Annotated in this window: 45 protein-coding genes and 1 tRNA gene; 30 read left to right on the top strand and 16 right to left on the bottom strand. The window is 74.9% G+C overall.

The window, feature by feature from the left end; genetic code table 11:
• Positions 1-64: 64 nt before the first annotated feature.
• The 4 genes from ACGFX4_RS32480 (at position 65) to ACGFX4_RS32465 (ending at position 3,729) form a co-directional block, all read left to right on the top strand.
• The gene (locus ACGFX4_RS32480; protein ID WP_393082098.1) at positions 65-505 is read left to right on the top strand and encodes an ATP-binding protein; all 441 of its coding nucleotides are present in this window, start codon (positions 65-67) and stop codon (positions 503-505) included.
• A 137-nt stretch (positions 506-642) separates the two neighbouring features.
• Positions 643-1,011 carry a cyclophilin-like fold protein gene (locus tag ACGFX4_RS32475; RefSeq protein WP_393082096.1) on the top strand — a complete coding sequence of 123 codons (369 nt, stop codon included), beginning with the start codon at positions 643-645 and terminating at the stop codon, positions 1,009-1,011.
• A 146-nt stretch (positions 1,012-1,157) separates the two neighbouring features.
• The gene (locus ACGFX4_RS32470; RefSeq protein WP_393082094.1) at positions 1,158-1,838 is read left to right on the top strand and encodes a small secreted protein; all 681 of its coding nucleotides are present in this window, start codon (positions 1,158-1,160) and stop codon (positions 1,836-1,838) included.
• 343 nt (positions 1,839-2,181) lie between these two features.
• Entirely contained in the window at positions 2,182-3,729 is a 1,548-nt protein-coding gene (locus ACGFX4_RS32465) for a methyltransferase (RefSeq protein ID WP_393082092.1), read from the top strand.
• A gap of 73 nt (positions 3,730-3,802) precedes the next feature.
• Here ACGFX4_RS32465 and ACGFX4_RS32460 read toward each other — a convergent pair whose 3' ends face one another.
• On the bottom strand, positions 3,803-4,471 hold the full coding sequence (locus ACGFX4_RS32460; RefSeq protein WP_393082090.1) for a hypothetical protein: 669 nt from the start codon (positions 4,469-4,471) through the stop codon (positions 3,803-3,805).
• A gap of 323 nt (positions 4,472-4,794) precedes the next feature.
• Between ACGFX4_RS32460 and ACGFX4_RS32455 the strand changes: the two genes are divergently transcribed.
• The 11 genes from ACGFX4_RS32455 to ACGFX4_RS32405 all read left to right on the top strand — a co-directional run bounded on the left by ACGFX4_RS32455 (position 4,795) and on the right by ACGFX4_RS32405 (position 23,227).
• Positions 4,795-5,403, top strand: coding sequence for a DUF3592 domain-containing protein (locus ACGFX4_RS32455; protein ID WP_393082088.1), 609 nt, complete (start codon positions 4,795-4,797; stop codon positions 5,401-5,403).
• 278 nt (positions 5,404-5,681) lie between these two features.
• A complete protein-coding gene (topA, locus tag ACGFX4_RS32450; RefSeq protein WP_393082086.1) occupies positions 5,682-8,567 on the top strand; it encodes a type I DNA topoisomerase in 2,886 nt (961 codons plus the stop codon).
• 170 nt (positions 8,568-8,737) lie between these two features.
• Positions 8,738-12,103 (top strand): dTMP kinase, encoded by a 3,366-nt coding sequence (gene tmk, locus ACGFX4_RS32445; RefSeq protein WP_393082083.1) that lies wholly within the window; start codon positions 8,738-8,740, stop codon positions 12,101-12,103.
• 371 nt (positions 12,104-12,474) lie between these two features.
• The gene (locus ACGFX4_RS32440) at positions 12,475-13,686 is read left to right on the top strand and encodes a DNA polymerase III subunit delta' (protein ID WP_393082081.1); all 1,212 of its coding nucleotides are present in this window, start codon (positions 12,475-12,477) and stop codon (positions 13,684-13,686) included.
• A 246-nt stretch (positions 13,687-13,932) separates the two neighbouring features.
• Positions 13,933-15,060, top strand: coding sequence for a hypothetical protein (locus tag ACGFX4_RS32435; RefSeq protein WP_393082079.1), 1,128 nt, complete (start codon positions 13,933-13,935; stop codon positions 15,058-15,060).
• Between the two features lie 80 nt (positions 15,061-15,140).
• Positions 15,141-16,733: an alpha/beta hydrolase gene (locus tag ACGFX4_RS32430; protein WP_393082077.1), complete on the top strand. Its 1,593-nt coding sequence runs from the start codon at positions 15,141-15,143 to the stop codon at positions 16,731-16,733.
• 103 nt (positions 16,734-16,836) lie between these two features.
• On the top strand, positions 16,837-17,487 hold the full coding sequence (leuE, locus tag ACGFX4_RS32425) for a leucine efflux protein LeuE (protein WP_393082075.1): 651 nt from the start codon (positions 16,837-16,839) through the stop codon (positions 17,485-17,487).
• Between the two features lie 92 nt (positions 17,488-17,579).
• Positions 17,580-17,656, top strand: a tRNA-Thr gene (locus ACGFX4_RS32420).
• 132 nt (positions 17,657-17,788) lie between these two features.
• Positions 17,789-20,176, top strand: a complete 2,388-nt coding sequence (locus ACGFX4_RS32415; protein WP_393082073.1) for a hypothetical protein — start codon at positions 17,789-17,791, stop codon at positions 20,174-20,176.
• Positions 20,173-20,661 (top strand): nucleotide exchange factor GrpE, encoded by a 489-nt coding sequence (grpE, locus tag ACGFX4_RS32410; RefSeq protein WP_393082071.1) that lies wholly within the window; start codon positions 20,173-20,175, stop codon positions 20,659-20,661. The genes ACGFX4_RS32415 and grpE overlap by 4 nt, the downstream gene beginning before the upstream one ends.
• 61 nt (positions 20,662-20,722) lie before the next feature.
• Positions 20,723-23,227, top strand: coding sequence for an Hsp70 family protein (locus ACGFX4_RS32405; protein ID WP_393082069.1), 2,505 nt, complete (start codon positions 20,723-20,725; stop codon positions 23,225-23,227).
• Positions 23,228-23,293: 66 nt separating this feature from the next.
• Here ACGFX4_RS32405 and ACGFX4_RS32400 read toward each other — a convergent pair whose 3' ends face one another.
• The 6 genes from ACGFX4_RS32400 to ACGFX4_RS32375 form a co-directional block, all read right to left on the bottom strand.
• Positions 23,294-25,039: an IucA/IucC family protein gene (locus tag ACGFX4_RS32400; protein ID WP_393082130.1), complete on the bottom strand. Its 1,746-nt coding sequence runs from the start codon at positions 25,037-25,039 to the stop codon at positions 23,294-23,296.
• Positions 25,040-25,119: 80 nt separating this feature from the next.
• Positions 25,120-25,683, bottom strand: a complete 564-nt coding sequence (locus ACGFX4_RS32395) for a GNAT family N-acetyltransferase (protein WP_393082066.1) — start codon at positions 25,681-25,683, stop codon at positions 25,120-25,122.
• The gene (locus ACGFX4_RS32390; RefSeq protein WP_393082064.1) at positions 25,680-26,975 is read right to left on the bottom strand and encodes a lysine N(6)-hydroxylase/L-ornithine N(5)-oxygenase family protein; all 1,296 of its coding nucleotides are present in this window, start codon (positions 26,973-26,975) and stop codon (positions 25,680-25,682) included. The genes ACGFX4_RS32395 and ACGFX4_RS32390 overlap by 4 nt, the downstream gene beginning before the upstream one ends.
• Before the next feature lie 12 nt (positions 26,976-26,987).
• Positions 26,988-28,493, bottom strand: a complete 1,506-nt coding sequence (locus ACGFX4_RS32385; protein WP_393082062.1) for a pyridoxal phosphate-dependent decarboxylase family protein — start codon at positions 28,491-28,493, stop codon at positions 26,988-26,990.
• Between the two features lie 126 nt (positions 28,494-28,619).
• Positions 28,620-29,492, bottom strand: coding sequence for a siderophore-interacting protein (locus ACGFX4_RS32380; RefSeq protein WP_393082060.1), 873 nt, complete (start codon positions 29,490-29,492; stop codon positions 28,620-28,622).
• Positions 29,489-30,538, bottom strand: a complete 1,050-nt coding sequence (locus ACGFX4_RS32375) for an ABC transporter substrate-binding protein (RefSeq protein WP_393082058.1) — start codon at positions 30,536-30,538, stop codon at positions 29,489-29,491. Before ACGFX4_RS32375 ends, ACGFX4_RS32380 begins: the two co-directional genes overlap by 4 nt.
• 116 nt (positions 30,539-30,654) lie before the next feature.
• On the opposite strand from ACGFX4_RS32375, the gene ACGFX4_RS32370 reads away from it, so the two are divergent.
• The 5 genes from ACGFX4_RS32370 (at position 30,655) to ACGFX4_RS32350 (ending at position 36,670) form a co-directional block, all read left to right on the top strand.
• On the top strand, positions 30,655-31,686 hold the full coding sequence (locus ACGFX4_RS32370; protein ID WP_393082056.1) for a FecCD family ABC transporter permease: 1,032 nt from the start codon (positions 30,655-30,657) through the stop codon (positions 31,684-31,686).
• Complete coding sequence (locus tag ACGFX4_RS32365) at positions 31,683-32,708, top strand: FecCD family ABC transporter permease (protein WP_393082054.1); 1,026 nt, start codon at positions 31,683-31,685, stop codon at positions 32,706-32,708. The genes ACGFX4_RS32370 and ACGFX4_RS32365 overlap by 4 nt, the downstream gene beginning before the upstream one ends.
• A gap of 53 nt (positions 32,709-32,761) precedes the next feature.
• Positions 32,762-33,568: an ABC transporter ATP-binding protein gene (locus ACGFX4_RS32360; RefSeq protein ID WP_393082052.1), complete on the top strand. Its 807-nt coding sequence runs from the start codon at positions 32,762-32,764 to the stop codon at positions 33,566-33,568.
• Complete coding sequence (locus ACGFX4_RS32355) at positions 33,565-36,186, top strand: GNAT family N-acetyltransferase (RefSeq protein ID WP_393082050.1); 2,622 nt, start codon at positions 33,565-33,567, stop codon at positions 36,184-36,186. Before ACGFX4_RS32360 ends, ACGFX4_RS32355 begins: the two co-directional genes overlap by 4 nt.
• A 67-nt stretch (positions 36,187-36,253) precedes the next feature.
• Positions 36,254-36,670, top strand: coding sequence for a heme-binding protein (locus ACGFX4_RS32350; protein WP_393082048.1), 417 nt, complete (start codon positions 36,254-36,256; stop codon positions 36,668-36,670).
• On the opposite strand, the gene ACGFX4_RS32345 is transcribed toward ACGFX4_RS32350, so the two are convergent.
• The 3 genes from ACGFX4_RS32345 to ACGFX4_RS32335 all read right to left on the bottom strand — a co-directional run bounded on the left by ACGFX4_RS32345 (position 36,645) and on the right by ACGFX4_RS32335 (position 40,459).
• Complete coding sequence (locus ACGFX4_RS32345; protein WP_393082045.1) at positions 36,645-38,189, bottom strand: ATP-dependent DNA ligase; 1,545 nt, start codon at positions 38,187-38,189, stop codon at positions 36,645-36,647. The two genes, ACGFX4_RS32350 and ACGFX4_RS32345, sit on opposite strands and share 26 nt — an antisense overlap.
• Positions 38,190-38,319: 130 nt before the next feature.
• A complete protein-coding gene (locus ACGFX4_RS32340; protein WP_393082043.1) occupies positions 38,320-39,444 on the bottom strand; it encodes a winged helix DNA-binding domain-containing protein in 1,125 nt (374 codons plus the stop codon).
• Between the two features lie 82 nt (positions 39,445-39,526).
• Entirely contained in the window at positions 39,527-40,459 is a 933-nt protein-coding gene (locus ACGFX4_RS32335) for an NADP-dependent oxidoreductase (RefSeq protein ID WP_393082041.1), read from the bottom strand.
• Between the two features lie 140 nt (positions 40,460-40,599).
• Here ACGFX4_RS32335 and ACGFX4_RS32330 point away from each other — a divergent pair, with 140 nt between their 5' ends.
• Complete coding sequence (locus ACGFX4_RS32330) at positions 40,600-41,541, top strand: AraC family transcriptional regulator (RefSeq protein ID WP_393082039.1); 942 nt, start codon at positions 40,600-40,602, stop codon at positions 41,539-41,541.
• Positions 41,542-41,600: 59 nt separating this feature from the next.
• Positions 41,601-41,825, top strand: a complete 225-nt coding sequence (locus tag ACGFX4_RS32325) for a hypothetical protein (protein ID WP_393082036.1) — start codon at positions 41,601-41,603, stop codon at positions 41,823-41,825.
• Between the two features lie 12 nt (positions 41,826-41,837).
• Here ACGFX4_RS32325 and ACGFX4_RS32320 read toward each other — a convergent pair whose 3' ends face one another.
• Positions 41,838-44,231: a lysylphosphatidylglycerol synthase domain-containing protein gene (locus tag ACGFX4_RS32320; RefSeq protein ID WP_393082035.1), complete on the bottom strand. Its 2,394-nt coding sequence runs from the start codon at positions 44,229-44,231 to the stop codon at positions 41,838-41,840.
• 164 nt (positions 44,232-44,395) lie between these two features.
• On the opposite strand from ACGFX4_RS32320, the gene ACGFX4_RS32315 reads away from it, so the two are divergent.
• On the top strand, positions 44,396-44,674 hold the full coding sequence (locus ACGFX4_RS32315; protein WP_393082034.1) for a hypothetical protein: 279 nt from the start codon (positions 44,396-44,398) through the stop codon (positions 44,672-44,674).
• 64 nt (positions 44,675-44,738) lie between these two features.
• Entirely contained in the window at positions 44,739-45,233 is a 495-nt protein-coding gene (locus ACGFX4_RS32310; RefSeq protein WP_393082032.1) for an NUDIX domain-containing protein, read from the top strand.
• Positions 45,234-45,428: 195 nt separating this feature from the next.
• Here ACGFX4_RS32310 and ACGFX4_RS32305 read toward each other — a convergent pair whose 3' ends face one another.
• The gene (locus ACGFX4_RS32305; protein ID WP_393082030.1) at positions 45,429-46,124 is read right to left on the bottom strand and encodes a tyrosine-protein phosphatase; all 696 of its coding nucleotides are present in this window, start codon (positions 46,122-46,124) and stop codon (positions 45,429-45,431) included.
• An 82-nt stretch (positions 46,125-46,206) separates the two neighbouring features.
• Complete coding sequence (locus tag ACGFX4_RS32300) at positions 46,207-46,839, bottom strand: TetR/AcrR family transcriptional regulator (protein WP_393082028.1); 633 nt, start codon at positions 46,837-46,839, stop codon at positions 46,207-46,209.
• A gap of 49 nt (positions 46,840-46,888) precedes the next feature.
• Here ACGFX4_RS32300 and ACGFX4_RS32295 point away from each other — a divergent pair, with 49 nt between their 5' ends.
• Entirely contained in the window at positions 46,889-48,418 is a 1,530-nt protein-coding gene (locus tag ACGFX4_RS32295; protein WP_393082025.1) for an FAD-dependent oxidoreductase, read from the top strand.
• Positions 48,419-48,446: 28 nt separating this feature from the next.
• On the opposite strand, the gene ACGFX4_RS32290 is transcribed toward ACGFX4_RS32295, so the two are convergent.
• Positions 48,447-49,142: a hypothetical protein gene (locus ACGFX4_RS32290; RefSeq protein WP_393082023.1), complete on the bottom strand. Its 696-nt coding sequence runs from the start codon at positions 49,140-49,142 to the stop codon at positions 48,447-48,449.
• Positions 49,143-49,347: 205 nt separating this feature from the next.
• Here ACGFX4_RS32290 and ACGFX4_RS32285 point away from each other — a divergent pair, with 205 nt between their 5' ends.
• The 5 genes from ACGFX4_RS32285 to ACGFX4_RS32265 all read left to right on the top strand — a co-directional run bounded on the left by ACGFX4_RS32285 (position 49,348) and on the right by ACGFX4_RS32265 (position 55,477).
• On the top strand, positions 49,348-50,064 hold the full coding sequence (locus ACGFX4_RS32285; protein WP_393082127.1) for an RNA polymerase sigma factor: 717 nt from the start codon (positions 49,348-49,350) through the stop codon (positions 50,062-50,064).
• Entirely contained in the window at positions 50,061-50,948 is an 888-nt protein-coding gene (locus tag ACGFX4_RS32280; protein ID WP_393082021.1) for a hypothetical protein, read from the top strand. The genes ACGFX4_RS32285 and ACGFX4_RS32280 overlap by 4 nt, the downstream gene beginning before the upstream one ends.
• Before the next feature lie 303 nt (positions 50,949-51,251).
• Positions 51,252-51,758 (top strand): hypothetical protein, encoded by a 507-nt coding sequence (locus ACGFX4_RS32275; RefSeq protein ID WP_393082019.1) that lies wholly within the window; start codon positions 51,252-51,254, stop codon positions 51,756-51,758.
• Complete coding sequence (locus ACGFX4_RS32270; protein ID WP_393082016.1) at positions 51,758-53,908, top strand: bifunctional polysaccharide deacetylase/glycosyltransferase family 2 protein; 2,151 nt, start codon at positions 51,758-51,760, stop codon at positions 53,906-53,908. Before ACGFX4_RS32275 ends, ACGFX4_RS32270 begins: the two co-directional genes overlap by 1 nt.
• A gap of 45 nt (positions 53,909-53,953) precedes the next feature.
• Positions 53,954-55,477, top strand: a complete 1,524-nt coding sequence (locus ACGFX4_RS32265; RefSeq protein ID WP_393082014.1) for a protein kinase — start codon at positions 53,954-53,956, stop codon at positions 55,475-55,477.
• A gap of 8 nt (positions 55,478-55,485) precedes the next feature.
• Here ACGFX4_RS32265 and ACGFX4_RS32260 read toward each other — a convergent pair whose 3' ends face one another.
• Positions 55,486-56,013: a potassium channel family protein gene (locus ACGFX4_RS32260; RefSeq protein WP_393082012.1), complete on the bottom strand. Its 528-nt coding sequence runs from the start codon at positions 56,011-56,013 to the stop codon at positions 55,486-55,488.
• A complete protein-coding gene (locus ACGFX4_RS32255; RefSeq protein ID WP_393082009.1) occupies positions 56,010-57,293 on the bottom strand; it encodes a hypothetical protein in 1,284 nt (427 codons plus the stop codon). The genes ACGFX4_RS32260 and ACGFX4_RS32255 overlap by 4 nt, the downstream gene beginning before the upstream one ends.
• Positions 57,294-57,525 lie beyond the last annotated feature (232 nt).

Genomic DNA, 57,525 nt, shown 5'->3' with positions numbered 1-57,525 from the left:
CCGAGGAGTCCGCGCTGAGTCGCCACTCCCGGGCCGAGCTGGGAGCAACCCCGGAGGGGGAGAGATGGCAACCGTCGAACTTCGATTCAGCGCGCTTCCCGAGCACGTGCGCACCGCCCGGCTGGTGGCTGCCGCGGTGGCCAGACGCGCCGGGGTGGACGAGTCGGTGCTCGACGAGGTGCGGCTCGCCGTGGGCGAGGCGTGTTCCCGTGCGGTCGGTCTGCACCGGCGCAGTGGTTCGGACGGTGCGGTCCGGGTGGCGCTCATCGAGCAGGAGAAGCGTTTCCTCATCGAGGTCGAGGACGAGGCCGGCCTTCGTGACGGGTCCGACGGCGCACCGGCTGCCGACGCCGGCGGTACTACCGGGGGCGGCGACAGCGGTGACGACGAGCTCGGGCTCGCGGTGATCACCGGGCTGGTGGAGGACGTCGAGGTCGGCAAGGGTTCCGACGGCGGCGTGATCCGGATGAGCTGGCCGGTGTCGACGGCCGCCGTCGAGGTCTGAGCCCCCGAAGATCGGACACCGGCGGGGCCGACACTCCCGGGCTGACGCCCCCTGTCGGTTGACAAATTGTTGAATATGGCGGTTCCCTGCTCTCGGCGCGACCGGATTCGGTTCGAGAGGTACGGAAGAGGAACCCCATGCGGATACGCATCCTGTGGCCCGCCGGGCAGGCGACGGCCGAGCTGCGGTCGACGCCCACCGCCGAGGCGCTCTGGGCAGCGCTGCCGATCGTTTCACGTGCCAACACCTGGGGCGAAGAGGTCTATTTCGACACCTCGATCAGCGTCGAGCGGGAGCCGGACGCCGAGCAGGTGGTCGAGCCCGGGACAGTCGCGTTCTGGACGGACGGCGACAGCCTGGCGCTGCCCTACGGCCCCACACCCATCTCGCGTGACGGTGAGTGCCGGCTCGCCAGCGCCTGCAACGTGCTCGGCACCCTGCACCAGGACCCGCAGGTGCTGCGGACGGTCCGCAGCGGCGACTCGATCAGGGTCGAGCGCGCCTGAGGCCGACCTTGGGTCGAGCGGGTGCCGGGCGGGGCGCGGGCACGGCTGAGCAGGGGTAGCAGGGCGGGTTCCGGCGGCTGCTGGGCGGCGCGCCGCGGCGGCCGTGTAGGTTCGCTGGTCGACGTCCGATACCGAAGGGGCCTCCGGTGAACAAGCGACTGCTGACCGTCTCCGCGCTGGGAGCGCTGCTCGCGTTCGGCGCCGTTGCGTGCAGCGGCGACGACTCCGAGCAGCTGAACGGCTGGGCGAAGAGCGTCTGCGACGCAGCGCAGGACCCGACCGCCAAGTCCCGGGCGGCCCTCGCCGACAGCACCAAGGTGATACCGGGCGAGGCCCCGGCCGACCTGCAGAAGCGGCTCTCGGCCGGTCTCGCCACGCTCGGTGCGAGCAGCCAGCAGCTCGCCGACGCCGTGGACAAGGCCGGGGCGCCGAAGGTCGACGACGGCGCGAAGCTGCAGCAGGACGCCGTCGGCGAGCTGCGGCAGGCTGCTCAGGGCTACCAGGAGGCGCAGAAGAAGCTGGACGGGCTTCCCACCGCGGACCAGGCGAAGTTCGCCGACGGCCTGCGGAGCGTTGGTGACCAGGTGCAGCAGCTGTCGCAGCAGTCCACGCAGGCGATGCAGAAGCTGCAGAGCGGCGTACTGGGCGACGCGATCAAGAAGCAGCCCGGCTGCAAGGCCGGTGCGCCCGCGGCGTCCGGGGCCGGGACCGGGGCGGACGCGAGCGCCGGCGCCGGTGCGTCGCAGTCGGCTGCACCGTCCGGCGGCGCGACCCCGGCGGCCTCCGGTTCGGCGAAGCCGAGCGCCAGCGCCAGCGCCTCCGGCTGACGCAGGGCAGGGGCCGTCCGGCGGACGGAGCAGCCGTCCGCGTCGGTGCCGGCTGGCTCCCCAGGCCTGCTCCGCGGGCTGATTGCTGGGCCGCCCACGGTGGCCATGGCGGCCATGGCGGCCTGCCCGGTCCGGGGAGGCCTTCCGAGGCTCTGGATCCCTGCCACGGCAGCTTCGACGGCCTGCCCCGTCCGGTGTGGCCGTCCTGCGGTCCGCGGCGCCGTTCGGGCGTCTACGGGTCGGAGGGTCAAGCGGCTGCTCGTATGACCGGCCTGTCCAGCGCCGTGGGGAGCGGCGCGGCGGGGCGGGTGGTCGGGCGGTCGGGTGGGGGGAGAATGGCGGGGTGACCAGTAGCCCCGTTACCCCCGCTCCCGTTCTCGACTTCAGCCGGCTGGCGAAGCTGCGTGAGGCGCTGCTCGCCGCGTCGTTCACCGCTGACGGCTGCCTGGACCTGCTCGGTCCTACGGCGTACGCGGCGTTGGCGCGGAGCGAGGCGGTGCCGGCGCTCCGGGCGACCAGGGGTGGTTCGCCGTTGGAGACGTTGGTGCTGCTGTTCCTGCTGCAGCAGCCGGTGCCGTACGCGGCCGCCGCGGTGGCGCTGCCGGTCGAGGACTGCCTGGCCGACGGGTGGTTGGTGCGGGACGGCGAGCAGGTCCGGGCGACGGTGGACGTGCGGCCGTACGCCAATGAGGTGGCGGGGCTGCCGAGTGCGGATGCCTGGGTGGTGTCCGACCTGGGATGTGCGGTGGGCGGGGCCGGCGGGATCGGTTCCGGGGAGACGGCGGCCGGGATCGCACGGCGGGATCTGGTGCTCGGGGTCGGCGGAGCCTCCACCACGCTGGCCAATCTGACGGTGCGCCGCCCAGTGCGGGAGGCGCTGGACCTGGGCTCCGGGTCCGGTGTGCAGGCGCTGCACGCCGCTCGGCACGCCCAGCGGGTCACGGCCACCGACCTGAACCCGAGGGCCCTGCACTTCACCCGGCTGACGCTGGCGCTCTCCGGGTTCGAGAACACCGGGACGGCCGAGGGAAGCCTGTTCGAGCCGGTCGGGGACCGCCGGTTCGACCTGATCGTGTCGAACCCGCCGTTCGTGATCTCGCCCGCCGGGCGGTTCACCTACCGGGACGGCGGGATGGCCGGGGACGAGCTGTGCCGGTCGGTGGTCCGGGGCGCGGCCGCGCACCTGGAGCCTGGCGGGTACTGCCACCTGCTGGCGAACTGGCAGCACGTCAAGGGCGAGGACTGGCAGGAGCGGTTGGCCGGCTGGGTGGCCGGTACCGGCCTGGACGCCTGGGTGGTGCAGCGGGAGGTTCAGGACGCCGCCCAGTACGCGGAGCTGTGGCTGCGCGACGGCGGCGACCACCGCGGCCCGGGCTCCGACTACCAGGACCGCTACGGCGAGTGGCTGGACACCTTCGAGGCTGCGGGCGTGGAGGGCATCGGCTTCGGCTGGATCACCCTGCGGGCGAGCGGCGCGGCGGACCCGACGGTCCGGATCGAGGAGTGGCCGCACCCGGTCGAGCAGCCGCTCGGTCCGCACATCGAGAGCTGGTTCGCCCGTCAGGACTTCCTCCGCGAGCACGACGACGCGGGCCTGCTGGCGGCCCGGTTCGTGCTGGCGGACGAGGTGGTGCAGGAGCAGGTCGGCGCGCCCGGCGCGGAGGACCCCGAGCACGTGATCCTGCGTCACAACCGGGGCATGCGGCGGGCGACCAAGGTGGACACGGTCGGTGCCGGGTTCGTCGGCGTCTGCGACGGCACCCTGGCGGCCGGTGAGATCGTGGACGCGATCGCCCAGTTGCTCGGCGAGGAGAAGGTGGTGCTGCGCGACCGGGTTCCGGAGTCTCTGCGGCTGCTCACCGAGCAGGGCTTCATCGAGCCCGCGGTCTGAGCCCGGACGGGTGGGCGCACGCCGCTGGACACGCTCCGCCGGGCGGCCCGCGCCGTCCGGTGGACCCGCGCCGTCAGGGGTGGAAGAGCTCGGAGACCTTGGTGATGTGACCTGCCCCGTCGACGGTGATGTCGTAGTTGCCGCCGAAGCAGCTGTACGGGGCGGGCGGCTCGTGGTGCGCCGCGCAGTCGTTGACGTGCTGAACGAGGGTGGCGAGCGGCACCGTGGCGGTGGTGACGGGGCCTGCGAGGGTGACCAGTTCGGCGGTGGCGCCGGGGGCGAAGGTGTACGGGCCGGCGGCGCCGACCGGGGTCCAGTAGCCGTCGTTCTCGACCTCCGGTCCGCAGACGAAGGCGGTCGCGGTGGCGGTCAGCCGGGTGGTGGTCGCGGACGTGGCGTTGATCACCTTGTGGCCCGGGCGCTGGGCCGCGGCGGTGCAGTCCTGGCTCGGCGCCGCTTTGCCGGCACCGGCACCGGCTCCAGCTCCGGCTCCGGCAGAGGCGGTGCCGGTAGCGGACTTGGTGGCCCGCGCGGAGGGCGTGCCGGTGGCGCCCACGGCCTTCCCGGAGGCGGTGGCAGCGGCGGTGGCGGTGGCGGTGGTGCTGCCGGACGGCGAGGCGGAAGCCGTGGCCGTTGCCGTGGTGGGGGCGGGGTCGTCGTCGGCGTCGCAGGCGGTCAGGGCGAGGACGGTGGTGGCGAGCAGCGCGGTGGTGGTGAGCAGGCGGCGGGCGGTGGTGGCCATGGCTGGAGTCCCCCTGGAGTCGCGGCGGTTCGACGGTGGTTCGACGGCCGTTCGCCGGTGGTGCGGCGGTGGCGCGGTACCTGTCCGTGCACACGGCGGCGGGCCCGGGGGCGGTTGCCGCGGTTGCGTGGCTGTGACGGCGGGGGCAGGTCTGTGACGGTCGGTGCCGGTCCGTGACGCGAGCGGGGTGACGGCCGTTCACCCATCCGTCTCCTGGGCGTTCCCTGTAGGACGTCGAACGTCGGTCCGGGGTTGTCCACCGACTGCGAACGTGCTGTCCACAGGCTGTGGACAGCACAGGCCGACAGGGGAGGGGACCGGGGATGGAGACGCCGACGGCGCTGGCGGGCGGGGTGGTCCTGACCCTTTTCGGCGGCGCACTCCTGCTCTGGTGCGCCGTGGAACTGCGTCTTCGCCACCGGCTCCGTCGCCATGGCATTCCGGCCACCGCCCGGGTGGTCGCCGATGTGGATCCGTACGGCATGCGGCCCGACGAGGGCTTCGGCGCGCTCGACAGCAGCCCGCTGCTGGCATACACCGCGCTGGACGGCACGGTGGCCCAAGGACCGCTGCCCGGCGGCACTCCGGCCGGAGGGACGGTGCCCGGCGGCACTCCGGCCGGAAGCGCGGGGACCGGCGGTACCAAGCGGGAGCGGCCGGTCGGCGGGTACGAGCTGCGGGCGGTCGAGGAGGGTTCAGGGCCGAGCCGGTCGGTGCTGGCGCGGCCCCGCGGTCACACTCCGCTGCGCCGGCCGTTGCGTCTGGTGCCGGGCGCGCTGGTGCAGGTCGCGTACGATCCGCGCAGGCCGAGCCGGGTGGTGCTGGCCGCGCACGAGGACGTCCCGACCATGCCGGCGGACCTGTTCTGGGCGCTGCTGGGCATCGCCGCGCTGGCGGGCGGGGCGACGTTGCTGGCCACGGTGGCCCGCTGACCTTCCGGGAACCGCATTCTCCCAGGCGGTTGTCCTGATTCTGCTGGCCGGTTCTGTACGGATTCTTGATTTCCGGACACCCCGGAATCCGCTCCACGCGGCGCAAATGAGCATCATCGGGTTACCGTTCGAGTGGCGTCGGTCGGCCTTGCCGGTGAAAAAGCGGGATCCGTCCGTTTGACAAGGGTGGCCAGGGTACGGTCACACTCCGCTGGTGGGGCCGTCGCTGAGCGGCAGCCCAGGAGCAGACGTAAACGATCCGGGAGAGAAGAGCGAAGGTGTCCCCGAGCAGCGAGACCGCGCACGGCAAGCGACTCGTCATCGTCGAGTCGCCGGCCAAGGCCAAGACGATCAAGGGCTACCTCGGCCCCGGCTACATCGTCGAGGCCAGCGTCGGGCACATCCGCGACCTGCCCGGTACGGCCGCCGAGGTCCCGGACGAGTACACGGGTGAGGTCCGCCGCCTCGGCGTGGACGTCGAGCACGACTTCGCCCCGATCTACGTGGTCAACCCGGACAAGAAGTCGCAGGTCACCAAGCTCAAGTCGCTGCTCAAGGAGTCCGACGAGCTCTACCTCGCCACCGATGAGGACCGCGAGGGCGAGGCCATCGCGTGGCACCTGCAGGAAGTTCTGAAGCCCAAGGTGCCGGTGCACCGGATGGTCTTCCACGAGATCACCAAGGACGCGATCCAGGAGGCGGTGCGCAACCCGCGCGACCTCAACCAGCGCCTGGTCGACGCCCAGGAGACCCGCCGCATCCTCGACCGCCTCTACGGCTACGAGGTCTCGCCGGTGCTGTGGAAGAAGGTCATGCCGAAGCTCTCGGCAGGCCGGGTGCAGTCCGTCGCGACCCGCCTGGTGGTGGAGCGCGAGCGGGAGCGGATGGCGTTCCGCTCCGCCTCGTACTGGGACCTGATCGCCACCTTCGCCACCGGCCGGACCGCCGCCGACGCCGCCAACCCGGAGTCCTTCGGCGCCCGCCTGGTCGGCGTGGACGGCAAGCGGATCGCCACCGGCCGCGACTTCGGCCAGGACGGTCAGCTGAAGACCGCCAACACCCTGCACCTGGACGAGCAGGCCGCCCGCGCTCTGGCCGCCGCCCTGGAGCAGACCGCGTTCTCGGTGCGCAGCGTCGAGTCGAAGCCGTACCGCCGCTCGCCGTACGCGCCGTTCCGCACCACCACGCTGCAGCAGGAGGCCAGCCGCAAGCTGGGCTTCGGCGCCAAGCGGACCATGCAGGTCGCGCAGAAGCTGTACGAGAACGGCTTCATCACCTATATGCGTACCGACTCCACCACGCTGTCGGACACCGCGATCTCCGCCGCCCGCGCCCAGGTCACCCAGCTGTACGGGGCCGACTACCTGCCGGACGCGCCGCGCACCTACGCGTCCAAGGTGAAGAACGCCCAGGAGGCGCACGAGGCGATCCGCCCCTCCGGCGACCGCTTCCGCACCCCGGCGGAGACCGGCCTGGCGGGCGACGACTTCCGCCTGTACGAGCTGATCTGGATGCGCACCGTCGCCTCCCAGATGAAGGACGCGGTCGGCCAGTCGGTGACCGTCCGGGTCGGCGGCCGCTCGGCCGACGGCCGGGACGTCGAGTTCTCCGCGTCCGGCAAGATCATCACCTTCCACGGCTTCCTCAAGGCCTACGTCGAGGGCGCCGACGACCCGAACGCCGAGCTGGACGACCGCGAGCGCAGGCTGCCCCAGGTCACCGAGGGCGACCCGTTGGCCGCCGACCGGCTCACCCCGGAGGGCCACGCCACCAAGCCGCCGGCCCGCTACACCGAGGCTTCGCTGGTCAAGGAGCTGGAAGACCGGGAGATCGGCCGTCCGTCGACCTACGCGTCGATCATCGACACGATCATCAACCGCAAGTACGTGTTCAAGAAGGGCACGGCGCTCGTCCCGTCCTTCCTCTCCTTCGCGGTCGTGAACCTGCTGGAGAAGCACTTCGGCCGGCTGGTCGACTACGACTTCACCGCCAAGATGGAGGACGACCTCGACCGGATCGCGGCCGGCCAGGCCGAGTCCGTGCCGTGGCTGAAGCGCTTCTACTTCGGTGAGGGCGAGGGCGCCGGCACCGCCGCGGAGGCCGGCAACGGCGACGGCGACCACCTCGGCGGCCTCAAGGAACTGGTCACCGACCTCGGCGCGATCGACGCCCGGGAGATCAGCTCCTTCCCGATCGCCGAGGGCCTGGTGCTGCGCGTCGGCCGGTACGGCCCGTACGTGGAGAAGCTGTCCGAGGTCGAGGGCGAGCCCGGCCAGCGAGCCGACATCCCGGACGACCTGCCGCCGGACGAGCTGACCGTCGAGCTGGCCGAGGAACTGCTGGCCAAGCCCAGCGGCGAGCGCGCGCTCGGCACCGACCCGGTCAGCGGCAACCCGCTGGTCGCCAAGGACGGCCGGTACGGCCCGTACGTCACCGAGGTGCTGCCCGAAGGCACCCCGAAGACCGGCAAGAACGCGGTCAAGCCGCGCACCGCCTCGCTCTTCAAGACGATGTCCCTGGACACCGTCACCCTGGAGGACGCGCTGCGCCTGCTCTCGCTGCCCCGGGTGGTCGGCAACGATCCCGAGGGCAACGAGATCACCGCGCAGAACGGCCGCTACGGCCCGTACCTCAAGCGCGGCACCGACTCCCGCTCGCTGACCGACGAGGACCAGCTGTTCACCATCACGCTGGAGGAGGCGCTGGCGATCTACGCGCAGCCCAAGCAGCGTGGCCGGGCCGCGGCCGCCGCGCCGCTCAAGGAGCTGGGCACCGACCCGGTGAGCGAGCGTCCGGTGGTGGTCAAGGACGGCCGCTTCGGCCCGTACGTGACCGACGGCGAGACCAACGCGACCCTGCGCAAGGACGACGAGGTCGAGACCATCACGCCGGAGCGCGGTTACGAGCTGCTCGCCGAGAAGCGGGCGCGCGGACCGGTGAAGAAGGCCGCCAAGAAGGCCCCGGCGAAGAAGACCACCGCCAAGGCCGCCGCGACCAAGACCGCGGCCACCAAGACGGCGGCGAAGAAGACGGCGGCGAAGAAGACGGCGGCGAAGAAGACGGCGGCCAAGAAGACGGTCGCGAAGAAGACCGCGACGAAGAAGACGGCGGCGAAGAAGACCGCCACGAGCAAGACGGCGGCCTCGGCGCCCGACGAGGGCTGACCGGAAGGCAGAGCAGCCGGCCGAGCAGTGACAGGACCGGGGGTCCGCGCAGGTGCGCGGGCCCCCGCTTGTGTTCGGGAAGCGTTCGATCCGTCACAACCCTGTCATGACGGCGATCCGGACGGCCGTACCCCTCTTTTGCGCCAACCGGCGACCGCTACGCTGACCGTATGACGAGCGAGGAGCAGCCCCCTTCGAGCACCGCCGCACCCGCCCTCCCCGAGGTGGCCCCTGCCGGGACACCCGGCGAGCGCGCCCGTGCGCTGCTGAGGCTGCGCCCGTACCGGCGGCTGTGGACCGCGCAACTGGTCGGTGGCACCGCGGACCGGCTGGCGCTGCTCGTGCTGGTGCCGTTGACCGTGGTCGCCGCGGTGACCGGTGGACAGTTCGGCGACGGCTACCGGGCGCTGGCGCTCGCGGTGGCGGCGCTGTTCGCCGCGCGCCTGCTCGCCACCGTGCTGTTCGGCGCCGCGCTGCTCGGCCCCGTGCACGCGCTGCTCGCCGGTCCGCTCGACCGGCGCTGGGCGCTGTTCGGCGCCGACGTGCTGCGCGCCGCACTGATCGGCATCGCCCCCTGGTGGCTGATCTGGTCGCCGGACTCGGCGACCTGGCTGCTGCTCGGCACCGCGTTCCTGGCCGGAGCCGCCGAGCGCGTCTGGACCGTCGGCAAGGCCGCCGCCGTTCCCGGACTGCTGCCGATCGCCGAGGGGAAGGCCGCCCCGTCCGCCGCCGCGCTCGACGCGGTGCGCACGCTGGACGTCCGCACCGGCTGGGCGGCCCTGCCGCTCGCCGCGACCGCGCTGATCGGCCTCACCCTGGTCAACAACGTGCTCGCCGCCCTCGGTTCGGACTGGCTGCGCGGCCACCAGGCCACCTCGGCCGCGGTCGGCGCCGCGCTGCTGTTCGCCGCCTCCGCCGTCCTGGTCTACCTGCAGGAGCTGCCCGCCGGCGCCGCGGTCGCCCCGCGCTCCCCGCTGCAGGGCCTGCGTGCCCCGACCGACGCCACCCCCGGGCCGGCGCTCCGCAAGGGCCGCACCGGCTCCGCCCCCTACTTCACCTTCGCGGTCGCCGCCGGGTACGCCGCGATGGCCGGCGTCACCGCGCTCGGCCTGCTGACCGCCGTCGACCACCGGGCCGGGGCGATCGGCTACGGCCTGCTGGTGCTCGCCGCCGCCGGTGCCCCCGCGATCGGCGTCCGCGCCTCCCGCGCCGTGCTGCCCGGCCTCTCCCGTCGCCGACTGCTCGCGCTCGCCCTGCTGGTCGAGGGCGTCTCGCTGATCCTCGCCGGACTCGTGCTCGACTTCGTCCTGGTCCTGCTGCTCACCGTGCTGGCCGGCCTCGCCGCCGGCACCGTGATCTCCACCGGCCGCACCCTGCTCGCCCAGGAGATCGAGGAGCTGCGGCTCCCCAAGGTCACCGAGCACCTGTACGCGGTGCTCCGGGTCGTGGTCGGCGCCGCGCTGATCGGCATGCCGCTGCTCGCCGCCGCGTACGGCGAGGTCGAGTACGGCGAGGTCCGGCCGGGCGGCTTCACCTTCATCCACGGCGGGGCGGCGCTCGCCGTCTCCACCGCCGGACTGCTCACCCTGGTGCTCGCCGCCGTCGTCCTGCTGAAGACCGACGACCGGCGCGGCGAGATGCCGTTCGGCCGCGAGCTGGTCCGGGCCGTGCGCGGCGGCGTCGAGCCGGCCCCGCACCGGGTCGCCGGCACCGGCTTCTTCATCGCCCTGGAGGGCGGCGACGGCGCCGGCAAGTCCACCCAGGCCCACGCGCTCGCCGAGTGGATCCGCAGCAAGGGCCACGAGGTCGTGCTCACCCGCGAGCCCGGCGGCTCCCCGATCGGGCAGCGGCTGCGCGCCCTGGTCCTGGACGTCGGCAACACCGGTCTCTCGCACCGCGCCGAGGCGCTGATCTACGCCGCCGACCGGGCCGAGCACGTCGAGAACGTGATCCGTCCCGCGCTCGCCCGCGGCGCCGTGGTGATCACCGACCGGTACATGGACTCCTCGATCGCCTACCAGGGCGCGGGCCGCGACCTGGCCGCCACCGAGGTCGCGCGGATCTCCCGCTGGGCCACCGGCGGGCTGGTGCCCGACCTGACCGTGGTGCTGGACGTCGACCCGGGCGCGGCGCGGGAACGGTTCACCGAGGCGCTGGACCGGCTGGAGTCCGAGCCGACCGAGTTCCACCAGCGGGTCCGCACCGGGTTCCTGGCGCTCGCCGCCGCCGACCCCGGCCGCTACCTCGTCGTCGACGGCTCGCAGCAGCCCAACCTCGTCACCACCGCGATCCGCCACCGCCTCGACCGCGAGCTGCCGCTCTCCGACCAGGAGAAGGCCGCCAAGGTCGAGCAGGAGCGGCAGGCCCGGGCCGAGGCCGAGCGCAAGGCCGCCGAAGCCGCCCGCAAGGCCGCGGAGGAGGCAGAGGCCGAGCGCAAGCGGCAGGCCCTGCTGGAGCAGCTGCGCGCCGAGCAGGCCGAGAAGGAGCGGCTCGCCAAGGCGGAGGCCGAGCGGGTCGAGGCCGAGGCGCGCGCCAAGGCCGCCGAGGAAGCCCGGGTCGCCGCCGAAGCGGCCGCCGCCGTGCGGGCCGAGGAGGAAGCGCGCCGCAAGGCCGCCGAGGAGACCCGGCTGGCCGCCGAGGCGGAGGTCCGGCGTCGGCAGGAGGCCGAGGAGGCGGCGCAGGCCGAGTTCCAGCGGCAGCGGGAGCTGCAGCGCGAGGAGCAGCGGCGGCGCGCCGAGGAGGCGCTGCAGCGTGCGGAGGAGGCCCGGCTGGCGGCGGAGGCGGCGGCTGCGGCCACCGCTGCGGCTGCGAGTGCGGGCGCGGGGTCGGCTGCGGGGTCGGGGTCGGCCGCTGGTGCTGGGGCCGGAGCTGGTTCTGGGGCCGGCGCTGGGGCTTCGGCGGGCGAGACCGCGGAGCTGCCGCAGGTCGGGGACGACGGCGACGACGACCAGGTGACGGCGGAGATCCCGGAGGAGATCCGGCAGGCCGCGGTGCAGGCCGCTCAGGCCGAGTCCGCCGGCAAGGCGGACCGGACGGCCGAGATGCCGAAGGTCGCCCCCGTCGCGGACGAGACCGCGGTGCTGCCGAAGGCCGTTCCGGCGGTCGAGGAGACCGCCGTCCTGCCGAAGGCCGACGAGACCGCCCGCCTGCCGAAGGCCGACGAGACCGCTGTCCTGCCGAAGGCCGCCCCGGCCGTCGACCGGACCGCTGTGCTGCCCAAGGTGTCGGAGAACGCCCCCGACGAGACCGCGGTGCTCCCGCCGGTCCGGCCGGCCGGGTCGTCGCAGGACCGGGTGCCGCCCGGCCTGTGGCGGCCGGAGCCGGAGGACTCCGCGGAGACCCGCGAGCTGCGGCCCCGGCCCGAGTGGGCCGAGGAGACGCCGCTCGACGACCTGCCCAGCCTGACCGACTCGCTGCTCGGCTCCCGCGAGGAGTGGGCCCGCTGGGAGACGGACGAGCCCGCGGACGAGCAGCAGCCGGGCCAGGGCGACGACCAGCAGCAGCGCGGCCGGGGCTGGCGCCGCCGCAAGGACTGACACGGCCGGCACCGGTGGGGTTCGGTGACACCGACTCCACCGGGCGGACCGGCTCCGCTGGGCGGGCGGGTCCTACCGGGTTCTACCGGGTCGGGCCGGCGTCGCCGTTCCGGGTTGGCCGGAGCTGCCGGGACGGGCGGGACTGGGGCCCGGCCGGAGGCACGGAGGCGGCCGCATCGGTGGAGGCGGCTCAAGGCCCGGGCGCGGCATCGACCGGTGCCCGGCTGCGTACCGCGGGGCGGGCGTTGTCGGGTGGCGTGCTCGCCGGGCCGTCGCCGGGCGGCGTGGCCGATCGGAACGTTGGTCTCCGGGGTGTCCGTGGAGCGCGTTAGGCTCGGTGGGCTGGTTGGCGGTGCGGTAGGGAGCTCGGCGTGAGTGTGTGGGACGACCTGGTCGGCCAGGATCGGGTGGTCGAGCAGCTGGAGGCGGCTGCCCGCGCCGCGAACGCGACGGCGACGGCCGGCCGGTCGGCGGCGCCCGTACCCGGCGGCAACGCCTCGCTGATGACCCACGCGTGGCTGTTCACCGGCCCGCCCGGCGCGGGCCAGATCACCGCGGCGCGCTCGTTCGCGGCCGCGCTCCAGTGCACCAGCCCCGACCTCGCCCTCGGCGGCACGCCCGGCTGCGGGTTCTGCGACGGCTGCCACACCGTGCTGGCGGGCAGCCATGCCGATGTGAAGCAGGTCCGCACCGACGGCCTGTCGATCGGCGTCGGCGACATGCGTGACCTGGTGCTGCGGGCGTCCAGCTACCCGACCGGCGGCCGCTGGTCGGTGATCCTGATCGACGCCGCGCACCGGCTGACCGAGGCGGCGGCCAACGCGCTGCTGAAGGGTGTCGAAGAGCCGTCCCCCCGGACGGTGTGGCTGCTCTGCGCGCCGTCCGTGCAGGACGTGCTGCCGACCATCCGCTCGCGCTGCCGGCTGCTGGTGCTGCGCACCCCGTCCGCCGATGCGGTGGCCGACATGCTGGTCCGCCGGGACGGCGTCGAGCCGGAGGCGGCCCGGCTGGCGGCGCTGGCCGGGCAGGGCAACATCGACCGCTCCCGCCGCCTGGCGGTGGACGAGCAGGCGCGGGCCCGCCGCGCCGACGTCCTGCGGATCCCGCTGGAGGTCGCGGACCTGGGCGGCTGCCTGGCTGCCGCACAGCGGCTGGTGGACACCGCGAAGGCCGACGCCGAGGCGCTCGCCGAGACGCAGGACGCCAAGGAGACCGAGGACCTCAAGGCCGCGTACGGCGCCGCCGAGGGCAGCCGGGCGCCGCGCGGCATGGCCGGCGCGGTGAAGGAGCTGGAGAAGCGTCAGAAGAGCCGGGCCACCCGTACCCGCCGCGAGACGCTGGGCGTGGCCCTGGGTGACCTGCTCGGCTTCTACCGTGACGTGCTGGCCGTGCAGCTCGGCACCACCGGTGCCCTCGCCAACGAGGACCAGCGGCCCGCGCTGCAGCGGATCGCCGCCGGCGGCATGCCGGAGAACACACTGCGCCGGATCGAGGCGGTGCTGGCCTGCCGCCGGGCGCTGGACCGGAACGTCGACCCGCTGCTCGCGGTCGAGGCGATGACGGTCGCCCTCCGCGCGGGCTGAACCCGCCCCGCCCTGCCTTTCGTGCTCCGGCCTGCCGGACGCCGACGGAACCCGGCTGCCCCCGTGCGGGTCTGATCGGTCGTCGGACGGCGCGCCGGGAAGACGCTCGTTCGAGTGAACGTCGGGCGCCGCCCGTACGGCCCGGAGCTCCCGGGGCGGCACGTTGTGCACCCTGTGGACTGAGCCCGCCAGGCCCGCCAAGCCCGCCGTGTCCGGCAGCCCGTCCCTCCTCCGAGGTGGTGCGCCATGTCCCGTCCGATCCTCGCCGTCCTCCTGTTGATCGCGGTCGCCGTCGGCTGCTGGGCCGCCCGTTCCGCATGGCTCCGCTGGCGTGACCTGCGGGCCGCCCGCACGTACGAACTCGTCGCCGAGGCCCGCCCGATGCTGGTCCGGGCCGGAGCCGCCGGGCTGTGCCTGCTCTGCGTGACCGGACTGGGCGTCGCGCTGCTGGTGGACGGACGTCCGCTCAGCGGCGGGCTGGACGCCGAGCAGCTCCGGGCTGCCGCCGCGCCCCGGCCGGCCGCGCCGCCCGAGCCGTCCGCCGACGGCACGGGAGCCGCCACGGGAGCCGCCACGGGAACGGCCGCGGGGGCGTCCGAGGTGCCGCCGGTGATCACCCAGTTCGCGCCCGTCGGCAGCCCCGCCGAAGGCGAACTGCTGCAGGGCACCGTCTCCGGACCGGACGGCCGGCCGCGGACCGTCCGGGTCTGGCTGCCCGCCGAGTACAAGAAGGACACCAAAGCCCGCTTCCCGGTGATCGTGGTGCACTCCGGCACCGCCGGGAAGACCGCCGACGCCGACCTTCCGGACCTCTTCGACGGCGTCGCCTCGGCGGTGAAGCTGGGCCGCTCCCGCCCGTTCGTCGTGGTCGCCCCCGAGCCGCCCAGCGGCACCGGGCAGCCGTGCGAACTGGTCGCCGCCGCCCCCCAGGCCGTCGCCGACGACGCCGCGCTGCGCACCGCCGTCACCGCCGCCTTCCGCACCCTGCCGGCCGGACCCGGCGGCTGGGGCGCCCTCGGCATCGAGAGCGGAGCACCCTGCGCGGTCGCCGCCGGCCTGGCCCGCCCCGACCTGTACGGCGCGGCCGCCGCGGTCTCCGGCCGCTACGACCCGGCGGCGCTCACCCAGGCCGCCGCCGAGGCCCCCGGCACCAGCGGCGCCCGGCTGCTCCTCGCCGCCGCCAAGGGCGACACCGCCGGACTGGCCGACGCCCGCCGCCTCCAGTCCGCGCTGAAGGCCGGCGGCGGCCGGGCCAGGGCCGCGGACGTCCGGATCTCCGACCTGGTCCAGGACTACACCCCGCAGCGGGAACGGCTGCGACTGGTCCGGGTGGCGGTCCAGTCGCTGGCCGAGAGCCTGGCCAAGCCGTCGTGACAGCTCCCGCCAGCTAGGCTCGGCCGAGCCGGGATCCGGCGTCCTGCGCCGGGTCCCGGCGTCCGAGGGGAGAACCACAGATGCGTGCTGGCCAGTACCGGTCCCGCCGTTTCGCGCCGGTCGCCGCGCTGGCCGTGCTGCTGCTCGCCGGATGCACCGCCGGCTCCACCACGGGCTCCACCGCCGGTGCGTCCTCCGACGCCGTCTCCGGCTCCACCGCCGCCGGTGCCCCCGGCGCCGCCCCGCTGCAACCGATCCCCGCCGGTACCCCCGCCGCGCTCGCCACCTACTACGCGCAGAAGCTCAGCTGGCAGAACTGCCGCGGCGACTTCGAGTGCACCACCTTCAAGGTGCCGCTCGACTACGAGCACCCCGACCGCCGCGAGATCACCCTCTCGGCGATCCGCAAGACCGCCACCGACCCCGCGCACCGGCTCGGCTCCCTGCTGATGAACCCCGGCGGCCCCGGCGGCTCCGCCGTCGACTACGTGCAGAACGCCGCCCGCGCCGCCGACCCCGGCGTGCGCTCCTCGTACGACCTGGTCGGCCTCGACCCGCGCGGCGTCGGCGAGTCCACCCCCGTCAGCTGCCTCAGCGGCCCCCGGATGGACGCCTACACCGCCGTCGACATCACCCCCGACGACCAGGCCGAGATCGACGCGCTGGTCGCCGCCGACAAGGAGTTCGCCGCCGCCTGCCAGCAGAAGTCCGGCGAGCTCATCGGCCACGTCTCGACCGTCGAGGCCGCCCGCGACATGGACGTGCTGCGCGCCCTGGTCGGCGACGACAAGCTCAACTACCTCGGCAAGTCCTACGGCACCTTCCTCGGCGCCACCTACGCCGGGCTCTTCCCCGGCAACGTCGGCCGGATGGTCCTCGACGGCGCCGTCGACCCCTCGCTCGACTCCCGGGCCGGCAACCGCACCCAGGCCGGCGGCTTCGAGACCGCCTGGGCCGCCTTCGCCGCAGACTGCGCCAAGCGCGACGACTGCCCGCTCGGCCGCTCCGAGAAGGAAGCCGGGCAGCAGCTCACCGCGCTCTTCCGGCAGATCGACGCCAAGCCGCTCAGCACCGAGTCCGACCGGGTCCTCACCGAGTCGATGGCCACCACCGGCGTCATCCAGGCGATGTACTCCGAATCGCTCTGGCACACCCTGCGCGAAGCCCTCACCACCGCCAAGGCCGGCGACGGCAGCGCGCTGCTCCGGCTCTCCGACGACTACTACGAGCGCTCGTCCGACGGCAGCTACCCCAACCTGATGTTCGCCAACATGGCCGTCAACTGCCTCGACCTGCCCGCCCCCTTCGCCGACCCGGCCGCCGTCCAGCAGGCCGTCCCCGACTTCGAGCAGGCCTCCGCCCACTTCGGCCGCGACATGGCCTGGATGGCCCTCGGCTGCACCTACTGGCCCACCAAGGCCACCGGCGCACCCCACACCGTCCGTGCCGCCGGCGCCGCCCCGATCGTCGTCGTCGGCACCACCCGCGACCCCGCCACCCCCTACGCCTGGGCCAAGTCCCTCGCTGCCCAGCTCGAGTCCGGCCGGCTGCTCACCTACGACGGCGACGGCCACACCGCGTACGGGCGCCGCAGCACCTGCATCGACAACGCCGTCAACCGCTACCTGCTCGGCGGCGAAGCCCCCGCCAACGGCACGCGCTGCGCCAAGTGAACACGGTCACGGCCCGGCCGTGGTCATGACCGTTTCGGGCGGACGGCCCTGGCGGATACGATGGCGCATCCCCCACGCCGCTTCGTCCCGCTAGGAGCTCACCGTGCTCGGAGTCAACGACCTGACCACGTACATCCTCGGCGCCCTGGTCATCGTCCTGCTGCCCGGCCCCAACTCGCTGTACGTGCTCTCGGTGGCCGCCCGCAAGGGCATCAGCACCGGCTACCGGGCCGCCGCCGGCGTCTTCGTCGGCGACTTCACCCTCATCAGCCTCACCGCCCTCGGCGCCTCCTCCCTCCTCGAAGCCAACCCGGCCGTCTTCGCCGTCGTGAAGTTCGGCGGAGCCGCGTACCTGCTCTGGATCGGCGTCGGCATGCTCCGCGCCGCCCGGCAGCTCTGGCGCGAACACCGCGCCCCCGCCGCACCCTCCGCCGAGGCCGTGATCGAGGACGGCGAGAAGCCGTTCCGCCGGGCGCTGGTGATCAGCCTGCTCAACCCCAAGGCGATCCTCTTCCTGCTCTCCTTCTTCACCCAGTTCGTCGACCCGACGTACGGCGCCCCCGCCCTCTCCTTCGCGCTGCTCGGCGGAATCCTGCAAACCTTCAGCGTGCTCTACCTCTCGCTGCTGATCTTCGCCGGCACCACGCTCGCCGCCGCCTTCCACCGCCGCAAGCGCCTCTCCGCGGGCCTCACCAGCGGCGTCGCCGTCCTCTTCGCCGGCTTCGCCGCCAAGCTGGCCGTCTCCTCCGCCTGAGCCGTGTGCGGACCGGCGCCCGAAACTGTGTAGACTGGCCCGCGTTGCCGATGCGATCCTCGACCCACGCGGTCGGGCGATCCGGCGGCGGCGCCGCCTTAGCTCAGCTGGCCAGAGCAACGCACTCGTAATGCGTAGGTCGCGGGTTCGAATCCCGCAGGCGGCTCCATAAGAAACGGTCCGGTCGGATATTCCGACTGGGCCGTTTCTGCGTTTCCGGGGAGTCGGGTGGGAGAACCGGGTGAAGGTGGGGTGGCGTCGTGGGTGGGGGTCGGTAGGTTCGGGGTGGGGGTGAGGGGTGGTGGAGGGGGAGGTGTGGCGGCCGGCGTTGGGGTTGGGACGGGCGGCGCGGGCGTTGGTGGCGGGGGAGTTCGCGCAGGCGGTGGGTCTGTTGCGGATGGTGGAGCGGCGGGAGCCGGGGTTACCGGCGGAGTTCGAGCCGGCGTGGGCGGCTGCGCGGGGGTTCCTGGCGGCCCGGGCGGGTGACTGGGCGCAGAGCGTGGAGTGGTACCGGCGGGCGGTGGAGGCCGGTCCGGGGTTGCCGGTGCCGGGCGGGGCCCGGTGCCGGATCGGGGGCTGCGGGCGGGTGGTGCGGCTGCGCTGCGGGCAGTGCCATCGGGTGAGTTGCGAGGCGCACGGCGTGGTCCGGCGTGACGGGCCGGCCAGGTGCGACGACTGCCTGTGGACGGGGTTGGGGAACCTGGCGTCCGCGGCGGTGCTGCTCGGCGGGGGTGTGCTCGCCGGGGAGGCCGGGGCGGTGGTCGGCCGGTGGGCGGCGGAGAGCGGGTCGGAGGACGCCCGGCTGTTGAAGGGGATGCTGAGCGGGGATCCGGACGCGGTGCGGGAGTTGCCGGGCGGGTTGCGGGCGCTCGGGCGGGTGGTGGTGCTGCGGATGCTGGCGGCGGAGCTGGGGGACGGGCCGGACGGGGGCGGGGCCCGGGTCGGAGCGCTGCTGGGGGCGTTGGGCGGAGCGGGGAGCCTCGGCGCGGAGCTGGGGCGGGTGCTGCGGCGGCGTGAGGTGCGGGACGCCGTGCGGCGGGGCGGTACGGCGGCGGCGTACGGGGAGTGGTCGGCGGCGTGGGAGGACGCGCCGGGCGAGGTGACGCTGGTGCACGGGGTGGGCTTGGCGGCGCTGGCGGTGGCGTTCGGTCCGGGTGAGGGGAGTGCGGACAACGGTGGGGACGGCAGCACGGGCGGTGCCGGCGTGGGCGCGGCGGAGGCCGGGTGGCGGGTGGCGGCGGCGCGGGTGGCGGTGGGGTGCCTGGCGGCGGCGCTGTACAGCGACGGGTATTGGGACGCCTTGGCGCTGGTGACCGGGCGGCGGTCGGTGCCGGCGGAGCGGGAGCCGGTGCTGGCCGGGTTCGACCAGTATCTGCGGCGTCGGCTCGGGGAGTTGGACGAGTACCTGGGGCTGCCGCCGCAGCGGAGTCTGGCGGTGGCGTGGGCGGTCGAGCTGGAGGTGCTGCGGCTGCTGCGCGAGCGGGTGACGGCGGGGAAGGGCGCGGTGCCGGCGCCGGACGCGGCCGGCTGCGCCTTGCTGGGCGGTCCGCTGTTCCTGACGCGGGAGGGCGGCGGCGCGGCGGTTCTGCGGGCGGCGGGGGCAGCCGGGCGGGCGGCAGGCCGGGTGGTCGACGGTGGTGGTGCGCTGCGCGGAGGGGCGGACGGTGCGGTCCGCCGCCGTGCGGCAGGCGGGCGGCTGGCGATGGAGGGGTTGCTGCTGCGGCTGCCTGTGGAGTCGTTCCGCGGGACCGAGGTGGACCGGTTGCTGGAGCTGGCGTCGGAGGGCGGCCCGTACGAGTACCTGCTGGGGCAGCGGCGTTTCCAGGAGGTGATCGACGCGATCGAGGCGGACGTGGTGGTGCTGAACGGTGTGCCCGACGGGTTGCCGGACCGGGTGCCGCGGGTGGTGTGGTGGCCGCTGCTCGCGCGGGCGTACCTGGGGCGGGCCGGGGAGCGGCTGGAGGCGTCGGAGTGGCAGGGCGCGTTCGAGGACTTCGAGTGGGCGGCGGAGTACGGGGAGGTGCTGACGCGGCACCAGCGGAGCGTGGAGCAGGCGGCCCGCCAGTGGGGGTTGCAGCTGCGCCGCGAGGACCGGCGTTCCTGGGTGCGGTACGCGGAGGTGCTGCTGCGGGCGCAGCGCCTGGTGCCGGGGAGTCGGAGCGTGGCGGAGAACCTGGCGGAGGCCCGCCGCTACCTGCCGGCGGGGCACGTGCTCACGCACCGCCCGGCCAGGCCCCGTCGGCAGGAGGGCAGCGGTCGGCAGGACAAGAACGGTGAGCGGCTTGCGGCGGCGGCGCACCCGCCGGCGGAGCCGGTGTCGCCGTACGCGGTGCTGGGGCTGGAGCCGTCGGCGGACGGTCCGGCGGTGCAGGCGGCGTATGTAGGGGAGTTGAAGGCGGCGGGTCGGGACGTGGAGCGCAAGCGGCGGGTGTCGGCGGCGCGCAGTGCGCTGAGTACGCCGGAGCGCCGGTGGCTGGCGGATCTGCTGCTGCCGCTGGTCGGGCATCGGGCGTTGGGCGGTCCGGCGGCGGAGGAGCCGCAGGAGTGGGTGCGGCGGATGCTGGAGCGGGAGTCGGCGGCGGTGGTGCCGCTGCGGCCGGGGGTGGCGGAGCTGGTTCCGCTCGCACCGGCTGACGGGACGGGCGAGGCGGACCGGGTCGCCATGACGGATCAGGGGGAGTCGCGATGAGTCAACCGCCGGAGCAGGGAACGGAGTTCCTGGAACGCCGGTGTGCCGCGCTGGAGGCGAGGCTGCGCCGGGTGCAGGACGAGCAGCGGGAGCGGGAGAAGGCCCTGCTGCTCGGGCTGCTGGACGTGGACGACGCCCTGGTGCGCATGGGGGAGTGGCTGGGCCGGGTCGGGGAGGCCGGATCGGGCATGTCGGAGCGGGAGTTGCTGCTGGGCCTGATCGAACAGGTCGCGTTCGTCGACGAGTTGCTGCGGGCCAGGCTCGGCACGGTGGACGTCCGTCCGCTGCGGCTGCTCGGGTCCGCTGCGGATGCGGAAGTGGCGGACGTGGTGGAGGTGCTGCCGACCGGCGAGGTGCCGGCCGGCACGGTGGTGGCGGAGCGGCGCGGCGGGTTCCTGCTGGGCGGGGAGATCCTGCGCCGGGCGGAACTGGTGGTGGCGGTCGACCCGGTGGGCGGGCAGGAACCACCGTCCGCACCGCGGTAGTCCAACCACCAACCAGAGCAGTGGTCCGGTCAACGTTCAACTCGTGTGAGGAATACGTACGGTGTACCGAACTCTTGGGATCGACCTGGGCACCACCAACTCGGTCGCGGCGTGGATGCGCCGGGGCTCGGCCGAGGTGATCCGGAACCGGGACGGCGCGTCGGCGACGCCGTCCGCGGTGGCGCTGGACGAGGGCGGCGGGCTGCTGGTCGGCGCCGCGGCGCTCGGCCGGCGCGGGGCGGGCGGGGAGGTCGTCTGGGCGGTGAAGCGCCTGATGGGGCGGCAGTTCGACGACCCGGAGGTGCAGCGCGCGGTCCGGCACCTGGGGGCCGGCGGGTACCCGGTGTCGGGTGCGCCGGACGGCGGGGTGCTGGTGCGGCTCGGCGGGCGGGACTACACGCCGGTGCAGATCTCGGCGATGGTGCTGCGCCGGATCAAGCTGGACGCCGAGGCGCGGTCCGGCGAGCGGTTCGACCGTGCGGTGATCACGGTGCCGGCGTACTTCCACGAGCCGCAGATCGCCGCGACCCGGGACGCCGGGCGGCTGGCGGGCTTCCACGTGGCGCGTGTGCTGCCGGAGCCGACCGCGGCGGCGCTGGCGCACGGCTACACGGCGGGGACGGAGGACGCGCCGGCGGTGCTGGTGTACGACCTGGGCGGTGGCACCTTCGACGTCTCGGTGCTGACGCTGGTCACCGAGTTCACCGACAACCTGGCGCTGGGCGGCGACCGGCTGCTCGGCGGCGAGGACTTCGACCACCTGCTGGCCGAGCACCTGGACGGCCGGATCCGCGCCGACCACGGCGACTACCGGCCGCTGCCCGGGGACGCCCGGCTGCTGCGGGTGCAGGCCGAGCGGACGAAGATCCGGCTGTCCGCGGAGACCGCCGCCGAGCTGCTGCTGCCCGCGTTCGGCGCGAGCGCGGTGAACGTCCGGACCCGGGTGGACCGGGCCGCGTTCGAGCGGTTGATCGAGCCGCAGGTGGACGCGACCGTCCGCGAGGTGCTGGCCACGCTGAAGAGCGCCGCGCTGCTGCCGCAGGACGTGGACCACGTGTTGCTGGTCGGCGGCTCCAGCTCGGTCCCGCTGGTCCGGGAGCGGCTGGCGGGGGTCTTCGGCGCGGCGAAGCTGCGGACGGACGTCGACCCGATGCTGTGCGTCGCGCAGGGCGCGGCCGTCCAGGCGGCGCTGCTCACCGCGCTGGAGTGCCCGGACTGCCTCGCGCCGAGCCCGCTGGAGAACGCGGACTGCCGGGAGTGCGGGACGTCGCTGGTGGGCCGGGTGACGGTGGACTGCCGCGGCTGCCACGTCCCGGCCGACGCCGCGCTGGATGCCTGCCCGGTGTGCGGTCGGACGCTGCCGGAGGCCGAGGACGCGGGGGCCGGGAACGCCGGTTCGCCGGCCGGATTGCCGGCGAGCGCCTGCACCGGCTGCGGACTGCCGGTGCTCGCGGGCTCCAGCCACTGCCCGGCCTGCGGGACGGCGGTCCAGGGCCCGGCGGACGGGCTGCGCTGCGCGGCCTGCGGGGAGGTGAACCCGGCGAGCGCGTCCGCCTGCCGGTTCTGCGACGAGCCGTTCCCGGTGGCCGATCCGCAGAACGTCACCGCGCATCCGCTGGGGCTCAAGCTGAAGGACGGGCGGCTGTCGGTGCTGGTGGAGAAGGGCACGCCGTACCCGTTCGAGCCGATCCTGCACACCTACGGCCTCACCGCCGGTGCCGGTGACACCCTTGAACTGGCCTTCTACGAGGGCGACTTCAAGACGGCGGACCGGAACTCGCCGTTCGGCACGGTGCACTGCGGGCTGCCCGCGGGTGTGTCGGGCACGCACCGGCTGACCGTGTCGGTGGAGCTCTCGGCGGACCGGCTGGTGGTGGTCCGGGCGAGCCTGGAGGGGGAGGAGTTCGTGGTCCAGCAGTTCCGCCGAAGCGTGGTCCCGCCGCGGATCCGGACCCGTGCGGTGGAGGTCCGGCGGGACCTGGCGCACTACCTGGCGAGCTGGCACGACAACCTCTACGAGGCCGAGATCGCGTACCACGAGGCGGTGGTGGCCAAGCTCGACCGGGTCGTGCGGGGCGAAGGCATCGACGACTCGCTCGACACCCTGCTCGACGAGGCGGACCGCGACCGCCGCCGGCAGCAGTTCGTCCGGAACCAGAGCGCGGACGCCTACCTGTACCGGCACCACCTGGGCACGCTGCTGCCCAGGGACACCGACGAACAGCTCGCCGCACTGCGCGACGAGCTGCGCCGGGCACGGCAGGTGGGCGACCTGGACCGCGCCGACCCGGTCGCGGAACGGATCCGGGAGCTGCTGGCGGCGCTCGGCCCGGACCTGCGCCGGGTCGTCTACGCCTGCGCGTTCGCCGAGGAGGAGCGGATCCAGCCGAAGCTGCGGCGGGACATCGAGGCGGCCAAGCGGGAGCTGGACAGTGCCCACGCGGCCGGGGACGCGCGGCGCCGGGAGGCCGCGCTGGACCGCTTCGTGGTGTTCCAGCCGGACCTGGACGGCCAGCTCGCCGAGGGCCGGGACCGCGGCCCGCGGATCGTCCGTCCGGAGGAGTGAGCCGGCCGGAGAGGTGGGCCGGCCGGCCCACCGCACCGGGGGAGTGCGGCGGGCGCGACGGAACCGTCAGGAGGCGATCGGGTTGCGCAGGGTGCCGACCAGCTGGAGCGCGGCGGACGGGTCGGCCAGGTCCACCATCTGCCGGTTGTCGCGCAGCTGCAGCCGGTTGAGGCAGGAGAGCGGGAACTCGGCGGCGAACAGGTCGAAGCGCTCGAACTTCTCCGCCAGGTGCGGCACCGAGTCGCGGTAGTCGGCCGCGCAGGCGGCGACCGTGCGCCAGAAGGCCTCCTCGTCGAGCACCCCGGCCTCGTCGAGCAGCGCGCCCAGGTAGCGGAAGAAGCAGTCGAAGACGTCGGTGAAGACCGACAGCAGCTTCAACTCGTCCGGCACCGCGGCCCGGACCCGCTGCATCGCGGGCGGCAGGACGGCCGACGGGTCCATCACCACGATCTCCTCGGCGATGTCCTTGAACACCGCCCGGACCACCGCGCCCGACTCGTCCAGCACCAGGATCGTGTTCTCGCCGTGCGGCATGAACGCCAGGTCGTAGGCGTAGAAGCAGTGCAGCAGCGGGGTCAGGTAGGCGTCCAGGTAACGGCGCAGCCATACCTCGGGGGCCAGCCCGGACCGCTCGATCAGCGCGGCGGCGACCCCGTCGCCGGCGGCGTCCACGTGCAGCAGCGAGGCCATGGTGGCGAGCCGCTCCCCGGGTGCCAGTGCGGGCACCGGGCTCTCCCGCCACAGCGCGGCGAGCATCTTGCGGTACGGCGAGTACCGGTCGGTCGCCGCCTCGAACTGGCGGTGCCGGTACCCGATCGCCGCGTGCTCCCGGATGATCGTCAGCCCGGTGCCGCGCAGCACCTCGTCGCTCTCGATCAGCCGGGCCAGCCAGTCGTTGATCGCCGGGGTGGCCTCCATGTACGCGGCCGACAGCCCGCGCATGAAGCCCATGTTGAGGACCGAGATGGCGGTCTTCACGTAGTGCTTGGACGGGTGGTCGAGGTTGAAGAAGGTGCGGATCGACTGCTGCGCCCGGTAGTGGTCCTCGCCCTCGCCGAGGCAGACCAGGCGGTGGGTGGCCAGCTCCCCGGCGAAGGTGACGGAGAGCTTGTTCCACCACTGCCAGGGGTGCACGGGCAGCAGCAGGTAGTCGTCCGGGTCCAGGCCGAGGCCGGTCAGCCGCTCGGCGAAGCGGTCGAGCTGCGCCTCGCCCAACTCGGCGCGCATCAGGGCGGAGTAGGAGAGGTCGGCGCCGCAGGTGAAGGTGGCGTGCTCGCGGTGGGCGGCCAGCCAGACCAGCCGGACCGGCGCGGCGGCCTCCGGCGCGTACCGGTGGTGGTCGTCCACACCGAAGCCGATCCGGCCGTTGTTGGCGACGAACCCGGGGTGGCCCTCGGTCATCGCGGCCTCGACGGTCTGGAAGTCGGCGCGGGCCAGCTCGGCGGCGGTGGGCTGCGGCCGGGAGAGCTTGTCCGCGGCGCCGGCCAGGGTGGCGGAGATCTCCTCCAGGTAGACCGGCAGGACCTCGTCCGACAGGCCCAGCGACGACCGCAGCTCCAGGCAGAGGTCGACGGCGTCCAGCGGCAGTTCCTGCTCGCCCCGGTGCCGGGTGATGGAGGCGGGGTCGATCTGCCAGTGGTCCAGGGCGCGCAGCCGGGCGGCGAAGCGGTACTCGACCGTGCCGTCGTCGGCGCGCACCGCGTACCGCCCGTCGGGCAGCGGCTGCGGGGTGAGCAGGCGCTCGTGCGAGAACTCGGCGAGCGCCTTGCGGACCAGGTGGCGGTTGGCACGCTGCCACAGCTCGGGGGTCAGGTGCCCGACGGCGGCGACGGGGGACCCGGCGGACGCGGCGGGGGCGGACGAGGCGGCGGTGGCGGACGAGGCGGCGGGGGTCACGAGAGGGCTCCGGTGGCGGCGGTGAACTGGGCGCGGGTGCAGGTGCTGAGCAGCGCTTCCTTCTCGGGTTTGGCGACCGCCCCGACCACCCGGAAGCCGACGGCGGCGTTGAGCGCCTGCACGGCGGTGTTGCGGATGTCCGGCTCGACCACGACCCGGCGGGCGGCCGGGTCCTGGAACAGGAAGGCCAGCACGGTGGTGATCACGGCCCGGGTGAAGCCGTGCACCGGGGTGTCGGCGGGCGCGCACAGGAAGTGCATGCCGACGTCGCCCGGCTGCGCCTCGTACAGGCCGGCGAGTTCGACCCGGGCGGGGTCGTAGCGTTCGACCAGGAAGGCGGGGCGGCCGTCGTGCAGGCCCAGGTAGGCGTCGCGGTCGGGGTGTCCGGTGATCGCGCGGTACTCGGCGGCGACCTCGTCCGGGGTGGCCTGCTGCATCATCCAGTAGACGGCCTTGGGGTGGGTGACCCAGCGGTGCAGCAGCGCACTGTCGGCGTCGACGTCGAGCGGCCGGACGGTGAGCTCGCCGACGCCGGGGAGGTCCAGGCTGAACGGGGTCATGCGACGAGTCCTTCCGGTGCGCCGAACTCCTGGTAGGCGATGGCCTTCTCGATCGGGTAGACCTCGCGGCCGAGCAGCTCGCGGATGATCCAGGAGTTGCGGTACGCGCCCATGCCGAGGTCGGGCGAGGTGATGCTGTGGGTGTGGGTGCCGCCGTTCTGCAGGAAGATCCCGCGCCCGGTGGTGTCGATCGCGTAGTTGCGGGCCACGTCCGGGCGGCCGTGCCCGTCGAGCCGGATCCGGTCGCGGACGGGTGCCAGGAACTCGGGGACGCGGTGCCGGTAGCCGGTGGCCAGCACCAGGCCCTCGGTGCTCACCGTGTAGCCGCGGTCCTGCTCGGCGTGGTGCAGGCCGAGGGTGTAGCGGCCGGTGGCGTCGTCGTAGGAGGCCTCGCGCAGTTCGGAGTTGGTGAACAGCCGGGTCGGGACCGGGCCGTGGATGCTGCGCCGGTACAGCAGGTCGTGGATGGCGTTGATCAGCTCCGCGTCGATGCCCTTGAACAGGGCCTTCTGCTCGGACTCCAGCCGGTAGCGGGTCTGTTCGGGCAGCGCGTGGAAGTAGTCCACGTACTCGGGGGAGGTCAGCTCCAGGGTGAGCTTGGTGTACTCCAGCGGGAAGAAGCGCGGCGAGCGGGTCACCCAGGTCAGCCGGTAGCCGTGCTGCTCCTGCTCGGAGAGCAGGTCGTAGTAGATCTCGGCGGCGCTCTGGCCGCTGCCCACCACGGTGATCGACTCCTTCCGCTGCAGCGCCTGCTTCTCCTCCAGGTAGCGGGAGTTGTGCAGCAGGTCGCCGCCGAGGCCGCGGCAGACCTCGGGCAGGTGCGGCGGGGTGCCGGTGCCGAGCACCAGGTGCCGGGCGCGGTGGCGGACGGTGCCGTCGGCGGTCTCGGCGGTGACGGTGTACAGGGCCTCCCGCTCGTCGTACTCCACCAGGGTGACCTGCCGGCCGAAGCGCAGGTTGGGCAGCCGGTCGGCGGCCCAGCGGCAGTAGGCGTCGTACTCGGCGCGCACCGGGTAGAACAGCTCGCGGATGTAGAACGGGTACAGCCGCCCGTTCTCCTTCAGGTAGTTGAGGAAGGAGTACGGCGAGGTCGGGTCGGCCAGGGTGACCAGGTCGGCCATGAACGGGGTCTGCAGGGTGGCGGAGTCCAGCAGCATCCCGGGGTGCCAGGAGAACTCGGGGCGGCTCTCCAGGAAGAGGCCGTCCAGCTCGCCGGCGAGCGGCGCGGTCAGGCAGGCGAGGCCCAGGTTGTACGGGCCGAGGCCGATCGCGACGAAGTCGTGGGTGGTCATCGGAGGGTCCTTTCAGCCGGCGGCGCGGCAGAGTTCGGCGGCCGCGGCCTGGTCGGACAGGTACTGCTCGGCGTGGCCGGCGACCAGGTCGAGGACGTGGGCGACGTCCGCGGCGGTGGTCTCCGGGTTGAGCAGGGTGAACTTGAGGTAGTGCCGGCCGTCGACCTTGGTGCCGGCCACCACCGCCTCGCCGGAGGCGGCCAGCGCCCGGCGGGCGTACAGGTTGGCCTCGTCGGCGTCCGCGGGGTCGGTGCCGACGGGCGGCAGGTGGCGGAAGACCACGGTGGACAGCTGCGAGCGGGTGACCACCTCGAAGCGGGGGTCGGCGGCGAGCAGCGCGTACGCCTCGGCGGCCCGGTCGACCACCTGGTCGAAGAGTTCGCCGACCGCGTCGGCGCCCATCACCCGCAGGGTCAGCCAGAGCTTGAGCGCGTCGAAGCGCCGGGTGGTCTGCACGGACTTGTCGACCTGGTTGGGGATCCGCTGCTCGGCGGCCCGGGCCGGGTTGAGGTAGTCGGCGTGGTGGGTGGCGTGCCGCAGCACGCTCCGGTCGCGGACCAGCAGGGCGCTGGAACTGACCGGCTGGAAGAAGGACTTGTGGAAGTCGACGGTGACCGAGTCGGCCCGCTCGATGCCGGCCAGCAGGTGGCGGCGGGTGCGCGAGACCAGCAGCCCGCAGCCGTACGCGGCGTCCACGTGCAGCCGGGCGCCGGCCCGCGCACAGGCGTCGGCGATCTCCGGCAGCGGGTCGATCGAGCCGAAGTCGGTGGTGCCGGCGGTGGCGACCACGGCCATCACCGGGAGTCCGGCGCGGCGGCAGCGCTCCAGCTCGCGGGCGAGCACGGCGGGCCGCATCCGGCGGTCGCGGTCGGTCTCCACGGCGATCACCGCGTCGGGGGCGAGGCCGAGCATCTTGGCGGACTTCTGCACGCTGAAGTGCCCGGCCTGCGAGGTGAGCACCCGCAGTCTCGGCAGTGCCTGGTGGCGGGGGAGCGCGGTGGCGGCCAGCGCCTGCTCGCGGGCCAGCAGCAGGGCCTGGAAGTTGGACTGCGAGCCGCCGCTGGTGAACACGCCGTCGGCGTCCGGGCCGAGCCCGATCCGGCCGGCCGTCCAGTCGATCAGGCGGCGCTCGATCAGGGTGCCGCCGGCGCTCTGGTCCCAGGTGTCCAGGGAGGAGTTGACCGCGCTGAGCACGGCCTCGCCGAGCAGCGCGGGGATGACCACCGGGCAGTTGAGGTGGGCCAGGTACCGGGGGTGGTGGAAGTACACCGCGTCGCGCAGGTAGACCTGCTCCAACTCGTCGAGGGCGGCGCCGGTCTCGCCGAGCGGGCGGTCCAGGTCGACGGCCGCGATCTCGGGGCCGAGCCGGTCCGGGGTGATCCCGCTGAACGGACCGGCGGTGGCGACCCGGCGGGCGACGCGGTCGACCCCGGCGGCGACGGCGGCCCGGTAGGCGGGCAGCGTCCGGTCGTTGAACAGGTGGGAGCGGGCCCCGGTGGCAGGTGCCGGCATGGTCATCGTCAGTCCCCAAGGGTCAAGGGCGAGTTGATGTAGTTAGGTTAGCCTAACCTAACTGAAATGACCAAGACGAGAGCCCGCCCCCGTGATGCCGGGGACGGGCTCTCGTGCCGGGAAAAGGGCTGGTCAGGCCTCGGTCGACGCCTCCTCGCGCAGCTGCTCCTCGGAGGCGCCGCGCCGCCAGTAGCCGGAGAAGGTGACCGCGCGGCGGTCGAAGCCGCGCTCGCCGACCAGGTGCCGGCGCAGCGACTTCACCGTGCCGGACTCGCCGGCGATCCAGGCGTACGGCGTGCCGGCGGGCAGCTCGGCGGCGCGCACCGCCTCGGTGAGGGCGGCGGGCCGGCCGGCCTCGCGGATCAGCCAGACGATCTCCACCTCGGGCCCGGCGGGCAGGTCCTGGATGTCCTCGGCGTGCGGGACCTCGATCCACACCCGGGCCCGGGCGTCGGCGGGCAGCCACTCCAGGATGCCGCCGACGGCGGGCAGCGCGGTCTCGTCCGCGGCCAGCAGCAGCCAGTCGGTGCCCTCCGGCGGCCGGAAGCCGATGCTGCGGTTCTCCGCCCGGCGCGGACCGAGCAGGATCACCCGGTCGCCGGGTCCGGCGGTGGCCGCCCAGCGGGCCGCCGGACCGGCCGCGCCGGAGCCGGGATCGGTGCCGTGCAGGGCGAAGTCCACGTCCACCTCGGCGAGTTCGGGCCGGTGCGCGCGGATGGTGTACGAGCGCATCACCGCCCGCTGCTCGGCCGGCAGGGCGCGCCAGGCGCCGAACCAGTCGAGGCCCGCCTCGATCGGCAGCAGCGGCGCCGGCTGGCCGGGGTGCGGCAGGAAGAGCGAGAAGCTCTGGTCCCGGCCGCCGCTCTCGAAGCCCTTCAGCTGCTCGCCGCCGAGGGTGACCCGGACCATGGTCGGCCCCAGCCGCGCCGAGCGGACCACCTGCGCCTCGAAGAAGCCGAACTGGGCCGCGAGGTCCGCCGCCTCGTCCTCGATCGGGTCGCTCATGACAGCTTCTTCGCGGACTGGATCGCCTTGGCCAGGTTCTCCAGCAGCGGCGCGGCGCCGGCCCAGGAGAACCGCGGCACGGCGTCCCAGGGGACGATCTGGCCGGCCTTGACGGCGGGCAGCTGGTTCCAGGCGGGCTTGGCGGCCAGGTCCTTGGGCTGCAGCGCGGTGGAGCGCTTGTCGAGCAGCAGCAGGTCGGCGTGGAACTTGCCGGCGTTCTCCCAGCTCAGCGCCTCGAAGTAGTCGCCGGCCTCCAGCTTCTCGGGCTGGACGAAGTCCACGCCCAGCTCGGCGAAGGTGATCAGGTCGGTGGCGATCTTCGGGTTGGAGACGTAGAAGATGTCGGCGGCGCCGGAGCAGGCCATCACCTTGATGCCGCCGGCCGCCTTGGCGGCCTGCCGCAGCTGCTCGGCCGCGGCCTCGTAGCGGGCCTTGGCGTCGGTGACCTTCTTGGCCTTCAGGTCGGCGCCGAGCGACTCGGCGAGCTTGGCGTAGCGCTCGATCGGCTGGGTCATCGGCACCCGGCCGGTGGTGATCGCGACGCTCGGGGCGAGCTGCAGGATCTTGTCCTTGGACTCGTCCGGCACGTACCAGAGGGCGTCCGGGTCGTACATGTGGGTGACCAGCAGCTCGGGTCGGACCGCCGCGTACTTCTCGACCGAGAACTCGCCCCAGGCGTTGCCGAGGATCTCGACCTTGTCCACGTTCAGGTCGCCGGCCTGCGGGTCGGGCTTGCCGTCGGTGCCCTTGGTCTCGCCGAAGACGCCGACGATCTGCTTGTCCAGGCCGAAGTCGACCAGGGCGGCGGCGGTGCCGGTGAAGGCGACCACCCGGGTGGGCGCGGCCTTGGCGGTGACCTCCTTCTTCCGGTCGTCGGTGAAGCTCCACGGACCGGCGGCAGCGCCGGACTTGGCCTCGCCCGAGGTGGCGCCGCCCTTGCCGTCGTCCTTGCCGCCGCAGGCGGCGAGCAGGGCGCCGGCGGCGGTGGCGCCGGCGGCGGCGAGCAGGCCGCGGCGGGAGAGGTCGGCAGTTCTGGGCATGGGCATGGCGGAGCACTTCCTCACGGGGTGTCTGTCGGGCGGACCGGAAGATAGGTTAACCTAACCTAAGTTCTTGTCCAGAGGGTGTCCGAACCACTCCTCAGCGCACCCCGGAGCAGCCCTTGTCCGTCGTCAACTCCCTTGCCGTGACGGCGGACCGGCCGGTCCGCCGGCGATCCGCCCGGGCCGCCGGGCTGGCCGCGGCCGGGCTGGTCCTGCTCTGCGTCCTGGCGCTCAGCATCGGCTTCGGCGCCCGCCAGCTCTCGCTCGCCGAGGTCTGGCAGGGCCTCACCGACCCCGCCGCGCCGACGTACACCGTGGTGCACGAGATGCGGCTGCCGCGCACCCTGCTCGGCCTGCTGGCCGGCAGCGCGCTCGGCCTCGCCGGAGCGGTGATGCAGGCGCTGACCCGCAATCCGCTCGCCGACCCCGGCCTGCTCGGCATCAACGCCGGCGCCTCCGCCGCGGTCGCCACGGCCGCCGGCCTGCTCGGCGTCACCGCGTTCAGCGGCTACGTGTGGTTCGCCCTGGCCGGCGCCGCCGGCGTCGCCGTCCTGGTGTACGCCGTCGGCGGCGGGCGCGGCGCCACCCCGGCCCGGCTCGCGCTGGCCGGCTCCGCGCTCAACGCCACCCTGTACTCCTTCGTCAGCGCGGTGATGCTGCTGAACGCCGCCTCGCTGGAGCGGATGCGCTTCTGGACCGTCGGCTCCCTGGCCGGCGCCCAACCCTCCACGGTCCGCCAGGTGCTGCCGTTCATCGCCGTCGGCCTGCTGCTCGCCCTCGCCCTCGCCCGGCCGCTGAACGCGCTCGCCCTCGGCGACGACTCCGCCCGCGCCCTCGGCGCCCGCCCGGCCGCCACCCGGGCCGCCGCGATCCTCGCGGTCACCCTGCTGTGCGGCGCCGCCACCGCCGCCTGCGGGCCGGTCGTCTTCGTCGGCCTGATGGTCCCGCACCTGGTCCGCGCCGTCACCGGACCCGACCTGCGCTGGCTCTTCGCCTACTGCGCGCTGCTCGCCCCCGTGCTGCTGCTGGGCGCCGACGTGCTCGGCCGGGTGCTCGGCCGGCCCGGCGAACTCCAGGTCGGCATCGTCACCGCCGTCCTCGGCGGTCCCTTCTTCCTCTTCTTCGCCCGCCGCGGGAGGTCCCGGGCATGAACGTGCTCCGCATCGGCGCCCTCTCCGTCCGCTACCGCCCGCGCGCCCTGGCCGCCGGAACGGCCTGCGCGCTGCTCGCCCTGCTGGTCGCCGTCCTCGCGCTCGGCACCGGCGACTACCCGATGAGCCCGGCGGACGTGCTGCGCACCCTGACCGGCGGCGGCACCCCCGCCGAGGAGTTCATCGTCCAGGAGCTGCGGCTGCCCCGGGTCGCCACCGCCCTGCTGGTCGGCGCCGCGCTCGCGCTCTCCGGCGCGCTCTTCCAGTCGCTGGTCCGCAACCCGCTCGGCAGCCCCGACATCCTCGGCTTCACCCAGGGTGCCGCCACCGGAGCCCTGCTGGTCGTGGTGGCCGGCGGCAGCAGCCTCGCGCTGGCCGGCGGCGCCGTCGCCGGCGGGCTGCTCACCGGCGTCGCGATCTACGCCCTGGCCTGGAAGCACGGCGTGCACGGCAGCCGGCTCGTCCTGGTCGGCATCGGCACCGCCGCGATCCTCACCGGCGTCAACGGCTACCTGCTCACCCGCGCCCAACTCATGGACGCCGCCCGGGCCGTGCTCTGGCTCACCGGAAGCCTGGACGGCCGCGGCTGGGGCGACGCCCTGCCGCTGCTGATCGCCCTCGCCCTGCTCGTCCCCGCCGTACTGATCGGCTGCGGCCCCGCGCTGCGGATCCTGGAGATGGGCGACGACTCCGCGAGCGGCCTCGGCCTGCGCCCCGAACGGCTGCGCCTCGCCCTGCTCGCCGCCGCCGTGCTGCTCGCCTCGCTCGCCGCGGCCGCCGCCGGACCGGTCTCCTTCGTCGCCCTCGTCGCCCCCCAGCTCGCCCGGCGGCTCACCCGGGCCCCCGGCCCCAACCTGCTCGCCGCGCTGTGCACCGGCGCCGCCCTCACCGTCACCGCCGACTTCGCCGCCCAGCGGATCGTGCCCGACCACCAGCTGCCGGTCGGCGTGGTCACCGGTGTACTCGGCGGCGGCTACCTGATCTGGCTGCTCGCCACCGAACGCCGGGCGGGCCGGCTGTGACCGGCGCCGGGACGACCACTGCTGTGCCCACTGCATCGAACGGAGCGGACCCCATGCCGGACGGCACCCCGCGGCTGGCCGGCCGCGACCTCACCCTCGCCTACGAACGCCGCACCATCGCCGAACAGCTCACCGTGGACATTCCCGACCACTCCTTCACCGTGGTCGTCGGCCCCAACGCCTGCGGCAAGTCCACCCTGCTGCGCGCCCTCTCCCGCACCCTGCGGCCCACCGCCGGACAGGTGCTGCTCGACGGCCGCTCGATCGCGGAGATCCCGGCCAAGCAGGTCGCCCGCACCCTCGGACTGCTCCCGCAGTCCTCCACCGCCCCCGACGGCATCACCGTCGCCGAACTGGTCTCCCGCGGCCGCTACCCGCACCAGGGCCTGCTGCGCCAGTGGTCCCCCGAGGACGAGCGGGTGGTCGGCGAGTCGATGGCCGCCACCGGCGTCGAGAACCTCGCCGACCGGCTGGTGGACGAGCTCTCCGGCGGCCAGCGCCAGCGCGTCTGGATCGCCATGGCACTCGCCCAGGAGACCCCGCTGCTCCTTCTCGACGAGCCCACCACCTACCTGGACATCGCCCACCAGATCGACGTCCTCGACCTGTGCGCCCGCCTCCACGAGGAGCGCGGCCGCACCCTGGTCGCCGTCCTGCACGACCTCAACCACGCCGCCCGGTACGCCACCCACCTGATCGCCATGCGCGACGGCCGGGTGGTCGCCGCCGGCCCGCCCGGCGAGATCGTCACCGCCGAGCTGGTCGAGGAGGTCTTCCGGCTGCCCTGCCGGGTCATCGAGGACCCGGAGAGCGGCACCCCGCTGGTCGTCCCGGCCGCCCGGAAGCCCGCGGCCCGATGAGCCACCGGGTCTTCCGCGACGCCCACGGCATCCCCCACCTGCGGGCCGACGGCCCGCGCGCCCTCGCCTTCGCCCAGGGGCACAACGCCGCCACCGACCGCGCCTGGCAGCTGGAGGTCGAACGGCACCGCGCGCAGGGCAGCTCCGCGGCCTTCCTCGGCCCCGAGTCGCTCTCCTGGGACGTCCTCGCCCGCCGGGTCCGGCTCGCCGACACCGCCCGCCGCTGCTTCGCCGCCCTCGACCGGTCCACCGCCGGCTGGGTGCTCGCCTACGTCGACGGCGTCAACGCCGGCCTGGCCGAACACGCCAGGAACGCACCGGAGTTCGCCGCCGCCGGGCTGCGGCCGGGGGAGTGGAAGCCGTGGACGCCGCTGGCCGTCTGGCTCTCCCACCACCTGCTCTTCGCCGGCTTCCCCGCCAAGCTCTGGCGCGAGCGGGTCGCCCGCGAACTCGGCCCGGACGCCGTCGAGCTGTTCGCCACCGACGGCCCCGGCAGCTCCGGCTCCAACGGCTGGCTGCTGGCCGGCGAGCGCACCGCCACCGGCGCCGCGCTGATCGCCGGCGACCCGCACCGCTTCATCGAGGCTCCCGGCATCTACCAGCAGATCCGCCTCGCCTGCCCCGAGTACGACGTGGTCGGCATCGCCGTCCCCGGCGTCCCCGGCCTCGCCCACTTCGGCCACACCGGCGGCGTGGCCTGGGCGATCACCAATGCCATGGCGGACTACCAGGACCTGTACCGCGAACGGCTCCGCCGCACCGGCGACGGCGTCGAGGCGCTCGGCCCGGACGGCTGGCGCCCCGCCCACGCCCACACCGAGACCGTCCACGTCGCCGGCGGCGACCCGGTCACCGTCGAGGTGCTGGAGACCGCGCGCGGCCCGGTGCTGACCGGCGGCCCGGACGGCGAGGCGATCAGCCTGCGGTACCCGCCGCGGGTCCGGGCGAAGCTCGGCTTCGAGGCACTCCCCGCGCTGCTGCGCGCCCGCACCGTCGCCGACGTCGACCGGGCGATGGACCACTGGGCCGAACCCGTCAACATCGTCCTTGCCGCCGACACCGCGGGCGGCCTGCTGCACCGCACCGCCGGGGCCGTCCCGCTCCGCGACCCCGCCAACGGCCTCGGCCCGGTGCCCGGTCGGGACGCCGCGTACGCCTGGCGCGGCTGGCGGGCGCCGCTGCGCGAACCGGTCGCCGGACGCGCGGTGATGGCCAACCAGCGCGGCATCGCCGCCCCGCTCGGCGTCGAGTTCTCCGCCCCGCACCGCGCCCGGCGGATCGCCGAACTCCTGGACGCGCGGCAGGGGTGGACCGCCGACACGGTCACGGACGTGCACACCGACACCCACCTCGGCTCGGCCGGCCCGCTGCTCGACCTGGTCGCCGGGCTCGACGGCCTCACCCCGAGCGCCGCCGCGCTGCGCGCCCGGCTGCTCGGCTGGGACCGCAGGATGGCCGCCGACTCGGCCGACGCCGCCGCGTATGCCGCCCTCCGGTCCGCCGTGGTGCGGGAGTTGGCGGCGCACCCGGTGTTCGCCGGACTGGCCGCCCTGCCCGAGCTCCCGGAGGTGCTGCTGCCCTGGCAGGCCCTGCTGCCCCGGATCGGCTACGCCCTGGAGAGCCTGCTCACCACCGACCGGCTGCCCGGGCTCGACCCGCCGGCGTCGGTCCGGGCCGCGCTGGAGCGGGTCGCGGCCGGTCCGCTGCCCGGGAGCTGGGCCGAGACCCACCGGCTGGCGCCCTGGCAGGCCCTGCCCGCGCCCGCCGAGTGGCCGGGCCTCGGCGGCGACCACGACTGCGTGCTCTCCACCTCCTCCGTGCCCGGGCTCACCGACCTCAGCGCCCGCGGGCCCGCCGCCCGGTACGTCTGGGACCTGGCCGACCGCGCGAACAGCCGGTGGGTCGTCCCGTTCGGCGCCTCCGGCCTCCCCGGGCACCCGCACCACCGCGACCAACTGCCGCTCTGGCTGGCCGGACGCCTGGCGCCCGTCACCACCGACTGGAACCAGCTCACCGAGGAGCTCCCCGCGATGACCGACTTCCGACGCACCGTCCCCGGCTTCGGCGAGGTCCGGCTGCGGCCGCTCGACCCGGCCGGCGACGCCGAGCTCGTCCACGGCTGGGTCACCCAGGAGCGCGCCCGCTTCTGGGGCATGCTCGACCACGACCGGGCCGCCGTCCAGGAGACCTACGCGTACGTCGACTCGCTCACCACCCACCACGCCTGGCTCGCGCTGCGCGACGGCGAACCCATCGCCCTCTTCCAGACCTACCGGCCCGAGCACGACCCGGTCGGCGACTGCTACCCGGTGCAGGACGGCGACCACGGCGTCCACCTGCTGATCGGGCCCGCCGACGGGGAGAGCCGGCCGGGCTTCACCGAGGCGCTGATCGCCGTCCTGATCGCCTTCGCCCTCGACGACCCCGCCCACCGGCGGATCGTCGCCGAACCCGACGCCCGCAACGAGAAGGCGCTGAACCGCCTGGTCCGCAGCGGCTTCGAACTCGGCCCCGAGATCGACAAGCCGGAGAAGCGGGCCCGGCTGGCCTTCCTCACCCGCGAGGCGGCCGCCCCGATCCTCGCCCGCCTGAGCCCGGCGTCCGGCAGCGGCGTGTAAGGGCGGCCGGGCATCCGCTGACAGTCCGTCGGCGCGCGGCCGGGCCTGCCACTGGCAGGCTCGCCGCATGACCCTGAACCTCGCCGTCGCCCAGTCGCTCTGCACCGCCGCGCTCACCGAGGCGGCCCGGCGCCGGCTCGCCGTCTCGGTCGCGGTGGTCGACGCCGGCGGCCACCTGATCGCCTTCGCCCGGATGGACGGTGCCGAGATCGCCGGACCGGTGCTCGCCCCGGACAAGGCGTACACCGCCGTCGCCAACAGCGCCCCCACCCACGAACTGGCCGTCGCCGCCGCGCCCGGCGGCCCGCTCTTCGGCCTGCACGCGGCCGCGGGGGGCCGCTACGTGATCTTCGGCGGAGGCATCCCGCTGCTCGACGTCGCCGGCCGGATCGTCGGCGGCATCGGGGTCAGCGGCGCCCCCGAGCCCGCGGACGACACCGCCTGCGCCCAGGCGGCGGTCACCCGCTGGGCAGCAATGCGCTGACCGCCGCGACGGTGTCCGCCTCGGCGGCCGTCTTGTCCTCCCGGTACCGCACCACCCGGGCGAACCGCAGGGTCACCCCGTCCGGGTAGCGCGAGGACCGCTGCACGCCGTCGAAGGCGATCTCCACCACCAGCTCCGGCCGCACCACCACCCCCCACGGCTCCTCCCGCACCGCCAGCTCGCGGAGCCGTCCGGTCTGCCACACCAGCAGCGCGTCGGTCAGCCCCTTGAACGTCTTCCCGAGCATCGCGAAGGAGCCGTCCTCCCGGCGCGCCCCCAGGTGCAGGTTGGACAGCCGTCCGGCCCGCCGCCCGTGCCCCCACTCGGCGGCCAGCACCACCAGGTCCAGGGTGTGCACGGGCTTCACCTTCAGCCAGGAGGCGCCCCGCCGGCCGGCGCTGTACGGCGCGTCCAGCCCCTTCACCACCACGCCCTCGTGCCGGTGCTCCCCGGTGGCCCGCTCGGCGAACTCCTCCGCCGCGGCGCGGGCCGCCGGATCCGCCGGGTCGGCCACCACCAGCCGGCGCACCCGCGCGGACTCCGGTGCCAGCCGCGCCAGTTCGGCCTGCCGCTCGCCGGCCGGGGCGTCCAGCAGCACCCGCCCGTCCACTGCCAGCAGGTCGAAGAAGACCGGGGAGAGCGGCAGTCCGGCGTTCTCGCCCGCCGCCTCGGCCGCGGAACCGACCCGCCCGGCCGTCTGCTGGAACGGCCGCGGCCGGCCCTCGCCGTCCAGCGCCAGCACCTCGCCGTCCAGCACCACCTGCTCGACCGGCAACTCCCGCACCAGTCGGGCGACTTCCGGAATCCGTGCGGTGATATCGGCGAGCGTGCGGGTGTAGATCCGCACCCGGTCGCCGTCCCGGTGGACCTGGATCCGGATGCCGTCGAGCTTCTCCTCCACCGCACACGGCCCGAGCCGCTCCAACGCCTCCGTCACGGTCTTCGCGGACTGCGCCAGCATCGGCAGCACCGGACGGCCCACGCTCAGGGTGAACTCGTCCAGCACCTCCGGGCCTTCGGCCAGCAGCAGGGCCGCCGTCGCACCCGCCGAACCGGACAGCATCACCGCCCGCCGCACCGCCCCGACCTCGACACCGACCGCCGCCGCCAGGCCCTCCACCGCGAGCGCGTCCAGCGCGCCCTGGCGCAGCTCGCCGCCGATCAGCCCGAGCAGGAACGCCTGCTCCTCCTCGGTGGCCTCCGCCATCAACGCGTCGACCAGGCGCTTGCGTTCGGCCTGCGCGCCGGCGCCCGAGAGCGCGGCGATCCGCTCCAGCCGGGCGTCCACCTCCAGCACCCGCAGGGTCGGTTCGGCGGCCGGCCCCGGACGGTCGCGCAGGGTCTGCCGGCCGACGCCGATCCGCCGCTGCGGCAGCCGGCCCGCCAGATAGGTGATCACCACGGGCGCCTCGGCCGGCTCCGCGTGCCGGAAGAGCTCGGCGAGCAGTGCGACCTTCGCGTTCCGCGCGGTCGTCCGGGTGAGCTGCCGTGACGTCCGGGCCAGGTCCGCGAGGTGCATGGCTCCATCCTCACCGTGGCGGCGGCCGGTCGCCCGGCGGGCGCACCGGGTCGGTCCGCCCGCACCGCGAGCCTGCGCGGCGCGCCGGGTCGGTCCGCCCGCACCCCCGGCCTGCGTGCGGCGCGCCGGGTCAGACCGTTCGTACCGCCAGCCTGCGCGGCGCGCCGGTGCAGGCGGCCAGCCGCTCCGCCGCCGCCTCCAGCGCGCCCGCCGGCAGGGCGCCGTGCTCGGCGAAGAGCCGCACGTCCACGACGTCCCCGTCGAACTCCCACACCCCGGCGACCCGGCCCCCGTGCACCACCACCGGCGAGATCCAGCCCGCCGCCCGGGACACCTCCGAGCGGCGCTCCGGCGCGAGCAGTCGGGCGTCGGACGTGCCGGTGCCGAGCACGTACTGGTCGAAGCCGGGCAGCAGCACCACCTCCTCGGACGGCTGCGTGGCCGCCAGCTCCGCCACGTCCTCGGCGAGCATCCGGCGCGGCTCCCCGTCCACCGACACCTCGGCCAGCCGGTCGCCGAGCGCGGCGAACCAGCCGCGCAGCCGGGCCTTCCTCGACGCGCCGCGCAGCAGCCACGCGTCGAAGGACTCGGCGGTGGCCGGGCCGTGCGCCCCCAGGTAGGCCGGCAGCACGGTGTGTGCGGCCTGCTCGGGTTCGGGCAGCGTTCCGAGCCAGCCGGCGATCCACGTGCGCGGCGCGGCGAAGCCGGCCCGGTTGCCCTCGCCGGGGCCGTTGCAGAGCCGTCCGGTCCAGGCGAGCGGCTTCAGCACCGTGCCCCAACCGGACGTCAACTGCTCCCGCAGATCGGCGAACGCGGGCCGGGCCACCAGCGCCTCGGTGAGCTCCGCCCGGCTCAGCGGGCCGGCCGACAGCAGCTCCTCGACCGCGTCACCGAGCGCCGCCATCCGGTCCGGGGTGACGCCGAAGGTGCGCTGCCAGGACGGCTTCTCCCAGGTACGGGCGGCGGAGATCAGCGAGAGGTACGACGGCAGGTCGCCCGGGTCCATCAGGTGCAGGGTGCCGCGCATCGCCCAGGTGCGGACCACCGTGCGGTCGGCCAGCGCCGCTGCCACCGCGCCGGGCCGCGGAGCCTCCTGCCGCACCGCGACCGCCAGCTCCGCCGCCGACGCCACCTGCGCCTGCACCCCGCAGAGCCGCCGCACCACCTCCGCGACCCCGCCCCCGCCCCGCGGCACCAACCCCTGCCGCCGCAACCGCCACGCGAACACCTGCTCGTGCGTCACCCGCATCCCCATACGCCCACCCTAGGCACCACCCCCGTCACCGCCCCGCCGGTGTGCGGGGCGGGGTGACCGCGCGCCCGGTGGGACGGGGGCGTCAGGGGATCAGGACGATCTTGCCCTTGGTGCGGCCGGTCGCGATCAGCTCGTGGGCCTTGGCGGCGTCGGCGAGCGGGAGCCGGTGCTCGACGTGGGGGCGCAGGCGGCCGGTCTCCACCAGGTCGGTGAGTGCGGCGAGGCCGACCCGGTCGGGCTCGGCGGTGAAGGGGACGAAGCGCCGTCCGGCGGCCGCCGTCCGCTCGGCGAACTCCCGGTCGGAGGATCGCACCAGGGTGACCAGCGCCCCGCCGTCCCGCAGCACGCCGAGCGAGCGCTCGGCGACGTCCCCGCCGATGCCGTCGAGCACCACGTCGAGTCCGGTGAGCCCGTCGGTGAAGTCCGCGGTGCGGTGGTCGATCAGGTGGTCCGCGCCGAGCTCGCGCAGGAAGTCGTGCTTCTCGGCGCTCGCGGTCGCGTACACCTCGGCGCCGAGCGCCTTGGCGATCTGTACGGCGAGGTGGCCGACGCCGCCGCCGGCGGCGTGGATCAGGACCCGCTGTCCGGCCTGCAGCTTGGCGCCGTCGACGAGGGCCTGCCAGGCGGTGAGTCCGGCGAGCGGCAGGGCGGCGGCCTCGGCGTGGCTGAGGCCCTTCGGCTTGCGGGCGAACTGCCGGGAGGGCGCGGCGACGTACTCGGCGTAGGTGCCGGCCTGGCGGGGGAAGAGCGGCATGCCGTAGACCTCGTCGCCGACCCTGAGGTCGGTGACGCCGGGCACGACCTCCTCGACGACGCCGGAGACGTCCCAGCCGAGGACGAAGGGCGGTTCGCCGAGCAGCGGGAAGGCCCCGGCCCGGACGTACGCGTCGACCGGGTTGACCGAGGTGGCATGCACCCGGACCAGCACCTCGGTGACGGTCGGTACGGGCCGCTCGATCTCGACGCTCTCCAGGACCGACGGCCCACCGATGGAACGCTGGGTGATCGCTCGCATGACTGGTCTCCTCTGACGGTTTCCTGCTCCGTTGTTGTCCCCAACGCTAGAAGCGCCACCGGAGACGATGAATGGCCATAACTCTCGATTCCCTGTCCGATCGTCTCGCTACATCCTGCCGATCCGTCTACATTGGTCGTATGGACATCCTCACCGAAGCCGTCGCCTCCATGCGGACCGACCGCGCCCGTGCCGCCCGCACCGAGTGCCGGGGGCCGTGGGGGCTGCGCTTCCACGAGGAGGCGGGGTCGGGCTTCCACATCGTGCTGTCCGGGTCCTGCTGGCTGCTCACCCCGGACGGCGGTGCGACGGCGCTGGGCGTGGGCGACGTGGTGTTCCTGCGCCGGGGCGCGGAGCACGTGCTGACGGACGACCCGGGCTCCCCGGTGCGGGACTTCCGGCCGGAGCCGGCCGCACCGGACGACAGCACGGTGCTCGGCCACTTCGAGCTGGACGGCGGCGCGGGTCCGCGCGCCACGCTGCTCTGCGGCTCGTACCACCTGGACCGCACCCGCCAGCACCCGCTGGTGGCGAGCCTCCCGGAGCTGATCCACCTGCCGGCGCAGCCGGGCCGGCACCCGGCGCTGCGGGCGGCGATCGAGCTGCTCGGTGCCGAGCTGAGCAGTCCGGGCCCGGGTTCGGACGGCGTCGTCACGGAGCTGATCGACCTGCTGCTGCTGTACATCCTGCGGGCGTGGCTGGCGGAGCAGCCGGACTGCGCGACGGCCGGCTGGTCGGCGGCGCTGACCGATCCGGCGATCGCGCCGGCGCTGCGGGCGATCCACGCCGACCCGGGGTACGCCTGGACGGTGGAGGGCCTCGGCGAGCGGGTCGGGTTGTCCCGGGCGGCGTTCGCGCGGCGTTTCACCGGGCTGGTCGGCGAGCCGCCGCTGGCGTACCTGACCCGCTGGCGGATGACCACCGCGGCCCGGCTGCTGCGCCAGTCGGACCTGGGGATCGGCGCGGTCGGCGCCCGGGTCGGCTACGGCTCGGAGTTCGCCTTCGCCAAGGCGTTCAAGCGGGCGTACGGCCTGCCGCCGGGCCAGTACCGGCGCGAGGCGCCGGAGCCGTCGGCGGCCTGACGCGCCGCGGCGGGCGTGTAGCACGGGCGTCGGCCGCCGCCCGGGCGGATACTGACGGTATGCGCCTGAACCCTGAGAATCCCGAGTTCCCCGAGGACCTCGACGAGGAGTCGCCGGCGGCGATGGAGCCGGAGGACGCGCAACGCGAGGTCGTCGAGCACGAGCTGGACGACCTGGAGGTGCTGCGCCAGCACCGCGCGCTGGGTGCCGACGACGCGGACGACGGCGACGCCGTCGAGCAGGTTCGCGAGGTGGCGGTCGACGACGAGGACTACCGCGAGTAGCCGTCGGTCCCGCTACAGTGCCCGCCGGCGCTGGAGCCAGGCGAACGCCGCCCACCCCGGCAGGATCGGCAGCAGGAAGGTCAGCAGCCGGAACAGCATCACCGCCGCGAACGCGGCGGGCTTGTCCATGGTGCTCGCGCCGACCAGCAGGTTGGTGAGCAGCACTTCGACGCCGCCCGCGCCGCCGGGGGTGGGCATCACGTTGCCGGCGGCGTTCCCGGCCATGAAGACGAAGGCGACGGCCAGCAGGCCCGGCTGTTCGCCGACCGCGCGGGCGCAGCAGTAGAGGCAGGTGACGAAGGTCGCCGAGACCATCGCCTGCCCGGCGAAGCCGACGGCGAGCTTGCCGGGCTGCTGGAGCATGTCGAGCAGCCGGGGCAGCACCTCGGCGCGCAGCGGCCGCAGCAGGGCCTGGACCCGGCGGCGCAGCCAGGGGACGGCGGTGGCGGAGACGATCAGCACGGCGAGTCCGGCGAGGCCGACGGCGAGTATCCAGCCGCTGGGCAGTTCCTCGACCGGGCCGTCGGAGTCCAGGCCGAGCAGCGAGCTGACCACGGCGAGCTGGAGCAGGTGCAGGGCGAGGCCGATCATCTGGGACGCGCCGACGCTGGACAGCGCCTGCGCGGTGGGGATGCCGGCGCACTGCAGGAAGCGGGTGTTGAGGGCGATGCCGCCGACGCCGCCGGGGGAGACCAGTTTGACGAAGCCGCCGGCCACCTGGGCGGTGAGCGCGGTGCCGAAGGGGAGCCGTTCCGGGACGAAGCCGATCACGCCGAGGGTGGCCACCAGGTAGCTGGCGACGGCGGCGAGCGCGGCGCCGGCCAGCCAGCCGGGGTCGGCGTCGGCGAGCACGCCGATCGGGTTGCGGTCGGCGGTGAAGAGGGTCTGCAGCAGCAGGTACCCGGCGAGCATGCCGGCGGCGACGGTGAGCAGGGTGCGCGGGCGCAGCCGTTCCAGCCGGACCGGTTCGGACGGGGCCTGCGGCAGGTGGCGCTGCACCTCGGCGCGCAGTTCGGCGGTGAGTTCGCGGTGGGGCCGCAGCGCGGCGCGGGTGGCGCGGGGGAGGGCGATCGGCTGGAGCAGCGGCAGGGCGGCGCCGACCGGGCCGGGGCCGAGCACCCGCATCGCGGCGGCGACGGTGCGGGTGGGGCCGGCGTGCAGGGCGAGCACGGTGAGCAGCCCGGCGACGTCCAGGCGCAGCAGCAGGTCGCCGGCGGCGATCTCGCCCTCGGTCGGTCCGACCAGGTGGACCGCGCCCTCGGCGTCGACCAGGACGTTCTGCGGGTCGAGCGCCCGGTGGGCGATCCGGCGGCGCTGGAGCAGGGCGAGCTGCTGCCAGGCGTCGGTGAGGACCTCGTCGGTGAGCTCGTCCTCGGTGAGTTCGACGATCGGCCGGGCGGTGAGCTGCCGGTACGCCACCAGGGCGGCGTCCGGGCCGAGTTGGGCGACCGCCTCGGGGGTGCGGGTGCGCGCCCCGGCGGCGGTGGCGGCGTACGAGAGCAGGGTCTGGTGCTCCAGTCCGGCGCGCAGTGGTCGCAGGCCGAGCGGGCGCGGGGCGGTGCGGACCCGCAGCACCACCCACAGGTGCCGGAGCAGGCCGCTGGCCTGGGCCTGCCGGTCGATCAGGTGGACGTCCAGCACCGGCCGCCCGTCCCGCTGGGTGACCAGGTACGAGCACGGTCCGGTGGCGGTGACGGTCAGCGGGCGGACCCCGCACTGGGCGAGGGTCTGCTCGACCTGCCGCACGGTGGGGCAGGGCAGCGGCTCGCCGACGGCGTACCGGATGCCGTGCGCGGTGGTCCAGCCGATCAGCAGGGCGAGCACCAGGGAGAGCGGGCTGGCGTAGCCGGTGACCAGGCCGGAGAGGCCGGCGAGGGTGAGGGTGGTGCCGAGCGCGGTGCGCCAGCGGCGCAGGCCGGCGGTGGAGACGGCGGTCATGAAGGCCAGCACCGGGGCGAGGTGGCCGTAGACCGGGTCGGTGCGGCCGATCCCGCCGGGGAGCGGGTGGGTGAGGGTGGTGAGGCCGCCGGCGGCCAGGTCCAGGCCGAGCGTGAGGCCGTACGCGGCGACGGCGGCGAGCACGCCGTCGGCGACCCGGCGGCGGTCGCCGCGCAGCAGCCGGTCGACGGCGAAGGAGAGCGGGACCAGCAGCAGGGCGCCGGCGCACAGCGCGGCGGTCAGCTTGACCGGCGGCCAGGGCAGCAGCCCCGCGCCGAGCGAGACGTCGGCGTCCAGGCCGCCGGCGGTGGCCTGCGCGTAGCCGGCGAGCAGCAGGGTCAGCCCGACGCTGCCGAGGCCGGCCAGCAGCCGGATCAGCGACGCCGGGTGCCGCACCCGGCGGTCCCCGGACCGGGGCGGGTCGGGAAGCACCGCGCCGGCTTCGTCAGCGTGTATCACCGTGGCCACGCGGCATGCTCCCACACCGGTGTTCGACCCGGGTGGCCGTTTCCGGGGCGGCGGCCGCGTAGGGTGGTGTGTATATGGTGTGTTATCCGGGCATACCGGAACGGATACCGCACCCATGCGGCCACCCGCCCTCCGTGCGGCCGGCCGCCGAAGGGAGGTCGACGATGACCAAGCGATCGACCGGCAAGATGACCAAGCTCCGCAAGGGCACCCAGGAACTCCTCGAGCGCCGCGCCATGGCCGCCGATCCCAGCCCGCTCGCCCCGCAGCTGCACACCGACAGCGCCACCGCCGCCCGGACCGGGCCGTACTTCGGCGATGCGATGTTCAGCCACGGCGGCCGCCGTGTCGACGTCCCCGCCGGACCGCTCGGGGGCCCGGCCGGACACACCGAGCTGCCGGGCCACCGCCACCGCGGCGCGGAGAAGCACTCGGCGCACTGACCCCGGCCCGCGCGGAGGTGGGAGAGTGATCGCGACACCTCCCACCTCCGCCCCGAGGAGTGCCGTGACCGACGCGCCCGAGTTCAAGTCCCGCGAGGAGTGGCTCGCCTCGCTGCACCGCGTGTACGCCGCCGCCGGCTGCCTGATCACCGACCCGGAGGGCCGGGTGCTGATCGTCAAGGCCGGCTACCGCGAGCACTGGCAGTTCGTCGGCGGGACGGTGGACCTGAACGAGAACCCCCGGCAGTGCGCCGAGCGCGAACTCCTGGAGGAGACCGGCCTGGTGGGCGCCGCCGGCGACCTGCTCGCGGTCGCCTGGACCCACCCCAGCGGGGAACTCGACCACCCCGCCTGCCACTTCCTCTTCGACCTGGGCACCATCCCGGCCGACAGCCCGATCACCCTGCCGGCCGGCGAGCTCGACGAACACCGCTGGGCCGGCGTCGACGAGGCCCTCGAACTCCTCGGCCCCGCCCGCGCGCTGCGCCTGACCGCCGGTCTCGCCGCCCGCGCCGACGGCCGGACCCGGATCGTCACCGCCCCCAACTCCGGCTTCTGACCGGCCGGTCCGCGGCCGGCCTCCGGCGCGCTACAGCGACAGCTTGAACCCGTCGTGGCGCGCCTCGGTGCGGCGCTTGTTGCCGGTCAACTGCACCAGGGCGCAGCCGCGTTCGCGGACGTGGCGGACAGATCGGCGCGGGTGGCCGGACGGAAGAGCGCGGGACAGATTCTCCCAGGCGGTGGAGTGGCCCGGTCAGCCGGCCAGGCGGGCGCGGACGGCGGCGATGTCGGCGGCGGGCAGCAGCTCGGCCGGGTCGAAGTCGGCGAGCACCTCCAGCAGGACCTCGTGCGCGGTGGTGCCGGCGTCCGCGAGGATCTTCTCGATCTCCGCCTGCTCGTCCGGGCGGCCCAGCATCACCCAGAGCGGGCGCAGGTTGTCCGCGCTCAGCCGGTAGTCGGCGGCCACCGCCTCCGGGTCCGCCCCGGCGAGGGCGAGCAGCACCAGGGCCGCCAGGCCGGTCCGGTCGCGGCCCGCGCCGCAGTGCACCACCACGCCGCCCGGCGCCGCGTGCGCGACGGCGGCGACCACCGCGGCGACCGCGTCCGGGCAGTGGTCCAGGTAGGGGCGGAAGGCCAGCGGCGTCCCGTCCAGCCCGCCGAACCGGGCCCACCACTGCGGGCCGGCCAGCTCGTCGAGCGGCACCCGGACCAGCGTGACGTCCTCGGGCAGCGGCAGCAGCGGGCGGTACTCCTCCTCGTTGCGCAGGTCGACGACGGTGCGCACGCCGTACGAGCGCAGCGCGGCCCAGCCCTCGGCGGTCAGCCGGTCCAGGTTGTCGGCGCGGACCACCGCCCCCGGCCGGGTCCGCCCGCCGCCGGTGAGCGGCAGACCGCCCAGGTCCCGGACGTTCAGGCAGCCGTCCCACACCAGGTGCCGCGCGTCGCTCATCTCGAGTTGTCCCCCGTAAGTCGGCAGGGGCCCCGCGCCCCTGCTGACCAGGACACCGCCGACCGGGTCGGCGGTTGCACCGTCAGAAGGCCTTCCGGGCCTCTTCCACGGCGGCGAAGGCGCGGTCGACCAGGGCGGCGTGGTCGGCGGCGACCGCGGCGGAGGGCTCGCCGGCGAGGATCCGGCGGGCGGTGGTGGTGAAGACCGTGCGGATCGCGGTCATGCCGAGCGCGGCGGTGAACCGGGCGCGCAGCGGGTCGGCCCCGGGTTCGGCGGCGAGCTGCTCGGCGAGGCCGCGTTCCAGTTCCTCCGCCACCTCGCGGACGAATCCGCGCAGTGCGGCCGAGTCGAGCACCGTGCGCCAGAAGACGGCGATGTTCTCGCCGAAGCCGGTGAGCGGGTGCCCCTGCTCGGCGAGGTCGTGCATCAGCCGCCGCAGCGCGTCGAGCGGGCTGCTGCCCGGCGCCCGGCCGGCGACCGCGCCGGTGAGCAGCCCGGTCACCTCCGGGACGCGGTCGAACAGCAGCTCCTCCTTGCGGGGGAAGTAGTTGAACACCGTCATCTTCGAGACCCCGGCGGCGTGGGCGACCTCGGCGACCGAGACCTCGTCGAAGCCCCGGCCGAGGAAGAGCGTGGTGGCGGCCTGGGAGATGGCCAGCCGGGTCTGCTGCTTCTTGCGTTCGCGCAGCGGGATGTGGGGGGAGTCCTGGTCCATGAGGAAAGTGTACTGGACCAAAACTTTGACCGGGTATAAAGTCGCGGCCATGGACCTCGACATCAACACCGATGTGGTGATCGCGGGGGCGGGTCCGGTCGGCCTGCTCCTCGCCTGCGAACTCGCGCTGGCCGGCGCGCACGCGCTGGTCGTCGAACGGCGTACGGAGATCGACCCCACCGCCAAGGCGGGCTCGGTCAACGCCGCCTCCGCCCGCCTGCTGGACCGGCGCGGCCTGCTGCCGCAGCTCGCCGCCGCCCAGGAGCAGGTGCTGGCCCGGATCCGCTCCTTCGCCGCCGCCCGGCCGGGGAGTGCCGGTCCGGCCCGGCTGCCCCGGTACGCCGCCCACTTCGGCGGCGTCGTGCTCGACCCCGCGCTGATCGACGAGCGCGACCCGCTGCTGGCCGGCCTCGGCCCGGCCGCCGAGGTGCTCGTCGTCCCGCAGCAGGCCGTCGAGGCGATCCTGGCCGCCCGGGCCGCCGAGCTCGGCGTGGAGATCCGCCGCGGCGCCGAGCTGACCGGCTTCGACCGGGAGGAGGGTGCCGTCACCGTGCACCTCGCCGACGGCTCCCGGGTCCGGGCCGGCTGGCTGGTCGGCGCCGACGGCGGCCGTTCCACCGTCCGCCGGCTCGCGGGCTTCGCCTTCCCCGGGACGGACCCGGAGATCACCGGTCACCAGGCGATGGTCGAGATGGAGGGCGCGGAGAAGCTGCGTCCCGGCTGGAACGCCACCGACACCGGCGTCTACGTCAGCGGGCCGATGGCCGGGCGGATCCTCACCGTGCAGTTCGACGGGCCGCCCGCCGACCGCGGGGCGCCGGTCACCGCGCCGGAGCTGACCGCCGCGGTCCGCCGGGTCACCGGCGAGCCGGTCACCGTCACCGCCGTGCACTCGGCGACCCGCTTCACCGACAACGCCCGCCTGGCGGACACGTACCGCCTCGGCCGGGTGCTGCTCGCGGGGGACGCGGCCCACGTCCACTCGCCGTTCGGCGGGCAGGGGCTCAACCTCGGGCTCGGCGACGCCGTGAACCTCGGCTGGAAGCTCGCCGCGGTGGTACGCGGCACCGCCGGCGAGGAACTGCTCGACAGCTACACCGCCGAGCGCCGTCCGATCGCCGCGCAGGTGCTGGACTGGACCCGGGCGCAGATCGCGCTGATGCGGCCCCGGCCGCACGAGCGGGCGCTGCGCGGGGTGGTGGCCGAGCTGCTCGGCACGTCGGCCGGCGCCACCCGGATCGCCCGGGACTTCTCCGGCGCCGCGCAGCGCGTCCTGCCCGAGGGCGGCCACCCGCTGGTCGGCACCGTCCCGCCGGAGCTGGAGTTCGCCGACGGCACCCGGCTGTCCGACCACTGCCACGGCGGTGGCGGCCTGCTGCTGCGGCTCGCCCCGGACGCCCCGCACGCGCCCGGCCACGCCGACCGGGTCTGCACCGTCACCGCGACCTGCCCCGACCGGCCGGACCTGGCCGCGCTGCTGCTGCGCCCCGACGGCTTCACCGCCTGGGCGGCCGGCAGCGCCGACGCGGCGGGCCTGCCCGAGGCGCTCGCCACCTGGTTCGGCGCCCCGGGTGCGTGACCGACGCGGCTGGGGGTGCCGGGCCGGCTCAGGGCGTCAGGCCGTACTCGTCCTCCTCGCCGAAGGTCCACAGGTCGCGGCCGAGGGTGTCGAGGGCGCGGACGCGGGCGAAGCGGTCGTCCCCGGCGGAGAGGAAGCCCCGGGCGGCGGACTCCAGGACCTGGCGGGCGATCCGGTCGGCGCGGCTCCAGGCGCCGTGCAGCAGCAGGACGCCGTCGGCCAGCTCGGCGCGCTGGATGCGGGCGACGGCGGCCTGGGCGAGCGCGGCGTTGACGCCGTCCAGCTCGCCGGGGGAGAGGTAGGTGTGCGGGACGGCGGCGAGCCGGCGGACCAGCTCGGGCAGCCCGTAGTGGCGGACGGCGGCGATCGAGTCCTCGACGGTGACCAGCCACCGCGGCCCGGGGGAGATCTCCCACCACAGCTCGCCGCCGACCGGCAGCACCTCGCCGATCGGGGCCCGCCAGGTCTCCAGGCCGTGCGCCGCGTTGGCGTCGGGCCGGGCCGCCCGGCCGTCCCAGACGGCCTTGGGGGTGACGCTCAGATTGAGGGTGTAGCGGACCGAGCGGTCGGCCGGGCCGGGCAGCACCTGGACCGAGAGCACCGCCCAGCGGGCCGGGTCCGGCACCGAGAAGGAGTACCGCCACCCGGTGAACCCCATCGCCCGCAGGGCGGGCGCGAAGTGGTCGCGCATCCCCTCGGTGAAGAGCTCGGGGGCGGTCGCCATGGCACTCCCGTCGGAAAGCGGACTGTTTACGTCTAAAACGTACGTTTCGGACAGTCCTCGGGACTGCGGGCGAATGACAGTCACTGACAGGACCTTGGTCCCGGCCTCTCACGTCCCCCGTATGGCGCATCATGTGGCGGTGCACAGTGCTGAACACCACGGGGTGGACGACGACGATGCCGGCCACCCCCCAGGACCCGGGGACCTGCCGCCGGACCGGCGGACCGACCTGACGGCGGCCGTGGAGGCGGCCCGGGCCGGTGACGAGGAGGCGTTCCGGACCCTGTTCCGGGCGGTCCAGCCGGGCCTGCTCCGCTACCTGCGCGTCCTGGTCGGCGGCCGGTCGGAGGACGCCGAGGACATCGCCTCCGAGGCGTGGCTGCAGATCGCCCGCGACCTCTCCTCGTTCACCGGCGACTCGGACGGCTTCCGCGGCTGGGCGGCGACCATCGCCCGCAACCGCGCCATGGACCACCTGCGCCGCCAGCGCCGCCGCCCGGTCGCCGACCTGCCGGTCGAGTACCTGGCCGAGCTCGCCGCGCTGGAGGACACCGCCGGCACGGCGATGGCCGCGGTCGCCACCTCGGACGCGCTGGCGATGATCGCCGGACTGCCCAAGGACCAGGCCGAGGCCGTCCTGCTGCGGGTGGTCCTCGAACTGGACGCCGAGACCGCCGCCCGGGTGCTCGGCAAGCGCGCCGGCACGGTCCGGATGGCGGCCCACCGCGGGCTGCGCAAGCTCGCCAAGCTGCTCGACCAGACCGGCGGGCCCGCCACCGGTATCCCCCACCAGCAGGCCCCCGCCGGCCCGGCCGCCCCGCCCGCGGGCGTGCCCGCCGGCCGCCGCCGCACATCGGCGAAGAAAAAATCCGCGCAAGGTGTGACACCGGCGCGGGCCGCGACGCTGAAGGACATGAGATGAGCACCAACCGATCCCGCCGGATCGACCGCGACACGGCCGAGCAGCTGCTCGGCGGTGACCCGGTCGGCTCGGAGGCCGGTCAGGCCTCCCTCACCGGACAAGCGGCCCTCGCCGGGCTGCTCGCCGCGGCCAAGGCGCCGGCGGCGGGCCCGGCGGAGGGGGCGCTGCCCGGCGAGGAGCAGGTGATGGCCGCGTTCCGGGCGGCTCGTCACAGCACTGCCCCCCAGCACCTGGCCCCACAGCACCGGAGACGAACGATGGCGGACACCGCGCTCGCGCGGGCCTTCAGCGCGAAGGCCCTCGCCGCCGCGCTGGCCGCCACCGCGGTCGGCGGCGTGGCCTTCGCCGCGTCGACCGGCAACCTGCCGACGGTGCTCGGCGGCCACGGCCCGGTCGACTCCCCGGCCCTGACCGGCGGGTCCTCGCACTCCGCCGGACCGGGCGGCGGGACGGACCGCCCGGGCGGCGACCCGTCCGGCCGGACGGGCACGCAGCCGGGCGGCACCGCCAAGCCCTCGGCCGACGCCTCCGGCACGGCCGGCGCGAGCGCGGGCGCTTCCGGCGACCCGTCGCAGCTGCCGGACCTCGCCAAGCTGTGCAAGACCGTCGGCGAGCGCACCGGCAACGCGACCAAGCTCCGCGAGCTGCTGGCCGAGGAGTCGATGCAGCCGCTGGTGAAGGCCGCCGGCGGCGCCGACAAGGTCGCTCCGTACTGCGCCAACGTCGTGGGCAAGGGCAACGCGTCGCCCGGCAACGCCTCGCCCGGTGACCACGGCAAGCCCTCGCCCACGCCGACGGCGTCGTCGACCAAGGGCGAGCGCGAGAAGACCGCCGCGCCCAGCGCGGACCAGAAGGCCGCCCGGAGTTCCGACTCCGGCGGGTGACCGAAGACTCCGGTCGGACGGTGGGCAAACCCCCCGGGCCCATCGTCCGACCGGGACCGACCGCCCACGCGCCGCCGCGCGTGGGCACCAGTTCCGGACGGTCGGCGGGTTCCCCCGGACCCGTCGCCCGTCCGGTGAAGTTCCGGATGGGCGGAGGTACTCCCCCGGGTCCGCCGCCCATCCGGATCCGCCTCCGAGGGCGGACGACGAGCTCGGGCGGTCGGTGGATTCCCCCGTGTCCACCGGCCGCCCGGCGTCCTTGCCTGCAGCCGGTCCCGCCGGCGTCCCCGACAGGACCACACGGTGAACGACGACACGGCCCAGCTGGCCCCGCCCCGCCCCGCGGATCCCCGAGCCCCCGAACCCGGCACCGTCCCGGGCCCGCGCCGCGCCCGCGCGCTGCCCGCGGAGGAAGCCCCCGTCTTCGTCGATGCCTCCGGGCGCCGCCGACGCCGGGTCCAGCGGATCGGCCGGCTGCTCGCGATCCCGGCCGCCGGCTACCTGCTCCTGCTGGCCAGCAACCTGCTCGGCGGCCCCGCCGTGGACGCGCCGTTCCTGCCCCAGCCCCCCGAGCGCACCACCCCGGCCCCCCAGGCCCCGCAGCCCACCGCGGCGGCGGAAGCCGCGGCCGCCGATGCTGCCGCCGCCGACCCGACGTCCTCCGCGCCGGCCACCCGGCGTGCCACCGCCCCGCCCGCCCCCACCGCCGCCGCCCCGACCACCGACCCGGCGACCGCCGCGCCGACCCCCTCGGCGAGCCGCGGCAAGCCCACCGCCCCCAACCCCCACAAGCCCACCAAGAGCCCCTGATGCCCACCACCTCCACCCGACCCCGGGCCCGCCGCGGCCGCCGCGGGGTGGTGCGCCAGACCTCGCTGCGCACCCACTGGCTGCTGCTCACCGTCCTGGTGCTGACCCTGGCCGCCGCCCTGCTGCTGCAGGGCTGGACCCGGCACATGATCGGCACCGCCCCCGACGGCGCGGACCGCCCGAAGGCGTCCGCCGGAGCCGTCCCGCCGCAGATCGCCGACGGCGGCCCGGTGATCGACGCGGCCGCCGTCCGGACCGCGAAGCCCGCCGCGCACACCGTCGCCCTCACCTTCGACGACGGACCCGACCCGGTCTGGACCCCGAAGATCCTCGACGTGCTGAAGCGCGCCCAGGTGCACGCCACCTTCTTCGTGGTCGGCACCCAGGTCGCCGACAACCCCGACCTGACCCGGCGGATCCTCGCCGAAGGCCACCAGATCGGCATCCACACCTTCACCCACACCGACCTCGCGGCCGCCTCCCCCTGGCGCCGCACCCTGGAGCTGCGCGAGGCCCAGCTCGCCCTGGCCGGCGCCACCGGCACCACCAGTTCGCTGCTCCGCCCGCCCTACTCCTCCGAGAACTCCGCGCTCACCGACCCGGACTGGGCCGCCCTCCAGGACGCCGCGCACGCCGGCTACCTGACCGTCCTCACCACCCTGGACAGCGAGGACTGGCGCCGCCCCGGCGTGGAGAAGATCGTCGCCAACGCCACCCCGAAGGGCCCGAACGGCCAGGTCCTGCTGATGCACGACGCCGGCGGGGACCGCGCGCAGACCGTCACCGCCCTCGAACAGCTGCTGCCGAAGCTCAAGGCGGCCGGCTTCCGGGTCACCACCGTCGGCGACGCCGCCGCGCTGCCCGCCACCTCGCACCCCGCCGCCACCGCCGACCGCTGGCAGGGCCGGGCGCTGCTCGCCGCGCTGGCCGGCAGCGACTGGGCGCTGCGGGTGCTCGGCTGGCTGCTCTGGGGCGCCGGGGCGATCGGCGTGGTCCGCGCCGTCGCCCTGGTGGTCGCCGCCCGCCGGCACAAGAAGCTGCGCCGCAAGGGCTGGGGTCCGCCGGTCACCGAACCGGTCTCGGTCATCGTGCCCGCGTACAACGAGAGCGCCGGCATCGAGGCGGCGGTCCGCTCGCTGCTGGCCTCCGACCACCCGGTCGAGGTGATCGTGGTGGACGACGGCTCCACCGACGGCACTGCCGACCTGGTCGAGTCGCTGAACCTCCCGTACGTCCGGGTGGTCCGGCAGGCCAACGCGGGCAAGCCGGCCGCGCTCAACAACGGCCTGCGGCACGCCCGCGCCGAACTGGTGGTGATGGTCGACGGCGACACCGTCTTCGAACCCGACGCCGTCCGGCACCTCGTCCAGCCCTTCGCCGACCGCCGGGTCGGCGCGGTCTCCGGCAACGCCAAGGTGGTCAACCGCGGCGGCCTGCTCGGCCGCTGGCAGCACATCGAGTACGTGGTCGGCTTCAACCTGGACCGTCGGCTCTTCGACCTCGCCGAGTGCATGCCCACCGTCCCCGGCGCGGTCGGCGCCTTCCGCCGCTCGGCGCTGCTGCGGATCGGCGGCGTCGCGGGGGAGACCCTCGCCGAGGACACCGACCTCACCATGGCGCTCTGCCGGGCCGGCTGGCGGGTGGTCTACGAGGAGCGCGCCAAGGCCTGGACCGAGGCCCCCGCCTCGCTCTCCGCGCTCTGGCGCCAGCGCTACCGCTGGTGCTACGGCACCCTGCAGGCGATGTGGAAGCACCGCGGCGCCCTGGGCCAGCGCGGCCAGGCCGGCAAGCTGGGCCGCCGCGGCCTGCTCTACCTGCTGATGTTCCAGGTGCTGATGCCGCTGCTCGGCCCGGTGGTGGACGTCTTCGCGCTGTACGGCCTGGCCTTCCTCGACCCGGTCCGGGTGATCGGCCTGTGGCTGGTCTTCCAGCTGCTGCAGACCGCCACCGCCGTCTACGCCTTCCGCCTCGACCGGGAACGCCTCGGCCCGCTCTGGACCCTCCCGCTCCAGCAGGTCGTGTACCGCCAGCTGATGTACCTGGTGGTCATCCAGTCGGTGTGCACCGCACTGGCCGGCTCCCGGCTGCGCTGGCAGCGGATGCAGCGCTACGGCAGCCTCCAGGTCCCGCCTCCTGCCGCGCGGCCCTGACCGCTATGGTTCACGGATGGCCGACAGAAGCGAGGGGAGATCCCGATGATCGGACGCGCGCTGAACGGGCGCTACGAGCTCGGCGAGATACTCGGCGTCGGCGGCATGGCCACCGTCCACCGCGGCCTGGACCGGCAGCTCGGCCGCCCGGTCGCGGTCAAGGTGCTCAACGGCGGCCTCGCCGACGACCCCCGCTTCGCCGAACGCTTCGCCCGTGAGGCGCAGCACGCCGCGCTGCTGGTCCACCCGCGGATCGTCACCGTCTTCGACTCCGGCGTCGACCAGGGCTCCCCGTACCTGGTGATGGAGCTGGTCGACGGGATCACCCTCGGCCGGCTGATCGCCCAGACCGGCCCGCTGCCGGTGGAGCGCGCCGTCGGCATCGCGGCCGCCGTCCTGGAGGCGCTGGCCGCCGCCCACGGCCAGGGCCTGGTCCACCGGGACATCAAGCCCGGCAACATCATGATCACCGCCGACGGCGGGGTGAAGGTGGTGGACTTCGGCATTGCCCGGGCCGGCTCCTCCAGCGGGCAGCAGCTCACCCAGACCCACGCCGTCCTCGGCACCGCCGCCTACCTCTCGCCCGAGCAGGCCCAGGCCGCGCCGGTCGACGGCCGCTCCGACCTGTACGCGGTCGGCTGCGTGCTGGTCGAGATGCTCACCGGCGCGCCGCCGTTCACCGCCGACACCCCGGTCGCCATCGCCTTCAAGCACGTCACCGAGTACCCCGTCCCGGTCTCGGTGCACCGGCCGGACGTGCCGCCCGCGCTCGACGCCGCCGTGCTGCGGCTGCTCGCCAAGAACCCCGACGACCGTCCCGCGGACGCCGGCCGGGCGCTCGCGGAGCTCCTCGCGGCCGTCCCCGCCGCGCCGGCCGACCGCACCAGCGCGCTGCTCAACTCCGCGACCCAGGTCCTCCCCCCGGTCACCCCGCCGGCCGGCTTCCCGCCCGCCGCGCCGTACGTGGAGCCCAACCGGACCTCGGTCCTGCCGCCGCTGCCCTCGATGGCGGCGATGGCCGACGAGGGCCGGTACGAGGCCCCGTACGAGGACGAGCGGCCCCGCCGGGGCCGCAACCCGCTGGTGTACGCCGGTGTGGGCGTCGGGGTGGTCGCGGTCTGCGCGGCCGTCGCGGCCTTCGCCTTCAGCGGCAACGGCGCCAAGCAGACGCCCGCCGCGACGCCGCCGGCCGCCTCCGCCCCGGCGAGCTCCGCCGCGCCGGGCCCGAGCTCCTCCGCGAGCCCCAGCGCCTCCGCGAGCGCGTCCGCGAGCCCGAGCAAGCTCTCGGTCGCCGGCCAGATCGCCCAGCTCCGGGCGAGCGTCGCGCAGGCCGACTTCACCAAGGAGCGCGACCGTCAGGACGACCTCACCCGGGTCCTCGACGACGCGACCCAGGCCGTCGCCTCCCGTCGCCCCGACGACGCCGAGGACCGGCTCAAGGACGCCCAGCGGCTGGTCCGCGACCTCCAGAAGCGCAAGGCCGTCGACCCGGCCACCCTCGCCACCTGGCAGGCCCGCCTCACCGCCCTGGTCGCCGTCCTGCACGCCCAGGCCCAGCAGCAGGGCTGAGCGGGCCGCTACGGCGGGGGCTCGGCGCCGATCCGGCCGGCCACCCGGCTGCGGATCGTCCGGGTGAGCGCGGTGAACCCGGCGGTCAGGAACACCAGGGTGTACAGGATCTGCAGCATCACCACGACCCGGGCGGCCTGGCCCACCGGCACGATGTCGCCGTAGCCGACCGTCGACATGGTGATCACCGTGAAGTAGAGCGCGTCGACCTTGGTGCTCACCCCGCTGAGCTCGCCGGGCCGCTTCGCCAGCCCCAGGTACGCGGTCGCGAACACCACCAGGGCGCTGCTGAGCAGGAAGACGATCACCAGCGCCGGGTGTCCGGGCTCGTTCAGGATCTCCCGGCGGATCTCCCGCAGCAGCACCCCGGCGAGCGCCACCAGCGCGGCCGAGAACGCCAGCCAGCTGAGCGTGGGGTTGTCCGGCCCGAAGGAGCCGAGCGGGATCAGGAACCAGAGCGTCAGCAGCGCGGCCGGCGGCAGCATCACGGTCACGATCGCCTGGGTGACCGCGGCCCCGCTCCGCCGTGGGGTCACGCCGCCACCGGCCCGTCCGAGGATTCGGGCCCCGGCCCGTCCAGGAACTCGATCACCGCGAGCACCCCGACCAGCGCGATCGCCAGCCAGACCACGACCATCCCGGTCGGGTAGCTCCACAGCACCAGGACGAGTGCGGCCACGCAGACCGCGCCCCAGCCCAGCCACGCCTTCCAGCGGTGCACGAAGGGGCCGACCGGGCCGAGCTTCATGCCGATCCGGTCGGCGGTCTGCCGGACGGCGCCGATCCCGGAGCTCCACAGGCTGCGCACCCAGCCCGCCCGCCGGCCGGAGCCGCTGAGCCAGGCGGCGAGCGCGGCGACGATGCCGAGCGCCAGCACCATCCGGACGGCGGTGCGCAGGTAGCGCACCAGCGCGTCGTAGATCGCGGCTGCGGCGTCCTGGCTGGCCGAGGCGGGCAGCTTGTCGAGGTAGATGGTCCGGAAGACGGTCAGTCCGATGCCGAGCACCACCGCGCCGGCGGCCATCAGCAGGCCGGCGGTGACCACCGCCCGTCGGCGCCGCTGGGCCAGCAGCACGCCGCCGACGGCGCACGCCACGGCCAGCACCGGCACCCAGAAGCCGGCCAGGTCGAGCAGCCGGGTGAGGGTCTTCACCTTCGAGATCTGGTCGCTCTTGACCAGCACGAAGTCGGTGTGGACCTCGGGGATCTTGCTCGCGACGGTCAGCCCGCGGTCGACCAGCCGGGTCTTCACCTGGTCGATCAGCGGCGCCAGGTCGAGGGTGACGGTGTCGCCCTTGATCTGCACGGCGCCGCCGCCCTGGCCGGTGAGCGCCTTGTCGATCGCGGCGTGGGCCCTGCGGTTGACCTCCACCCAGACGGTGGCGAAGGCGTCGCTCTCCACCACGTTCTGCACCTGGGTGTGGACGAAGCCGGTGATGCCGTCGGTGAGGGCGCCGCCGAGTTTCTTGATCGCCGCGTCGAGCAGCGGCCGGTCGGTGGGGGCGACGTCCTCGAGCAGGGTCTCGATCGGCAGGTGCTCCATGATCACGTCGGTCACCCGGTTGGTGATCGCCGCCTGGATCGCCGGGTCGCCGGCCAGCGGCGCCATCGTGGCCACGTACCGGTCGGTGTCGGTGACCTGGGAGTTGGTCCACGCCGCGACCAGCCCGAGCGGGGTGAGGACGGCGGCGATCAGGATCAGGACGACGGCGAAGAAGGACCGGACCCGGTGCTTCTTCGGCTTGGGCCGGCTCTCCAGGACGGCGATCCGCCGACGCAGCTCCGCGACTTCGTCATCGCCGGCGGGTTCCGACATGGCAGGTCTCCCGGTGGTCGATCGACAGATGACTACCAGGAGATAACGCGACAAATCGGACGGCCAATCGGATTGGGCCGCACGAACGACGGAGCCGCGGGGGGGGGGGGGGGGGGGGGGGGGGGGGCGGGGGGGGGGGGGGGGGGGCGCGGGCCGCGCCCCCCCCCCCCCCCCCCCCCGGGGGTGACCGGAGGTCAGGCGTTGTCGATGATGTAGTTCACCGCGTCGCCGA

The organism is Kitasatospora sp. NPDC048365 (assembly GCF_043200835.1).
Lineage (GTDB): Bacteria > Actinomycetota > Actinomycetes > Streptomycetales > Streptomycetaceae > Kitasatospora > Kitasatospora terrestris.
Note: the sequence above shows the minus strand (reverse complement) of the source record. Positions and strands in the feature narration are given on the sequence as shown.

Bases quoted from the DNA above. Each gene is read 5' to 3' on its own strand.
- ACGFX4_RS32480 (WP_393082098.1), top strand. From the start codon at position 65: ATGGCAACCGTCGAACTTCGATTCAGCGCGCTTCCCGAGCACGTGCGC.
- ACGFX4_RS32475 (WP_393082096.1), top strand. From the start codon at position 643: ATGCGGATACGCATCCTGTGGCCCGCCGGGCAGGCGACGGCCGAGCTG.
- ACGFX4_RS32460 (WP_393082090.1), bottom strand. From the start codon at position 4,471: ATGGCCACCACCGCCCGCCGCCTGCTCACCACCACCGCGCTGCTCGCC.
- ACGFX4_RS32455 (WP_393082088.1), top strand. From the start codon at position 4,795: ATGGAGACGCCGACGGCGCTGGCGGGCGGGGTGGTCCTGACCCTTTTC.
- tmk (WP_393082083.1), top strand. From the start codon at position 8,738: ATGACGAGCGAGGAGCAGCCCCCTTCGAGCACCGCCGCACCCGCCCTC.
- ACGFX4_RS32435 (WP_393082079.1), top strand. From the start codon at position 13,933: ATGTCCCGTCCGATCCTCGCCGTCCTCCTGTTGATCGCGGTCGCCGTC.
- ACGFX4_RS32430 (WP_393082077.1), top strand. From the start codon at position 15,141: ATGCGTGCTGGCCAGTACCGGTCCCGCCGTTTCGCGCCGGTCGCCGCG.
- grpE (WP_393082071.1), top strand. From the start codon at position 20,173: ATGAGTCAACCGCCGGAGCAGGGAACGGAGTTCCTGGAACGCCGGTGT.
- ACGFX4_RS32395 (WP_393082066.1), bottom strand. From the start codon at position 25,683: ATGACCCCGTTCAGCCTGGACCTCCCCGGCGTCGGCGAGCTCACCGTC.
- ACGFX4_RS32390 (WP_393082064.1), bottom strand. From the start codon at position 26,975: ATGACCACCCACGACTTCGTCGCGATCGGCCTCGGCCCGTACAACCTG.
- ACGFX4_RS32385 (WP_393082062.1), bottom strand. From the start codon at position 28,493: ATGACCATGCCGGCACCTGCCACCGGGGCCCGCTCCCACCTGTTCAAC.
- ACGFX4_RS32380 (WP_393082060.1), bottom strand. From the start codon at position 29,492: ATGAGCGACCCGATCGAGGACGAGGCGGCGGACCTCGCGGCCCAGTTC.
- ACGFX4_RS32375 (WP_393082058.1), bottom strand. From the start codon at position 30,538: ATGCCCATGCCCAGAACTGCCGACCTCTCCCGCCGCGGCCTGCTCGCC.
- ACGFX4_RS32365 (WP_393082054.1), top strand. From the start codon at position 31,683: ATGAACGTGCTCCGCATCGGCGCCCTCTCCGTCCGCTACCGCCCGCGC.
- ACGFX4_RS32360 (WP_393082052.1), top strand. From the start codon at position 32,762: ATGCCGGACGGCACCCCGCGGCTGGCCGGCCGCGACCTCACCCTCGCC.
- ACGFX4_RS32355 (WP_393082050.1), top strand. From the start codon at position 33,565: ATGAGCCACCGGGTCTTCCGCGACGCCCACGGCATCCCCCACCTGCGG.
- ACGFX4_RS32350 (WP_393082048.1), top strand. From the start codon at position 36,254: ATGACCCTGAACCTCGCCGTCGCCCAGTCGCTCTGCACCGCCGCGCTC.
- ACGFX4_RS32345 (WP_393082045.1), bottom strand. From the start codon at position 38,189: ATGCACCTCGCGGACCTGGCCCGGACGTCACGGCAGCTCACCCGGACG.
- ACGFX4_RS32340 (WP_393082043.1), bottom strand. From the start codon at position 39,444: ATGGGGATGCGGGTGACGCACGAGCAGGTGTTCGCGTGGCGGTTGCGG.
- ACGFX4_RS32335 (WP_393082041.1), bottom strand. From the start codon at position 40,459: ATGCGAGCGATCACCCAGCGTTCCATCGGTGGGCCGTCGGTCCTGGAG.
- ACGFX4_RS32330 (WP_393082039.1), top strand. From the start codon at position 40,600: ATGGACATCCTCACCGAAGCCGTCGCCTCCATGCGGACCGACCGCGCC.
- ACGFX4_RS32325 (WP_393082036.1), top strand. From the start codon at position 41,601: ATGCGCCTGAACCCTGAGAATCCCGAGTTCCCCGAGGACCTCGACGAG.
- ACGFX4_RS32315 (WP_393082034.1), top strand. From the start codon at position 44,396: ATGACCAAGCGATCGACCGGCAAGATGACCAAGCTCCGCAAGGGCACC.
- ACGFX4_RS32305 (WP_393082030.1), bottom strand. From the start codon at position 46,124: ATGAGCGACGCGCGGCACCTGGTGTGGGACGGCTGCCTGAACGTCCGG.
- ACGFX4_RS32300 (WP_393082028.1), bottom strand. From the start codon at position 46,839: ATGGACCAGGACTCCCCCCACATCCCGCTGCGCGAACGCAAGAAGCAG.
- ACGFX4_RS32295 (WP_393082025.1), top strand. From the start codon at position 46,889: ATGGACCTCGACATCAACACCGATGTGGTGATCGCGGGGGCGGGTCCG.
- ACGFX4_RS32290 (WP_393082023.1), bottom strand. From the start codon at position 49,142: ATGGCGACCGCCCCCGAGCTCTTCACCGAGGGGATGCGCGACCACTTC.
- ACGFX4_RS32280 (WP_393082021.1), top strand. From the start codon at position 50,061: ATGAGCACCAACCGATCCCGCCGGATCGACCGCGACACGGCCGAGCAG.
- ACGFX4_RS32270 (WP_393082016.1), top strand. From the start codon at position 51,758: ATGCCCACCACCTCCACCCGACCCCGGGCCCGCCGCGGCCGCCGCGGG.
- ACGFX4_RS32265 (WP_393082014.1), top strand. From the start codon at position 53,954: ATGATCGGACGCGCGCTGAACGGGCGCTACGAGCTCGGCGAGATACTC.
- ACGFX4_RS32255 (WP_393082009.1), bottom strand. From the start codon at position 57,293: ATGTCGGAACCCGCCGGCGATGACGAAGTCGCGGAGCTGCGTCGGCGG.